Raw genomic sequence first — 57671 nt, forward strand, 5'->3', positions numbered from 1 at the left:
GGTCAGACGTTTTTACGCTGACCCTTTTTATTGTGACCTGTTTTATCAGGCAGTGTACGTTTCAATACAGAAACAGGCAGAGGTTATTTTTCTGCTTTTTCGGCTTGTTGCTTGTCGAAACGTTTTTCCCAGAACTCCGCACCCTTAATGCCAAGGGCTTTAGGGTTAAAGGTGTATTCTGTTACGCCAGACGCTTTTTGTTCTTCGTAATCGCGCAAGGCTTTCATTGTCGGCTTCGCCATGAAGAAAATCGTGATGATACCAACGATGTTCAACCACGCCATCAGGCCTACACCAACATCACCAAGGTTCCAGATGTAACCTGCGGTGTTGACGGTGCCGTAGGCGACCATGAACATGATAAGCAGTTTTACAAATGTCAGTGATACATTGACGTTCAATGCACGACGTAGGTACGCCACGTTGGTTTCTGCGATGTAGTAGTAAGCCAAAATGGTCGTGAAGGCGAAGAAGAACAACGCAACACCAACAAAGATAGGGCCAACGCTACCAAACACACTTGCCAATGCCATTTGCGTAAACGCAGGAGATGCAATGATCGTAGAAGGATCCACATTCTGCACGATGAATTGACCATCCGCCAATGAACCTTGCACGTTGTACTGCTGGGTGATCAAGATCATCAGCGCCGTAGCGGTACAGATGAACAAGGTGTCAATGTAAACTGAGAACGCTTGAACAAGACCTTGTTGTGCAGGGTGCTGAACTTCAGCAGCGGCTGCCGCATGAGGGCCAGTACCTTGACCGGCTTCGTTTGAGTAAACGCCACGTTTCACGCCCCAACCGATAGCGGCACCAAAGCCTGCTTGCGCTGTAAAGGCATCGCTGAAGATCATACCGAAGATGCCAGGCACTTTGTCTAGGTTTAAGAAGACAACGATCAGCGCCATCACAATGTAACCTAGCGCCATGAAAGGCACGATGATTTGAGTGAAGTTAGCAATGCGTTTAATGCCACCAAAAATGATGAACGCCAAGACAACCAAAATCACGGCCAATGCAACCAGTTTGGTTGAACTTACGTCACCAAATGAGCTGGACACAACCGTGCCTTCACCGAAAATTTGTACAACCGCGTTGCCAACAGAGTTGGCTTGAATTCCAGGAAGGAAAACACCACATGCTAAAATCGACGACAGGGCAAACAAAACGCCCAACCAACGCCAGCCAAGGCAGCGTTCGAAATAGTACGCTGGTCCACCACGGTATTGACCGTTTTCGCTGACTTTATACAGCTGACCTAACGTGGATTCTGCGTATGCCGTGCTAGCGCCTAAGAAAGCAACGACCCACATCCAGAAAATGGCACCAGGGCCACCAAAGCCAATGGCCGCTGCAACACCAGCGATGTTACCTGTGCCAACGCGGCCAGATAATGAAACCGCTAAGGCTTGGAAAGAAGAAATGCCTTTGTCGGATTCGTTCGAGTTAAACAGTAGAGAACACATTTCTTTGAAATGTCGCACTTGTGCAAAACGCGTCAGAATGGAATAGAAAAGGCCAGCGCCTAGGCAGAGATAAATTAGGGCAGGGCTCCAAATGATCCCGTTTAAGAAATCAATGAATGCTTGCATAGAAAGTCCTTAATAAGATGAGCTCGATGAGCTTTTTTAATCGTTATTTGAATACTAGAGTGCGGTGGTTATGGGGAAAGCCGTCTTTGTCATGGGAGGTGTCGCGTTTGCAATTCGGAAATTGCGCATGAAAAGTGCACCATAGCGGGGCGAATTTAGCACGAAATAGTGCATAGATCCATTTCTAAAAAGCAAGTACAGGGGATTTGGGGGAAATGGATCGGTTTCGTATTAATGAAGCGCAAGTTTTGCAAATAAAAAACAGAGAGTTCTATTTTTAGGTAAAAAAACGCCAAGCGAAGCGCTTGGCGTGGATGTGATTATTCTCTATCTGTTGTTGGTTCTTAGTATATCGTAACGTCGTTCATTATAAAGCCAAGTGCCCAAAAGTGGGTGTGCGATGGCTTTGTTTACCAAGCTTGGGTTAATGCTGTCGCTTGGTGTAAGTTTGGTATTTTCATAAAGGAACGTCTTGGGTGATTTTTGGGGCTGTAAAATCACTACTTCGTTATTTTTAAAATACGCCTGATTATCATTGAACTGCATGATGGCTCGTCCCTGATAGTCATCACCCACTTTTGTCATGTCTTGACCAATCATGGGATGAGTAGAATCCACACCGATGAGCGATAAAAGTGTTGGCGCTAAATCAATTTGACTGGTGATACGAGTGTCTTGTTTAGGCGCAATGCCATCACCCAAAATTAATGCAGGAATGTGAAAACTCGGAATTGGAACAAGGTCCGACCGTGTTGTTCTTGCGTCATGATCAGCGACCACTAAGAAAACCGTGTCTTTCCAATAGTCTTCATTTTTCGCCAGTTTAAAGAAATGGCCAATGGAATGATCGGCGTATTTTACGGCATTCTCACGTGTATTCTTCGGCGCATTATAAAGATCTATTTTATTGTCTGGGAATTCATAAGGATCATGATTGGACGAGCTAAAGACAAGGCTGAAAAACGGTTTTCCATTCTTAGATTTCTCAACAAAGTCTTGATTCGCTTTCGTGAAAAGGTCTTCGTCACTGACTCCCCAGGACCCCACAAACTCAGGATTGGTAAAGTCTTTCTCTTCAATAATGGAATCAAAACCATTGCCTAAGAAAAAAGATTTCATATTGTCAAAATGCGCGCCGCCACCGTAAATGAAGTTCGTGTCGTAACCTTGTCGACCAAGCAACTTCGCAATAGTAAAGAAATTGGTTTGAGAGTTCGGAAGCTTCACGGTGCTTCGAGCTGGCGTGGGAACAAAGCCGGTAATAACCGCTTCTATACCACGTACAGAGCGTGTTCCTGTGGCGTAAAGGTTGTTGAATGCCCAACCCTCTGGTACCAATTTGTCGTATTCCGGTGTCAGGGGTAAACCGCCCAAACTACCAACAAACTGTGCGCCAAGACTTTCTTCAAGAATAATGACTAAGTTTTTTGGTCGATCATAATGATATGTCGCGACTTGTTTGTGCAAAGTCGGAAGCTCTGGGGAAATAAATTCACTGTCGTCAAGTTTCATCTCGTTACGAATTTCAGTCAAAACTTGTTGCTGAGACATCTTTGGGTACAGCTTGAAAGAACTCACTTCGCCGGACATTTGATTCACGGCATACAGCAAAGAGTAAGTGGAATTCAGTGTTAGGCTATTGACTAATGGGTCGTTTGTGAAAGCCGTTAAACTTGGGTTAATGGGTCTGTGTTGCAACGTAGAGCGAGCCCCAAGGAAAGCCAGCGCAAACACCAGCACAATTAATACAGGTCGTTCTAACCATTTTGGTTGAGGGCGAGAGACAATGCTTTGTTTACGAAAAAACTGGTACGCCAGAATAGCCGTGATGGTGGTGATCAATGAAGTGACCAACAATGTAAGTTTGTGGCCTTCAATTAACATGGAAAAGACTTCTTTTGGGTAGAGTAAATATTCTACGAAAAGTCGGTTTGGTCTAAGGCTGTATTCTTCAATAAACGCAGGTGTTGATGCTTCCATGAAAATCAATAATACGAAGGTGCTGGTGAGCCAAATGCGCGTCAGTATATTCCAAGCCCGATTCAGATAAGGAATACCTGAAATCAGCAGGCTGATCACCGCCGGTATGCCAATTATGTATGCAATTGACGCAAGGTCAATGCGTAGGCCAAAGCCGAGAAGGGTTAACCAATCGGAAGCGGAATCAATGCGATCGTACTTCCATCCCATCAGCAACAAACGACTTATTGTTAAGCAAAAAAGTGTGAGCGTTAAAAAATATAAATAGGGCTTTAGTGGTGAGATAAGTCGGATGAAAAATGTCTTCGTTTTAGTCATTGGTTGTCTCTACGTTTTTGTCTCTTAAGAAAGCAGTGATGCCGTAATGTAGAGGTGTCGCAGTGTAAAAAGAGTCGACGACATTTTTTTCACTTTTTAGGCGTTATGACGGATATACTGATTTCCTTTTCAAAATCGCTGAGATGCATGACGTATGAAAGAACAAGCAATGATGGATCGCAAAATCATAATAAAGGGGTATGTATTTGCCTTAATTGCTGTCTTGGTTTGGACGGGATTTATTTTGATCTCCCGTGCAGGCGCATTGGCGTCGCTGTCTTTGCCTGACATGATGATAGTGCGGTTTGGCACCGCGTTTGTGCTGTTTTCCCCTTTTATTTGGGTTCAGCGTAAAGCCATTTTTCAATGGCGAATGATGACAGTCGGCGCGATTGGTGGTTTGGCGTATTCGCTCTCTGTCTTTCATGGTTTCCAATATGCCCCTGCAACTCATGCGGCGTTATTGTTGCCCGGTTTGATGCCCATTATGATTGCCGTGTTGGCGTTCTTCTTTGCGGCAGAAAGGCACGGTCGGTTTGCTTGGTTGGGCATCAGTATTAGTAGCTTGGGGATTTTGGCGTTGCTTTTAGAGACGCTTTTGTCCGGTGTTTCTTATTGGTTAGGTGACATCAGTTTTGTGTTAGCTTGTTTGTTTTGGGGGATTTTTACCGTTTTATTAAGGCGTTGGAAATTCATACCGTGGCATGCAACGTTAGGGGTGATTACGGCGACCACATTATTGTTTACGCCCTATTATTTGACTCAATTGTCGAATGCTTTTGAGGGTGTTTCATACGGCATGATTGGATTGCAGGCTTTTTATCAGGCGGTCATGGCCATTGCGGTTCAGTTTGTTTGTTATGGTAAGGCGGTTCATATTTTAGGTGCGACAAAAATGGGTGCGCTCATGGCGTTGGTTCCCTTACTTGCGAGCGTGTTTGCGGTGCCTTTGTTTGGTGAGCAAATTACAACAGGGTTAATTATTGCTTTGGTGTGTATTTCTGTTGGGACGGTTGTGGGGAATGTGTTGCCAATTAGGCGACCTTTGATGAAAGGGTAGTGAACTCTTCGTGGTGTAAAGCAAGGTGGTAAAGCAAGGTGGTAATGCAACGAAACACCACCTTTTTATTGAATATTAGTCTTTTTTCTCAATGGTGATTTCCAGTGTTTTGCTGCTGCCAGCAAACCATTTTTGTACATAAAGCGTCCCCATGATGGGCGCCTTTCCTTCTTCTGGCACTTCTTGGTATCGCACGCTGTTTTTGGTTTCTTTCTCGTATTCAAATGTCACGGTGGTTTTCGACATTGTGCTTTCCTTATCTGATTAATGGTCGGTTGAAGGCGTTTTCTGGAAAATAAGTGCTTTTAGTCCGCTTTCGATATCAATATCTGGGAACTCAGGTGGGTTCTCGAGTCGGTATTGATATTCAAGGCTGGGGGCTTCTTCTCGCATTCCGTCGATGAGAAATTGCGATGGTAAGGTTGGATCATTGACACAAGCGAGCACTTGGCCGTTCTCTGTAAGCAGTTCTGGTAAGCGACGTAATATCTTCTGATAATCTTTGGTTAGTGCAAAGCTGCCGCGCTGAAACGTCGGCGGATCAATGATGATAAGGTCGTATTCGCCGTATTTTTTGATCTTCCCCCATGATTTGAAAATATCGTGCGCAAAGAACTTCACATTCGTGAGGTCATGTTGGTTGAGGCGGTGATTTTCTCTTCCTCGACTCAGTACCGCTTTCGCCATGTCTAAGTTCACAACAAAATCCGCGCCACCTGCAATGGCCGCCACGGAAAAGCCACAAGTGTAGGCGAATAAATTAAGTACACGTTTGTCTTGGCTGTTTTCTTTTACCCAGCGGCGTCCGTATCGCATGTCTAGGAAGAGACCAGAGTTTTGGTTTTTTCCTAAGTCGAGCTGAAATTGTAAGCCTTCTTCGGTGACGATTTGGTGTTCTTGATAGTTGCCCCATACGCATTCTGTCGGGCTTCTGTCTCTGCTTCTGTGCTGTAGCAAAAGCGATTGGGCTTTGCTGGCGGACCATTCTGCTTTATTCGTCCAATTGATAAATTCATTATTTAATTTATCTAATGCATCTTGAGATGGCTCTTTGAAAAGAGAAACCAATACTTGCCCTTCAAGCCAATCGACCGTGATGTGTTCAAGCCCCGGAAAGCATCTGCCTCGTCCATGAAAAAGCCGTAGCGCACCTTGTGGTGATGCGAGAAGTTTGGATAAAACTTGTTCTGTCAGTGTGGCGAGTGTTTGAGCGTCCATAAATGTCGTGTTCTGGCGATAATGAAATAAGAGCCCGTATTTTACTGATAACAAGGCAAGAGACCAGCGGAAAGGCCAAAGAAGTGCTTTAGAAAGCGATTGTTTATTGAAACATTCCCCGAGCCTTAAATCAGACTCGGGGAATGGATTGTTGTGTTATTGACGTTTCCAACGCCAAACATCGATCAATAAGAAGACCAGTAGGCTGACGCCCATGACCGGTAAACTGATGCCCAAAACGATCGCTACGAAAAGTGTCAGTAATTTTTGGGTGGTTGAAAGCTTTGCCCATGCTTGGAGCAAAGGTTTGGACGTAGCGCCTGCCGTTGGTCGGCGAATCCACCACATTTTATAGCCCCAAACAATCATAAAGCATAACGAAAGGCCGAAGAGGGTTAGTAAGATCTGATTAACGACACCAAATAAAATGCCCATGTGAGCGTCTATTCCCCAGCGAATTAATTTAGCGACAACGGGGAAGGTGGCGAAATCCGCACGACTGGTGACGGTCATTGTGTTGGCGTCCACTGCGACGCTGTCGACTTGGCTCGGCCAAGATCGGTCAATTTCACGGACGAACCATGCTTTCCCTTCGCCTTTTGACGGTTTGATTTCGATTTTATTTGCGTCGATTCCCGCATCACGTGCGGCGTTTAAAACGCCGTCAAAAAGAAGGTCTGGATGGATGTTAACAACAGGTGTTGTTGTGTCTGTTTTTGATGTGTGTTGATGTGTGTGATCCGCGTGTTCGTCCGTGTTTATCATGGCGTTGTTACTGGTTAGGTCTAACGACACAGAGGGTGTAATCCAACCAATGTTCGCACGTAACGTACCAATATTTCCGCCGGCCCATTTCGACCAAGTGAGTCCGGTAACCGACACAAAAATCAAGCCGATAAAAATACACAGGCCAACCTGGTAGTGGCGTCTGCGCTTGCGTAAGTGTTTTGTTTTTGATGCCAGTTCAGCGCGATTTTTTTTGCCACCTTTGTACCATAAAAACAAACCGCCCAATGCTGCGATCCATAGCCAAGATGCGGCTAATTCACTGTAATAACGACCGACTTCACCGAGTAAGAGTTGACGATGTAAGAAGTCGATGGTGGTTCTTATGGGTAAGACGCCACTGGTGCCATAGACCGGAAGATTGCCTCTTAAATCAAGGGTGACAGGGTCTATGAATAATGCTCTGGCGCCGGTTAGATTGGCGGTAGGGTCCAAAAACATGATTCGCGTCGTGTCACCTTGTTCTGGCGCTGGACGAACGGCAAAAAGCGTTAAATCGTTTGTTAGGTGAGATCTGGCTGCGGCAATTTGTTTCGCGAGCGATTGGTTTTCGCCCACGTTGTCCGTGGTAAGGGCGTCTTTATAAACGGCATTTTCGATTTGAGGCGAAAGAATATAAAGCGTGCCGGTTAGGGCAGCAATAAAGATAAATGGACCAATAAACAAGCCGATGTAAAAATGTAGTCGTGTCATCAGTAATAGCATGGCGCTGGATGACTCCGGTGGCTTTTGGGGTGTATTTGTAGACATAGTAAATTCTCGTGTTTAGAAAAGGTCAACGTAACGACTCTGAACTAAAGCTCACTTTTCTAACGTTATAAAAATGCGCACGAATGTACTCATATTCTGCCTTTCATTCAGAATAATGAGGTGTCGTGATGTATTGGGTGAATTAACTCGTCTTGTTTGGTGGTGCTCTTGGCTGAAGGGAGGTGAAAAGTGCAGGGTATTTACGTGCAATAGTGGTGGTAACGATTGTTGGGTAGCGGCTTTGTAATAAAGGAACCAGTTCGAAGGTTTTGACGTCCATCCAATTTAAATGAAAGAGTAACGAACAATATCCACACGCTTCCAGTATGTTGGTGCTTTCGCCTTGTGCGTGATGACCTTCGTGTCCTTTGTGGTTCGAGTGTGATGTTTTCTCACGCGCTATCACTTGTGCATGATCATGTCCTGCAACGCTCATGTTTTCAGACATGGGTCTGACTTCTGCAGGCATCGCTTGCATGGGAGACATGGCGTCTATAGTCAGGGGGCTTTCGGATACAGATTGCGAGGAGAGGGTGTTACTGATTTGCGAGAAGAGAGGGGCGAAATAAATAAGAAACACAGCAAACAAGCTCAGGCACACAGCGAACTGTGTGAGTGAGTTGAATGGTTTCTTTAACGGAAGGTGCACGCCGTGTTGTTCTTCTTGTTGTGTCTTTTAAGGGCGTTAGTTTTGTAAGTCGACTGCGTGCTCTTCGGCAGAAGAGACAATGCACTCTCCGGCAAGGTTTGGCGCAACGCCGACAGAGAAGTTGTCTTTTTGCATGCCCGGTAGCCATTTTTCAGACCAATCGGCGGCGTTTATTTCTAGAGCGGAAAAGCCTTCATAATCTTTTTCGCCCCAGCCAAGTGCTAACGCTTCTGCAGGCCATATTGGCAATACCTTGTCACTACCAAGATCGATGATTAAGCAGCCTTCTGCGTCAGCCAGCGTCCAGATAGATTGTTCTTTTTTGATCAGTTTAAGAACGTGATCATAACGTTCGCTGCTTGGTAAACGGTAGAAAGTATCATCAATAATGGGTGTTGTTGACATGTGTTTGGCTCGGTCGTTTTTTAAAAAAGGAATCTTATCATAATCAAATCGCGAGGTTAAAAAGAATGAGAGGTTCAGTCATTCTTTTTAACTAAATCGATATGAGCCATTCGCTTTAAGGTTACTTATTGGAAAAGGGCGTGCAATCGCTCTAAGTGTTGCTCTTTTGTATGATGGTCCATCCAGCTGCCGGTGATGCCGTTTTTGGCCAGTTGCAGTAGTTCAGTTTTGGAGATACCCGTGCGATGAACCAATGACGCATAGTTGTCATTCATGTAGCCGCCGAAATACGCTGGATCGTCCGAGTTGACAGTGGCATTCAGGCCAAGTTCAAGCATTCTTGTGATTGGATGGTCCTTCATGTCATTGACGACGCAAAGTTTTAAATTAGACAGTGGGCAAACGGTCAGAGTCAAACCGCGAGCTTTGATTTCAGCAACGAGTTTATCGTCTTCAAGCGCTCTGTTTCCGTGGTCTATTCGGTCAACGCCGATTTGGTCAATGGCTTGCCAAACATAGTCTGGCGGACCTTCTTCTCCGGCGTGAGCGGTGACTTTCAGGCCGAGGTTCTTGCATGCTTCAAACACGCGCGAAAATTTTTCGGGCGGATGACCAAGTTCTGAACTGTCTAATCCAACACCATCGATCCAGCTAAGGAAGGGGGTTGCTTGTTCGAGTGTCTCAAAGGCGCTTTCTTCGCTTAGGTGACGTAAAAAAGACATGATCAACTTAGAGGTCATTCCCCATTTTAATTGGGCGTCTTGTAGTGCGTTATAAATACCTTTTATTTGTACATCGAACGGCACATCTCGAGACAAATGTCCTTGAGGGTCAAAAAATATCTCAACATGAACGACGTTCTCGCTGTTCACTTTTTCTAAATACGCCATGGTTAGGTCGTAAAAATCGGCTTCATGAAGCAGTACAGACATGCCTTGGTAATAAAGGTCGAGGAAGTCTTGTAGATTGGTGAATTGATAGGCTGCTTTTAGGGCGTCTACAGTATCGTACTTCAATTTAACTTGGTTGCGCTGTGCTATGGCAAACATCTGTTCTGGCTCAAAGGTGCCTTCAATGTGCAGGTGCAGTTCGGTCTTTGGCATTTTCTTTGATAGCTCGACCAGTGTGTCTGTTGTGTCCATAGGATTACCTTAATGTGGCTGTAATGATGCAGAGTGGATTCTTAAATATAGTGATAAAAACTAAGATGAAAAGAATAGCGTGTGCGTGTTTTTGTCGTGGTTAAAAAAACAGGGGAATATACAGCCAGCGGCGCTGGCTGTATATAAGGTTTAGTGAGGAATCTTGTCAGTAATGCCTTCAACATACCAATTTACTTGAGCAAGCTCGACGTCTGTTAACGAATGGTTAGCAGGAACGGCGATGTTGCCTTTGTTGTCTTTGATTGGGCCAGTGAATGGTTTGAACTCACCCGATTTGATCATGGCGTAAGTTGAGTCAATTTTAGCGCGAACATCTTTTGGAAGATTCGGGTTAATAGACGCCAGTGTTAGCATATCGTCTTGAATGCCACCCCAGAAATCTTTCGATTGCCATGTGCCATCCATAACCGCTTGAACTTCTTTTATGTAGTAAGGCGCCCAGTTGTCGCGTACAGAAAATATGTGAGCGTTTGGTGCGAATTTACTTTGGTCAGACGCTTGGCCGATTGCACGTAGGCCGCGCTTTTCAGCTGCAATAAGGGGGGCAGGGCTGTCTGTGTGCTGAAGCATCACGTCAACGCCTTGGTCCATTAGTGCGTTTGCAGCGTCGGTTTCTTTACCTGGATCATACCAAGTGTTCGCCCAAACGATTTTGATTTTCACATCAGGATTAACACTTTTAGCGCCCATGTAAACGGCGTTAATATCACGAATAACTTCTGGGATTGGGAATGAACCAATGTAACCAATGGTGTTGGTTTTTGTCATCATGCCTGCTGTTACGCCAGAAATATAACGACTTTCATAAGTACGAAGTACATAGGTGCCAAGGTTTTTAGACAGCTTGTAGCCTGTTGCATGTTCAAACGTCACTTTAGGGAAGCGCTTTGCAACTTTAACCGTTGGATTCATAAAGCCAAAAGACGTGGTGAAGATTAGGTCATTTCCAGCTTTCGCTAATTGAGTGATAACGCGCTCTGCGTCAGCTCCTTCTGGGACGTTTTCAACAAACGTGGTTTTTACTTTGTCGCCAAAGTATTCTTCTAAGCCTTTACGGCCCATATCATGTTCGTAGCTCCAGCCTAAATCACCCACTGGTCCTACATAAACAAAACCCACTTTTAGCGGCTCTTCTGCTTGAGCAATGCTTGCTCCAGCCAATAGCCCTAGGCTCACCAGTAAACTTTTAAGTTTCATTTCTTTGCTCCTTTTGTGCCCGAAGGCGTTTTTTATTTAATTTCAAAACAATCGTCTGTAACAAATCCTATTTCTTAGGCCATGTTTCTTGGATCAAAAGGTTTCCCCAAAGAGCGAGGCGCGAGTAGTTTTTCTTTGAATCTATCCGCGCTGATGATCACCATGACAATCACGGTTGCCACATAAGGCAACATGGCAAGTAAGTTTGGTGAGATTGACCAGCCTAATCCTTGAAGCACTAAATGCATAATACTGGCCAATCCAAATAGATAAGCGCCAAGCATAATGCGTCCCACGCGCCATGAAGCAAACACAACCAAAGCGAGCGCGATCCAACCACGACCCGCTGTCATGTTTTCTACCCACATTGGCGTATAAACCAATGACATGTACGCGCCTGAAACCCCCGCCATAATGCCGCCAAACATAACGGCTAAATAGCGAACTCTGAGCACCTTGATGCCAATTGCGTTAGCGGCGTGAGGGTTTTCGCCAACGGCTTTGAGAATGAGGCCGATGCGGGTTTTATTCACGATATAAATAAGCGCGAACGTCATGACAAAAGAAAAATACACCAAAATGTCATGATTAAATAAAATGCGACCCAAAAATGGGATGTCGGATAGGAACGGTATCGCAATTGGTTGAAAGCCTTGTATGGTTTGTCCAACGACACCAGAACCAATGAAGGCGCTTAACCCTGTGCCAAAAATGGTGAGTGCAAGTCCTGTGGCGACTTGGTTTGCACCAAGATGCAATACGAGCACAGCGAAAATCATACTCATGAGGGCGCCCATTAGCATGGCAGCAAGCACACCCAAGCCAGCGCTTCCTGTGCCGTAAGCGGCTAAAAAACCCACCACGGCGCCCATTAGCATCATGCCTTCTTGGCCAAGGTTTAATGTGCCCGATTTTTCACAAATGACTTCGCCTAGTGCGATAAAAAGTAGTGGTGTGCCGGTTTTGATAGCGGCAAACAAAATTTGTACGATGAGATCTGAGTCCAAAATGTGCTCCTAGTTTGTCGCTTGGTTGGTAAAGGCGAGACGATTATTGATGAAAAAGTCGCAAGCCAAGAGAAAGAACAATAAAACGCCTTGGAACATACTGACGACAGCAACGGGAATGCCCATTTCAATTTGAGCCAGATCGCCACCCATGTAAAGAACCGCCATAAAGACCGCGGCGAGAATAGCGCCAAGTGGGTGTAGTCGACCCAAATACGCAACGATGATGGCAGAGTAGCCATACCCAGGAGACACGTTTGGAACCAGTTGCCCTATTGGGCCTGTTGTTTCACTTACGCCAGCGAGCCCCGCCAATGCGCCGGCAAAAAGCATAACCAACCAGCTGAGTTTTTTACCGCTAAAGCCTGCGTACCGTGCAGCAGGTTCGTCTGCACCAAAAACACGTATTTGAAAGCCAAGGTGTGTTTTGCTCAAGATAAACCAGCCAATCACACCTGATATGAGTGCGAAAACAATACCAAGGTGGATTCGGCTGCTTTCGAATAAAACAGGTAAAAGTGTGTTATCTGAAAATAAAGCCGACTCGGGAAAGCCAAAACCCTCTGGGTCTCTCAATGGACCATGCACAGCCCAGATAAGAAGGTATAAGGCAATATAGTTGAACATGATGGTGGTTAAAATGAGGTTTGAGTTGTACTTCAATTTTAAGAAAGTCGGCATCGCTGCCCAGAGCATGCCAGAAATTATACCGGCTAACAGTGTCATAGGGAGGGCAAAAGACGACTCGGAGTCGATAAAGTAAAGCGCAACCGCTGAACCTCCGAGTGCGCCAGCTAGTAGCTGGCCTTCTGCTCCAATATTCCACATGTTGGCTCGGTAGCACAGCGATAAGCCAACGGCGCACAGTAGAAGGGGGCCCATTTTTACAAACATTTCACCAATATTATAACTGTCGGCTAAAGGTGCAATTAGCAGAACATGCAGAGCTTGAGTTGGGGACTTTCCAATGGCAGAAAATAAAATACAGCCGAAGATTAGGGTTAATGTGATAGCAAGCAGCGGAGAAGCCACTTTCATTAATGAGCTGGGCTCGGTTCGAGCTTGAATGCGGATCATGAATTGGCCTTTTGTGCTGGTGTAGTATTGCTAATCGATACCGACTTGTTGTCGATAAAGGTGCCTGCCATCCACTGGCCTATTTGGTCTATATTGGTGCTTTCTGTTTTTACCACAGGAGATAAATGGCCATCGCAAATAGCGGACATACGGTCCGCTAATAGAAACAGTTCGTCTATGTCTTCAGATATGAGCAAAATGGCAGCGCCTTGATCACGAAGTTCGAGTAGCGCTTGATGGATGGCAAGGGCCGCGCCAACATCGACACCCCATGTCGGGTGCGCGCATATGAGCACTTTAGGATTTTGACCTATTTCACGTCCCATGATGAATTTTTGTAAATTACCGCCGCTTAGGCTTTTAGCTTCTGAAAATTCGCCGTGACATTTCACCTTGTATTTGGCGATCATTGTGGTTGTGTAGTCTTTTATGCTTTGCCAATCCACAAGTCCATTGCGGATAAAACCTTCGCTGTGAGTCAGTAATGTGTTTTCGGATAAACTCATTTCTGGGACGGCACCTCGGCCTAATCGCTCCTCTGGAACGTAAGCCATGCCGAGCTTTCGGCGTTCGCCTGCATGTAAATGTCCGATGTCTTGCTTGGAAAGAGAAAGGGTGCTCTTTATGTTTCGTTCGTCTTCACCACTGATTATGGCCATCAGTTCGTCTTGACCATTACCAGCTACGCCGGCGATGCCTAATATTTCACCAGACTTCAAGTCGAAGGTAATGTCTTTTAGCGCTGTTCCAAAAGGTTGTTTGGGTTCTAAAGATAAACTTGAGACGCAGAGGACAGATTCTGTTCCCTCTTTTTTAGCGTATCCGGCATCTTGTTCAGCAAGATCGCCCACCATCATTTTTGCAATGGAAGCGGGTGTTTCTTCATTTGGAACGCAGGTATCGACGACCTTTCCGCCTCTAAGTATGGTGGCTTTGTCGCAAATTTCAGTGACTTCGTGAAGCTTGTGACTGATAAATAAAATACTGCAACCTTCATTTGACAAGGTTCGTAGTACGACAAAAAGACCCGCCACTTCTTGAGGGGTTAGTACCGACGTTGGTTCGTCTAAGATGAGAAGTTTTACTGATTGTACAAGGCAGCGCATGATCTCAACTCGCTGTCTTTCTCCAATAGAGAGGGAATGTACGTAGCGGCTTGGGTTAACATTGAGTCCATATTCTTCAGAAAGTTGAGTGATTCTGCTGGCTAAATCTCCAATATTAACTAGCTGGGTTTTGCTTAAGCAAAGTTCAATGTTTTGACAAACGGTTAAGGTTTCAAACAATGAAAAGTGCTGAAATACCATTCCAATGCCTAAGTCTCTGGCGATGGAAGGAGATTTGATGCTGACTTCTCTGCCATCCCAAATAATGTCGCCTTTGTCTGGGGAAACGACGCCATAAATGCTTTTTACTAGGGTGCTTTTCCCTGCTCCGTTTTCCCCTAATAGCGCGTGAATTTCCCCCGGCATCAGTGTGATACTGATGTTGTCATTGGCAAGGCAGCCTGGGTATTGTTTGGTAATGTTTACAAGCTCAAGGCGTGATACCGAGTTGTGTGTATTCAATGTGCCAGCACCTTATTTTTTATATTAGTGGGGTTTTTATAGTGAGTACTTAGGTCTTTTTTTCTTCTCAAAATAGACCGCTTTCATTGTTTTTGCACCATTTTGGGTTTCATCGGTCTTGTTTGGTGCGTCAAATTAGTTGCCTTTCACTTTATTTGACCGATTAGTTAATATTTTAAAATGGTTGCTATTAATATTATGTTTTTAATCAAATTTCATGCCAGAAGCGTTATTTATTAACGGATTAGAATACGTAAAATCAACGTGCTTGTCTTTAGGGAATATTTTTTCTCATGAAATAATTCGGAAGGCTCAACCTTGGCGATAAAGCCGCTTTCATTGTGTGAATTAATAGAAAAAAAGGATCGTTTTCTGTAGAATGCGCACGTATTTTTTCATTTTGTTGAAGTTTAGGTCATGGCGAACATGGTGATTCAAGCTTGATTCTACTTAGGAAGGCTGTGTTTTTTTCAATCAAAAAAATAATAGGAAAGCTTCTTAACCTCGGGTTTACCGATGCGTTCGGGAACGACTTGAACCAGAAACATGTAGTGAACTTCTCCTACCTGATGTTTTGTGTCAGCTGTCTTGTGATGATCGTCGTATTTTTATTTCGTCAAATGCCCTCTATTGCCTTCTTTTCTTTTGTTGGTTTGATTATTGGTTTGGTGGGTTTGCGTTACAACTACATGGGATATTTTTCTCGTGCGCAGTTGTTGATGCCCATTGTGAAAATCTGTCAAATCACCATTCTTAGTTTGTTCTATTTTGGTTCCGCTAGTGGTTTTCATTGGTTTTTTGTCAATGTGATTGCTTATGCTTTTATCGTGTTTAGGGTGGATCAGCGGTTCACCAAATATTGGGTCGTAACGGGTTCCGTTCTGTTGTTTTTGGTTTGCGAATTTCTGAACCCTAAAGGCGTTTACCTGACCGCGTTCGAGCAGGCTGTTGTATTAACCATTGTCTTTCTTTCTGTGTGTTTTAATTTTGCCGTTGTGATTAATTTGGTCATGAGTCGATTAAAGGCGGTAAACAGCCATTTACGTACTTTGGCGGAACGAGATGAGTTAACGGGGCTGTCTAACCGTCGTAAAGTGCTGGCAGACGCAGTGAATATATTTGCAGACTCGGTTATTAATCGTGAACTGTGTGTTTTTTCCATCGTCGATTTGGATCACTTTAAGAAAATTAATGACACGTTTGGCCATGAGGCTGGAGATTTGGTGTTAGCGCAAGTGGCAACCATGATGGGGTCTGTGATTCGTAGTCAGGACGAGATTGGCCGTTATGGCGGTGAAGAGTTTATAGTGATTATGCGCAATACAAATCTAAAAAATGCAGAAGTGGTGATGGAGCGTTTACGGGATGCTGTTGAAAATATGCTCATAGAAACAGAGCAGGGTATCGTGATTCCCGTTACCATCAGTGCTGGATTGGCGTCGATTGGGCCAAACATTTCTCGTTATGAAGAAATACTGGCTATGGCGGATAAGGCGTTGTATACCGCCAAGCGAAATGGTCGAAATCGTATTTCTGTACACTCTAGCTTTCAAAATTAGAAAATATTTACTTCTCTGTATTGACATATGAGTTGTCCACTTTCTCTGTGGATAAACTTGTTGGCTAATCTGTTTTTCCTTTATTTATTCGTGATGAGGCAAGTTTTCTGCAAATTTTATTTCGTACTGATGATTATTGGATTGTCGATAAGCCCGCGGGGATGAGTTTTCATGCTGAGTCCGAGGGTCTTGGTGTGATGCAATCTTTGGCAATCGATTATCCAGACCAAACGTTTTTTCCTGTCCATCGTTTAGACAAGATAACATCGGGGCTGTTGATTGTTGCGTGTCATGCAGATGCGGCGTCTAAGTTTGGGAAAATGTTTGAGGCGCATCAGGTAGAAAAACGTTATTTGGCGTTGTCTTCTAAAAAGCCAAAAAAGAAACAGGGAACGGTTTCTGGCGGAATGCAGCCGAGTAGAAGAGGGCAATGGAAGCTGTCTATAGGTAATGAAAATATGGCGGTCACTCAGTTTTTTTCTTCTGCCTATCAAGGGTTTAGGCTTTTTGTGGTTAGGCCTCTGACGGGGAAGACGCATCAGATACGTGTGGCGTTAAAGAGTTTGGGGTCGCCAATTTTGGGTGACCTTAGGTATGGTGGAGAAGAGTCAGACAGGGGTTACTTGCATGCTTATGCTTTGCACTTTGAATGGCAGGGTGAGGTGAAGCGGTATGTTTGTCTACCAACGTTTGGGGCGCATTTTTCGTCTGAGTTAGCTAAATTTGTTGTTGCTCAATTTGATGAATCGTTATTAAAGTGGCCCTCTAGAAAGTAATTAACTTAACTCAGCAGGGGTAAGCCTCGTTGAGAAGGATTTTTAATGAAAAATGTTTTGGTTTATTGCCGTCAGGGTTTTGAAAAAGACTGTGCGGCAGAGCTATCGGAAGTGGCAAGTAGTAAAGGTTTTTATGGCTACGCTAAAGTAGTGCAAGACGCAGGTTATGTTGTGTATAACTTTGATCAGGAAGATGCCGGCGAGTTGTTGATTCAGCAGTTAGACTTTAATCGCCTCATTTTCGCGCGCCAAATTATTGCTGTGAATGATGTGATTGAGTTGGAGCAAGGCGGCCGTGTTGAGTCTTTATTGGAGGCGGCTCGACAATTGCCATTGGCGGAAGAGATTTGGATTGAAACGGCCGATACCAATGAGGCCAAATCACTGTCCAGCTTGATCAAAAAGTTAGATAAACCTTTGCGAGAAGGTTGGAAGAAGTCTGGTGTGCTGCGTAATAAAGCGGTTGGTGTGCGACATCATGTGTTTATGTTGGATGGTGAGGCGGCCTATTTGGGGGTGTCTTATGCGGTTTGTCGTAGTGAGTTTCCAATGGGTATTCGTCGATTGCGCTTTCCGGCAGCTGGCCCAAGTCGTTCGACGTTGAAATTGGAAGAGGCTTTTTTACAATTTGTTCCAGAACAGACATTAGAAGAGGATCTCATTGAAGGGATGACGGCGGTGGACCTTGGTGCGGCGCCAGGTGGTTGGACCTATCAGTTTGTGAAGAAAGGTATCCATGTTATTGCTATAGACAATGGGCCAATGCAAAAAGAGTTGATGTCAACGGGCTTGGTTGAGCATGAAAAGGCTGATGGCTTTAAGTATGAGCCGCCTTATACGGTTGATTGGTTGGTCTGCGATATGGTTGAGCGGCCTATTAAGGTTGCGGAGCTGATGGCGAAATGGCTAGCAAGTGGTTGGACAAGAAGGGCGATTTTTAACTTAAAGCTTCCAATGAAAAAACGTTATCAAGAAGTATCGTTGTGTCTTGAAACAATCGAAAGCCTGCTTCGTAAAGCGGGAGTAAGTTATAAATATCAAGTTAAGCATTTGTATCATGATCGTGAAGAAGTCACTGTCTGTATTATGGTTAGATAGTTTTCGTTCTCTTTATTCTATGTCATAAAAAACCCTATGAGCGTCATGACGTTTATAGGGTTTTTTTATGCGATTGTTTTAAATGGAGTCTTTGGCGCGAAAGGCGCTGTAACCCATTGCTTCTTCCATTAGTGTGTCTCTTTCGTATATGTCGTCACGGAATTCCAGCATGCCGTTGGCATTAGGAACGACGGTGAAATAAACCAAATACACTGGAATGTAGGTAGGCAAAGAGATGACAGTGTTACTGCCATTTTTTAGTGCTTTATTCATTTCATTCAGTTGCTTGCTGCCTTTGGTGATTTCTCTCGCGAATTCTTTCGGATTTTCTAGTCGAACGCAGCCTGAACTGAAAGCTCTGTTTTCTTCACGAAATAGGTGTTTGGCAGGTGTGTCGTGCAGGTAAATCTCATTTTTATTCGGGAACATGAATTTGTATTGGCCAAGCGCATTACCTTCGTCTGGTTCTTGCTCAAAGCGGAATGACAGTTCGTCTTCATTGATGCCTTGCCAGTCAATTTTAGTGGAATCCAATTCTTTCGCGCCAATGCTCCAGCTTGAGTAGACTTTGTAGCCGTGTTTGACAAGGTAGTTTGGATCGGTCTGCAGTTTAGGTAGTAGGTTCTCTCTAGCGATGCGGTGTGGCACGCGCCATGTCGGATTGGTGACCATGTACGTCATTAGGCCTTTAAAAACGGGGGTTTTTCTTTCCGGTTTACCGATCACTGCTTTCATTGAGGTCAGTTCGCCGTTTAAGTGCATGTTTACGGTGTAGTTTGTCAGGTCAACCCAAACTCGGTTGGCTTCCAGTTCGCTTGGGAGCCAGCGCCATCTTTCTAAGTTGTAGGTAATTTGTTTGGCTCTTGTTTCTAATGGAACGTTGAGCATTTCGATTGTTTTTGAGCCAGCGGCGCCATCCGCGGTAATGTGATGACGGCGTTGGAATCGAATGAGTGCATCTTTTAGGCGTAGATCGAATTGCTCTTCGTTTACTTTTCGGGTTGAGAAACGAATGTCACCCAGTTGCACTAGTCGTGCTCTAAGTTGGGCGACACGAGGGCCTTCGTCGCCAGCGGATAGAGGAACACCGGCGCTGACAAAAATGTCTTTTTCTTTCGCGGCTAAGTCTTGGTAATAAACCAGCCATTTTTGTAGAACTTGATATTGAGGGCTGCGTGGTGCGAGTAAGCGCAGCGAATCGACCATGTCGGTTGCTGAATCTAAATACAGCAGATCTTTCCAGTTGTTATTTGGTGCGTCCAGTTGCCAGTTTGGATCAATCAGAAGGGGTTCGTACCTGCCGTTGCTCAAATCATGGGCGTAGCTGGTTAAGGCGATGGTGCTGATTACATCCATTTCGGCCAGTTGTTGAGGGCTAGGCTGTTTTAGTTCTAGATATTCTTTAATGATGTTTGCGTGGTAGTGGATCGGATTAAGGCCATGGGTATAGGATTGCTCTAAGATGTCGACGAGTTTGTATATCGACGTGTTAATTTTTTTATCTTTGATCCAAATTGGATCGTAGCCGCGCGCCTTATAAGCCTCAAGTACGCTGTTGTTGGGTAGTGCTTGCCCAGCAACGGGTGTGAATGCGTTTAGTGTTAATGATACTTGGTCTTTCACGCTGGTTTCAATTTGAGATTCGCTTGGTGGTACAACGATAAATTGTTTGCTCGTGTTGGAGGTGGAGCAGGCGCTGAGTAACAGGCTGACACAAAGTAAAGGCAGTAGTTGTTTTGCGGGTGTCATTGGTATTTCCTTTTTAATGCACTTGTGTGTATTGGGGTTGTGTTACTTTCCATGAGTGCCAAAATGTTAATGGCTTCTGCTCTATTGTTTCCGCAGGCGTATATTTCAGCGGTAAAATCTGTGCAAACTTTTGGCCTTGAAGGGTCTCCGAAAATAGCGCAGCGATAATCCTCTAAGAGTTGTATGCAAGGTTCGCCCGCTGCTTTTCCATTTGGCATGCCAGGGATTGACGAGGAAATGGAAGGAGCGGTGCAGCAAGCGCCGCAACTTGGTCGACATTGCATATAAAATAACCTTATGTAGACGCTGTGAGTGTCCGTTAAATGAGAAAAGGGTGCGTTGCCCATTTACAAAATGACACTTGGTAGCGATATTTTAGAGTATCCGAATCGCGGGTCATAGGGGATAATTGTAAAATATACTGCAAAAAGTACAGAGATCGCTTTTTAATTTGGGATTGAGTGAATGATGATAGAACGAAAAATATTGGTGGTTGAAGACAGTCCTGTGGTGTTAAAGGTTCTTAACCACTTACTTTCTCAAAACCCTATTTTTATTCCAGTTCTGTGTGCGTGTTATGGCGAAGCGAAAAAGAGGCTTAATTCCGATGAAGAGTTTTTTGCGGCTATTGTGGATCTTAATTTACCCGACGCTGAAAATGGCGAAATTGTCGACTTGGTTCTCTCCCATAAGGTTCCTTGTGTTGTATTGACGGGGACGTTTGATGACAATTTGCGACTTAGTCTTTTGAATAAAGGTGTTTTAGATTACATCACCAAAGACAGTCGATATTCTTTTAATCATGTTATTAAAGTCATTGAGCGATTGAGTAAAAATCAGGGTATAAAAATTCTGGTTGCTGAAGATTCTTCAACCAGTCGGTTATTTATTAAAATCCTTCTAGAGCAATATCGTTTTAAAGTCATTGAAGCGGTAAATGGCCAAGAAGCATTGGCTAAATTAGAAGAAGATCCTGAAATCAGAATGCTGATAACAGATCATAATATGCCGCTGGTGAATGGCTATGAGCTTGTTCGTATGTTGAGGTACAACACACGGTTCCAAGATTTGGTTATTTTGGGTTTGTCAGCTGAGGGTGATAATGCGTTGTCGGCTAAGTTTATTAAAGCGGGCGCGAATGATTTTTTGAAAAAGCCTTTTTATCATGAGGAATTTCATTGTCGAGTGGTGCACAGTTTAGAAGCTCAGGAAATGCTTGAAACCATTCGCGATTTAGCGAACATTGACCCACTGACTAAGCTTAAGAATAGACGGTGCCTGTTTGATGAGGGTGAGCGCCTTTTTCGTGAAGCTTCGTCTTATTTGTCATTGGCGATGATAGATCTTGATCATTTTAAACGTGTTAATGACACCTATGGTCATATTGTTGGTGACGAGTTATTGGAAGCAGTAGGTCAAGAAATTCGTCTGGCGTTTCCTAGTATGCTAGCTTGCCGCTTTGGTGGTGAGGAATTTTGCATTGTGGCGCCTGTTAGTGGTTTAGAGTTGCAGGGTAAAATGGAAGCGTTTCTGAGTGGGCTTCGATCGAAAGAATTGACTGAGGCTAAGATTGTTTTGACCTGCAGTGTGGGCTTGTGTAGTCAGCCTGTTGATTCCTTTGAAGAATTGGTTCGTGTCGCAGATCAAAATTTATACGAAGCGAAGCGTTTAGGCAGAGATAGAATTGTTTCGGATCACTAGTGTTTAGGTGTCTGAGGGGATTAAAAAATACCGCGTCATGCAAATGGCGCGGTATTTTTTGGTTTCTACTTCGGCTGGTAATTAGCCTTTAAGCATTTTGGTAAGAATGGGGTTGACTAGGCCTGGATTGGCTTTGCCTTGTGATGCTTTCATGACTTGACCAACGAAGAATCCAGTCATTTTCTTTTGCTTATCTTCGTCTGCCGCTCGATACTGTTCCACTTGAGCTGGATTTGCATCCAGAATCGCTTGGATCATGGTTTCGATCGCGCCAGTATCTGTAACTTGTTTTAAGCCTTTTGCTTCGATGATGGTATCCGCTGAGCCTTCGCCTTCCCACATTGCTTGGAGTACGTCTTTGGCGGTTTTCCCGTTAATCGTATTGTCCTTTATACGCACAAGCAATTCACCAAAGGCTTGAGCGCTGACTGGGGCGTTTTCAATGTCCAGTTGCTCTTGATTAAGCAGTTTGCTCAATTCGCCCATGACCCAGTTTGCAGTCACTTTTGCGTCCTTTACGACAGCGTTGGCGCTTTCAAAGTAATCTGCCATAGCACGTGATGACGACAGTACGTTGGCGTCGTATTCGCTTAGGCTATGCTCGCTTTGAAAGCGTGCGGCCTTTTGACGAGGGAGTTCTGGTAGGCTTGCTTTGATTTCGTCGACGTAGTCTTGAGTCAAGACGATTGGTAGCAGGTCAGGACAAGGGAAATAACGGTAGTCGTTGGCGTCTTCTTTAGAGCGCATACTACGTGTTTCGTTTTTCTCAGGGTCGTACAGTCGCGTTTCTTGAGTGATGCGTCCGCCATCTTCTAAAATGTCCGCTTGGCGTTCAATTTCAGTGTAGATGGCTTTTTCAATAAAGCGAAACGAGTTAACGTTTTTGATTTCGGTACGAGTGCCGTATTCTTTTTGGCCTTTAGGTCGCAATGAAATATTGACGTCGCAACGCATTGAGCCTTCTGCCATATTGCCATCACATATGCCTAAATACGTCACAATAGAGTGAATCATCTTCACGTAAGCGACGGCTTCTTTGGCGGAGCGAATATCGGGTTCAGAGACGATTTCAAGTAATGGTGTGCTGGATCGATTTAAATCGATTCCCGTCATTCCTTGGAAGTCTTCATGCAGTGACTTGCCTGCATCTTCTTCAAGGTGGGCGCGTGTAATGCCAACGCGAGATGTGGTGCCATCTTCTAGGGTTACATCAAGGTGGCCAATACCAACAATTGGGTGATCCATTTGGCTGGTTTGGTAGCCTTTTGGTAGATCCGGGTAGAAATAGTTTTTGCGGGCAAAAACGGATGTCATGCCGATTTCAGCATTGACGGCATGACCAAACATAACGGCCATGCGCAAGGCTTCTTTGTTGAAAACAGGGAGTGCGCCAGGCATGCCGAGATCAACGAGTGTTGTTTGTGTGTTTGGTTCTGCGCCAAAACCAACGGCGGCGCCAGAAAATAGTTTTGATTTGGTCGTGAGCTGAGTATGAATCTCAAGGCCTATAACAACTTCCCAATTCATGCTTAAGCTCCTTTTGCCATTGTTGGTGTTTGTAAGTGCCAATCAGTATTTTGTTGATACTGGTGCGCTACGTTTAGCAACTTGGCTTCGGCAAAGTAGTTGCCCATTACTTGAAGGCCAACTGGCATGCCATTGGCAAAACCTGCAGGAATCGACATTGCTGGAATGCCGGCAAGATTGACGGATAGTGTGTAAATGTCTTCTAGGTACATGGCAACGGGGTCACTGGTTTTACTGCCAAGACCAAATGCGGTTGTTGGTGCGACAGGGCCCATAATCACATCCACCTCGCTCAATGCTTTGACAAAGTCTTCTTTGATCAAGCGGCGTATTTTCTGTGCCTTTAAATAGTAGGCATCGTAGTAGCCTTCTGATAGAGCGTAAGTGCCGACCATGATGCGTTTTTGAACTTCGGTGCCAAAACCCTCTGCGCGTGAGCGGTTGTACATGTCTAATAGGTCTTTCGGGTCATCACAGCGGTGACCAAATCGAACGCCATCAAAGCGAGATAGGTTTGATGATGCCTCGGACGGTGCGATCACGTAATAAGACGGTATGCTCAATTGCAGGTTTGGTAGTGAAATTTCTTTCACGATCGCGCCCATTTTTTCAAACTCTTTCACTGCTGTCATGATGATGTCAGCTACTTTAGGGTCAAGGCCTTCGCCAAAGTACTCTTTAGGTAGGCCTATTTTCAATCCTGTGAGTGGTGTGTTTAGGTTTGAAATGTAGTCGTCATTTGGTGTTTCAGATGAGGTGGAGTCTTTTTCATCAAATCCAGCCATGGCTTGTAGTAAGTGCGCACAATCTTCGGCGCTTTTCGCCATCGGGCCGCCTTGATCTAGGCTGGATGCGTAAGCGATCATGCCGAAGCGGGATACACGACCATAAGTCGGTTTTAGGCCGGTAATGCCGCAAAATGAGGCAGGTTGGCGGATGGATCCGCCGGTGTCTGTTCCTGTTGCGGCAACCACGAGTCCGGCAGCAACAGCTGCAGCTGAGCCGCCAGAAGAGCCACCAGGAACCATGTCTAAATTCCAAGGGTTTTTAACGGCACCGTAAAAGCTGTTTTCGTTAGAAGAGCCCATGGCGAATTCGTCCATGTTGGTTTTGCCCAGCATGACGGCGCCCGCTTCCTGGATGCGGCTTGTGACGGTTGATTCATAAGGCGGAATAAAGTTGTTCAGCATTTTAGAGCCGCAAGTCGTTAGCGTGCCTTCAGTGCAGAAAAGGTCTTTGTGTGCGATTGGTATGCCCGTTAGGCTGGAGCCTTTTCCACTGCTGAGTAAAATATCAGCGGCAGCGGCTTGCTCTAAAGCTTGTTGTTCGCTAACTGTGATGAAGCTATTCAATTGTGGATCAAGTGTGGCTATGCGCTTTAAGAAAAGGCGGGTTAGCTCAACGCTGGATATGTCTTTGTTACGTAATTTTTTCGCTAATGTCGAGATGCTTTGTTCGAACATGCTTGGCTCTCTTAATCGATCACTTTCGGTACAAGAAAAAGACCGGCTTCGGTCTGAGGTGCGTTCGCTAGGAATGCGTCACGGCGATTGCCTTCTGTGACTTTGTCTTCTCTTAATCTTTGTGTCATTTCAAGCGGGTTTGAAAGTGGTTCAACACCATCTGTGTTCACAGATTGCATTTGTTCGACAAGCGATAAAATGCTGGATAATGAGTGTTGGTATTGATCGGCGTCTTCCTCTGTGAGGGCGAGGCGAGCCAAGTGTGCAATTTTTTGCACGTCTTGTTTGTCTATGGACATGTTCCACCTGAATAATGATTGTCGTAAATGGCTTTTATTGTATCCCTAACTTGTATTGCTATAAAGCTAACAGCGTGAAAAACCTAGCTTATTTTTTGAATATGGGTTTTTTTCAATGAAACAATGGCGTGCTAGGGAACTTTTTTAAGATTTACGTTGAATCAACTTGCCCAATGGGCAAGCGATTGTTACATTTTGAGGCTGTTCGTATCGTATTTATCAGGGTGTAGGAATTCATGTTTAAGAAAATCAGGGGAATGTTTTCAAGTGATTTGTCCATTGACTTAGGAACGGCAAATACCCTTATTTACGTTCGCGACCGCGGAATCGTGCTTGATGAGCCGTCTGTAGTAGCCATTCGTCATAATGGAAATCAGAAAACAGTAGCGTCAGTTGGTACCGATGCGAAGCGTATGTTGGGCCGAACGCCGGGTAACATTACGGCTATTCGACCGATGAAAGACGGCGTTATCGCTGATTTTCATGTGACGGAAAAAATGCTTCAGTACTTTATTTCTAAAGTTCATGAGAACAGCTTTTTGAAACCAAGCCCTCGTGTTTTGGTTTGTGTTCCTTGTAAATCTACTCAGGTTGAACGCCGCGCTATTAAAGAGTCTGCTTTGGGCGCTGGTGCGCGTGAAGTGTATATTATTGAAGAGCCAATGGCGGCTGCGATTGGTGCAGGTCTTCCTGTAGCTGAAGCATCGGGTTCTATGGTGATTGATATTGGTGGTGGTACAACTGAAATTGCGATCATCTCTTTGAATGGTATTGTGACTTCTGAGTCCATCCGTGTTGGTGGTGACCGTTTTGATGAAGCTATTACGACCTATGTTCGTCGTCAATATGGTAGCTTGATCGGCGATGCAACCGCTGAACGTATTAAGACGGAAATTGGTATGGCGTACCATACTGGTGAAGAATTACAAATTGATGTACGTGGCCGTAACTTGGCGGAAGGGATACCACGCTCTTTCGTATTGAGTAGTACGGAAATTCTTGAAGCGTTACAAGAGCCACTGGCTCAAATTGTACAAGCTATTAAAGGTGTACTTGAACAATCTCCACCAGAATTGGCGGCTGACATCGGTGAAACTGGTCTGGTCCTAACGGGTGGTGGCGCGTTATTGCGTGAAATTGACCGTCTGATCAGTGAAGAAACAGGCTTGCCAGTGATCATCGCTGATGACCCGCTTACTTGTGTTGCTCGTGGTGGCGGTATGGCTTTAGAGTTGATGGACAAGCACGCATCAGAGCTATTTACGGCAGACAATGAGTAAAAGCTAGGAGCGTACCATTAAAAATTCGCTTCCCATTAATGGCAAAATATCTAGTACGCGTTTTGTCGTATTGGTTATTTTGTCAATAGCGATGATTGTTGCTGATGTCCGTTATAGTGTTTTTTCACAAGTAAGGCCTTATTTGACCTTGCTTGTGACGCCTATTCAGGTGGTGGTGAATACGCCCCAGAAAATGCTTAATTGGGCTGGAGAGCATCTTGCAAGTCGTGAAGGTTTGGTGAAAGAAAACCAATCCTTACAGTCAGAAATATTGCTGCTGCGCAGTCGTCAGCAGCGACTTGATTCCCTCCAGGCTGAAAACGTTCGTTTGCGTGAATTGCTAGACGCTTCCCAGCGTGTTGATGAAAAGATTGTCATGGCAGAGGTGATCGGCTTTGATCAAAATGCTTATAGTCACAAGTTGATGATAGATAAGGGTTTTTCTTCTGGTGCTTATGTTGGTCAACCTGTATTAGATGCAACCGGTGTGTTGGGTCAAGTGGTTGAAACTGCAGCGTACAGTAGTCGTGTGTTGCTTATTGCGGATGCTAGTCATTTTGTTCCTGTTCAGTTGTCTCGTACTGGTTTTAGAGGGATATTGCGTGGGACAGGCAGCTTGCAGGTTATGGAGCTGATGAGTGTTCCTCGTTCTGTTGATATTAAAAAAGGCGATATTTTAACAACGTCTGGTTTGGATAAACGTTTTCCGAGTGGTTACCCTGTTGGGGTTGTTCGGAGTGTAAAGTACACTCAGGGCAAAGCCTATGCAGATGTTGATGTAGTGCCATTGGCTCAGTTAGGGCGTAGTCGCCATGTGATGCTTATTGATAAGCCAAAGGCTGGGCGATAATGAAACCGATTCTAGTTTTTTTTCTTACCTTGTTAACCGCCTTAATGCTTGAGGCAGTTCCGTTCCCTGAAGAATTGGTTTGGTTTCGTCCGGAATGGGCTTTACTGGTTATTTTATACTGGGTAATTGCTTTGCCATTTAGGGTCGGTGTTGGTTTAGCGTGGTTTTTGGGGTTGATGATTGATTTATTACAGGGTGGGATTATAGGTCAGCATTCTCTTACTTATGTCATAATCGCTTATGCCTGTGCCGTATTTTACAAGCGTTTGAGAATGTACCATCGCTGGCAGCAAGGCTTTTTTGTTTGCTTGTTGGTCAGCATGAATCAGTTAATTGATTTCTGGGTTGATCATTACCTTGGGCATGCAGAGCCAACATTAATGATTTTTATGCCGGCTGTTATGACGGGGTTGTTATGGCCTTGGTCTTTTATTATTTTGCGCAGTGTGCGCCGTATTTACGCTATCCATTAGGTCGTTTGATAGGGAAAGTTTATGCTTATTTTGGCTTCAGCCTCGCCGAGAAGAAAGGAACTCCTTAGTCTCTTGGTGAGAGAGTTTGAAGTGTTACCTGCCGACATTGATGAAACACCTAAGAGTCAAGAGAGTGCGAACGATTATGTTGTTCGTATGGCTATAGAAAAAGCACAGGCTGCGGCTGAAAAGTATAAGCAACAATCGAATGCGAATGTATCGGCTATTTTTATTGCTTCAGATACGAGTGTTATTGTTGACGGGCAGATTTTAGGTAAGCCTAGCTCTCTTGAGGATTCACAATCTATGCTAAGGCTGCTCTCTGGCCGTTCCCACCAAGTTGTTACCTCTCTTTGTTTTTTTAATGTAAAAAATGCACACCTTGCAACGAAACTTGTTATCAGTGATGTTCTGTTTCGTGCTATTTCAAATGTTGAAATAGAGCAGTATTGGAAGACGGGTGAGCCTCAAGATAAGGCGGGTTCATATGCTATTCAAGGGCTAGGTTCTGTTTTTGTTCAGTCTATGTCTGGTTCTTACTCCGCTGTTGTTGGTTTGCCATTATATGAGACAGCACAATTACTTGCCCAATTTGGAATCCATTCGCTAGAGGATATGTCCCATGAGTGAAGACGTACTTATTAATGTCACCCCAATGGAGATTCGTGTTGCTCTAGTTGAAAACGGGGTATTGCAGGAAGTTTACATTGAGCGCGCAAGCCGTAAAGGTATTGTAGGTAATATATATCAGGGTAAAGTCGTTCGAGTTTTACCTGGTATGCAAGCGGCGTTTGTTGATATTGGCCTGGAAAGGGCAGCGTTTATTCATGTGTCTGAGGTAGTGGATCGTGATGCGGTTAATCCAAGTGATCAAATCGGTGATTATTTGCGTGAAGGGCAATCGCTTGTGGTCCAGGTGACAAAGGATCCTATTAGCTCTAAAGGTGCTCGGTTAACAACGCATCTATCAATTCCATCTCGCTATTTGGTTTATATGCCGGATCAGGCGCATGTTGGCGTGAGTCAAAGAATTGAAGATGAGGTAGAGCGAGAGCGTCTTAAGTCGCTGGTTTCAGAAGCATTAACCGATGCGGATGAAAATAGTGGTTATATATTAAGAACCGCCGCTGAACGGGCTGGCGAAGAAGAAATACTGGCAGACATTAAGTTTCTGACGAGGCTTTGGCAGTCTGTAAAGCGTCGAATGCAAAATGCGAAAGCGCCGTCTGTTATTTATGATGATCTTCCTTTGCATTTGCGTACGATGCGGGACTTGGTAGGGCTAACCACCGAGAAAATTCGTATTGATTCCAAAGAAAACTACGCAAAGCTTCGTGCGTTTGCAGACGACTTTATTCCCGAGTTAAAAGACAGGATTGAGTATTATCCTGGTGAACGCCCCATCTTTGATTTATACAGTGTAGAAGATGAAATTCATAAAGCGCTAGACCGCAAAGTGCAGTTGAAGTCGGGTGGTTATTTACTGGTTGAACAAACTGAGTCGATGACGACGATCGATGTTAATACTGGTGCTTTCGTTGGCAGTCGAAATTTAGAAGAAACGATTTACAAGACCAACCTTGAGGCTGCAACGGCAATTGGTCGACAGCTCAGATTAAGAAATCTGGGTGGCATTATTATCATCGATTTCATCGACATGGAAGACGAAGAGCATAAGCGTCAAGTGTTGCGAATGCTTGAAAAAATATTGGACTTGGATCACGCGAAGACAAAAATCACCGGCGTCTCTGAGCTTGGTCTAGTAGAGATGACAAGAAAGAGAACGCGTGAAAGCCTTGGTCAGACGCTGTGCGAACCTTGTCGTTCCTGTCGTGGCAGTGGGTTAGTGAAAACGCCAGAGACAGTGTGTTACGAGGTTTTTCGTGAGATTTTAAGGGCTGACCGAGCATATGACTCGCAAACCTATACTGTTTTAGCAGCGAGTTCCGTGGTTGAGCGCTTCCATGACGAGGAAAGTGTCGCTGTAGCGGAATTGGAAGCGTTTATTGGTAAGGCAATTCGTTTTCAAGTTGATTCTGTCTATACGCAAGATCAATATGATGTTGTTCTTAGATAGCCATAAAAGGCCTTAACATGCGTTGGTTATTGCGTAAATTGATCCTAATTCTTTTCTGGGGAACGATTGTTTTCACGGCACTTCTTGCTGTATTTTCAGTCAGTGTTAGGCAATTGTTGCCTTACCTAGACCATTATCGACCTCAGATAGAGAATAATTTACAGCAAATAACCGGTTACCCGATTACCTTGGGTGAGATAGATGGTCGTCTAGAAGGCATCGATCCTACGGTTTCTGTCAGTGATTTTAAGTTGCTTGTTAATGGCCAGTCTGCGATATCCATAAATGAAATGCGCATTCGGTTAGACCTCGTTAAATCGCTTCTAAGCTTAAGTCCTCAATTTACCTATATACGCTTTGTTCGTCCAACAATAGCCTTGCAAGAAAGTAATGGGCAGTGGCGATTAAATGGTGCGGCGCCTTCGCGAAATGTCCGTAACGATGTAGGTGTTGAGCGTGTCTTGGATTATTTGTCAGCGCAAAGAAACTTTTCTATTTTTGATGCCAAGCTTGAGGTAAGTAGTGTTCAGCTTGGTGAGCATGTTATACGAATTCCGCATGTCTATATTTTTCAAAAAGCCTTTGAGTCCTTACTTAGTTCTACATTGTATTTGGATGACTACAAATCCCCCTTTCAAGTAAATGCCCGAATTGATGAAACCCGTAGTCTATTAGGGAATTATCGAGTCAAAGCGTCCATTCAAGCACCCTTAATTTCATTGCCCTTAAAAACACTGCTTACTGAGGGGGCTTATTCTTTGTCGTCAGTGGAGTTTGGCGGCAATGTTTGGTTGGATGCGATAATTGGTAAAGAGTTGGAGGTTCGTACGGAAGAGGCAAGTGTGAATGTCGCTTTTAACGATGGGCAGGTTTATAGCGCAACTTCGTCAATTAAATTCCGTTATTCTCAAAAAAAGCCCAGCGTCCGAATGGATGTGTATGGCATGCGTGTCAAAGATAAGGCCGATGTTGTGTCTTCAGCTACAGATTGGTCATTTGATTGGTCGTCTGTGTCGAATCGATCCAATCTTAGTTTTAATCAGGTCGATCTTGGCTTGGCGAATGCGATATCAGCCCATTTTATACCTGAAGAAACCAATGCCGCGAAAATATTACATGGACTGAAACCGAAGGGGGTCGCGAGGAATGGGTCACTTAGAGTGTGGCGCGAAGATGAGGCCCTGGCGTTTCAATTTTTAAGTAACCTTCAGGGGGCTTCTGTTCAGGCGTATAACGGTATTCCTAGCGCAAATAACGTTAATGCTGTTTTTAGCTTGTCAGACGACAGTGGTTATATTGATTTTCGTGGCAAGGATAGCGAAATTGGGTTTGAGACGATTTACGATGAGTCGTGGCGTACAGATACGCTGTCTGGGTATGTGAGCTGGCAGAAGTTACAAGATGTATTTCTGGTTAGCGGGAAGGATTTGTCAGTTCAGCGCAATGGGGCTGATGTCGATGGTGGATTTCGATTGGAGGTTCGCACTGATGAGCCAGATTGGATATCGTTAGATTTGCATGGGCGAAACCTGTCTGTTGCGGATCGATTAACCTACTTGCCTCCCGAAGCCCTTAGTCATGATTTGAGGTCCTGGATTCAAACGGCTTTTAGTGATTCGTCTGACGGGCGAATAGATTCTGCTGATGTGCTTGTGCAAAGTGCATTGTCAGAGGGCGCGGTACCGCGTGTTAGAGTGCAGATGTTGGTAAGTGATGTGAATGTCGCGTTTGATAAAAATTGGCCGGCAGCAACGAAGGTTAATGGTGTTTTTGAATATGATGAGCTTGGTGTTTCTGTTCAAATCGATTCTGCCTTTTTATTAGACTTACCGGTAAGGGGGTTGTCTCTTACTGTGCCTGTTATAAATGGCTCTGCGGACTGGTTAAACCTGAAAGGGGCAGTCAGTGGGAAATCTTCTGTAATCGTATCTACACTTCGAGAGACGCCTCTGGCGGACTCTGTATTAAAGCCTTTTGCTAATTGGCAGTTGGAGGGGGCAGTTAAAGGTGATTTTGATGTTGCCATACCTTTTTCTGGAGACGCAGAACCTAAAGTGCGCTTAGGGTTGTCTTTTAAAAATAACCAATTACTGATTAAAGACATCGATCTGATGTCCCAAATTCAAAGTGGTAATTTGAATTACAGTTCAGCCGATGGCATCACCAATTCAGTATTTGGTATTAAGGTCTTGGGTGGTGCGTCGCATCTTGAATTATCTTCTAATGTCTCGTCGGGCGGTGATTTTGCAGTTGTTGGTGATATCTCTGGCGTGGTTGATGTGGCTGAAGTGGCTGCCTGGCATAAATTACCTGATGCTGCAATTAAAGCGCTCTCTGGTAAGTCTTCCTTTACCGCAAAACTGCTGGTTAATCAGTCTCAAGATGGTCAAATAGATTTAACGATAAATAGTGACTTAACCGGTGTTCGCATTGATTTGCCTGAACCATTGGGGAAAACAGCGGAAGAGACGAGTCCGTTGCAAATGAAAGTAATGGGTCATGAAAGGGATTTGGTTATTGATGTGGACTATGCTTCCTTATCTAAGGCGAGGATTCTTCTGCAGGGTGGGTCGTTTGTCGGTGGCGAACTTGTGTTGGGGGCGAATAGTCAGGCTCTAAGTTCTAGTATTCCAAAAGGTTTGGTATTAACGGGGGATTTTGACCGTTTTTACGTTCAAGATTGGCTTGCTGCGATTGCAGGCTTATCTGAGGGTGAGGGAAAATCCTCTGAGGCAGTTGATATTCCGGAGTTGCCAAAATGGCTGGCTCGGGTGGATTTAATTGTCGATGAAGTTGTGGTTAATCCCAATAATACGTGGCATAACTTTAAAGTGGGCTATAACTCAGCGAATGATAGATCACTCTTCGTGAGCTCCGACGAAATGAATTTTTCCTTGTTAAATAAAGATGGTATTCCAAATCTTCATTTTGGTTTTTTGAGTTGGCATACTGCTTCAACAGACGCTTCTGAAAATGGCTCTAATACACCACCTATTTCTGCTAAACAAATTCCGAATATGTTGCTTTCGGTTGATCAGCTTTACTTTAATCAGAAACCTTATGGTGATTGGCAGTTAAGTATTTCACGGGAAGGTGGCAGAGTAAGGGTTGATCCTATTTCGTCGAAATTAAAAACGGGTAAATTTAAAGGGTCCTTATTTTGGCAGGATGAAGGTGATCGTTCTGGTGTTGAGCTGGTTATTGCGGCAAATGGGCAGGATCTTGCTGAGTTAACGGGTAAGTTTTCGAATGACGCTTTTGTCTCTTCAAAAAAATATAAAATTGATGTCGCATTGAGTTGGAAAGGGCATCCTTTTTACTTTGATCGTGAATCTGTTTCAGGGCGGATCATTTTTTCTGCTGAAGATGGTAATTTTCGCAAGGTTGAGGAATTACCTGCGTTCCTAAAAGTTCTGGGTATTTTCAATATTGGAGCGCTTAGTCGCAGGCTGTCCCTAGATTTTTCAGATGTTTATAAACCTGGTCTAACCTACGATGAATTTAGTGGTTCGCTGTCTTTGGATAAGGGAATACTAAAAACGATTGCGCCTATTTCTATTATTTCACCAACTGCAGAGCTGGCTGTGGAAGGGGAGGCAAATATCGTGAATGAAACCTTAGATGAGAAATTGACAGCGACATTCCCTTTGACAGGGGCGCTTCCTTTGGCTGGCTTGCTCTGGGGAACGCCGCAGTTGGCGGGGTTGTTGTTTATCACCGATAAACTTATTGGTGACCAGCTTTCAAAAGTGACCAGTGTCCAATACAAGGTAGAAGGCTCATTTAACGAACCAACGATAACCCCCATTAAGTACAAGCCAATGAAGAGGGATGATAAATGACGCAGGCGCTTTGTGTGGCAGCGGTTCAGTTAACCAGTACTCGGCATTGGCAGCAGAACTTGCTTGAAGTTAAGCGGCTTGTTGCGCTCGCGGTAAACGATGGCGCTCGTTTGGTTGTGTTGCCTGAAAATGTTTTTTTGTTTGATGGCAAAGGAATGCGACGCTTAGCGGAATCAACAGGGCAAGAAATCTTGCTTGATGAAATTTGTGCGCTAGCAAAAAAATACGCCATTTTTCTTGTGGTTGGTTCTCACCCTTCTCTTTGTTCGCCCAATGGTGATGTGGTTGCGAATGGTCGCGTGAGGCAGACGTGTTGGGTGATTGATCCTGATGGCTGTTTTCTGGAACGCTATGACAAAATTCATCTATTTGATGTATTGGTTGATGATAAGGCGGCTTCTTATCAAGAATCTAGCTTTATTGAGGAAGGTGAGTTGGCGGTTAAAGTTGTTGATATTGATGGCTTTAAGGTTGGATTGAGCATTTGTTACGATGTGAGGTTTCCTGAATTATACAGAGCATTAACTCAGAAAGGGGCTGAGGTTTTGCTGGTGCCAGCGGCATTTACATATGTTACCGGTAAGGCTCACTGGAATGTATTATTGTCTGCGAGGGCGATCGAGAATCAGTGTTACGTGCTCGGCGTAAATCAATGTGGTTGGCATAATGAAACTCGACAGACTTATGGTCATAGCGCTTTATATTCTCCAATGGGGGAGTGCTTAGCTAGCTTGGGAGAAGAGCCGGGTTATTTTATTTTTCATATTACCAAGCAGCCGCTAGAGTGCTTTCGGCATAAAATGCCGTGTCTTTCTCATCGTCGGTTCTAATAAAAAAGCCTCAGTGCAATCTGCAGCTGAGGCCTTATGGATTATCAAAGTGCAATGTTACTTGGTATTACTCTTTTAGTCCGAGACGTTTTTCTTCTACATCGCGCAAAAGGCGAAACAGTTTTTTGCGGTTAGTTGTATTGCCTTCTTGTGACACTTCTTTTTGAGACTGGCGAATAAGTTGTCTTAGTAACTGAATCTCTTCAACATTCGGGTTTTCTTCTAAATATTGAGACAATACTTCTTTGCTGTTTTCACCAATTAGGGCATCTCGTTTCACTTCAAGCTGATGAAAAAGTTTGTTGTAAGCCGCTGAAGTGGAGTCAAATAGTGCAACGCGCTGAGCGATGGCTTCATGGTCTTCTGTACGCATCACTTTACCGATGTATTGAAGGTGGCGTCTCATGGCTTCGTGCTTTTTAATTCTATCGGCTTCCGCAATCGCTTCACGCAAAGTCTCTGACATCTCAACTTTTTTAAGCTGGTTCTTACTGAGCGCTAATAGCTTTTTTCCAAGATCTTGTAAGGCTTCCACTTCACGCTTGATTTGTGTTTTGCTTTTAGGGATGTCTTCTTCATTATCAAATTGATCAAAGTCTGTCATGGGAACCTATATTAGAAAAATGGTAGCGAGACCGAGGAAGGAAAGAAACCCAACCACATCGGTCACGGTGGTCAAAATAACACTGCCAGCAAGAGCCGGGTCAATTCCGAATCTTTTCAGCATAATTGGCAGAAGTGTACCAGTGGTAGCGGCAAATAGCAGGTTAATTATGGTTGCGCTCGCAATAATATAGGCAATTTTAATGTTGTCAAACCAAAGCGCGGTTAATGCGGCAATGACGGTCGCCCAAAGGATGCCATTAAGGAGTCCAACTATAATCTCCCTGTTCAAGAGCCATCGGGTGTTTGCGGAGCCAATTTGATTTAGTGCGATACCGCGTATGACAAGTGTTAATACTTGAGATCCGGCAATCCCCCCCATACTGGCGACAATCGGCATGAGTATGGCTAGTGCCACGACTTGGTCTAATGTGTTCTGAAAGAGTCCTATCACGTATGAGGCAATAAAAGCGGTGATGAGGTTAATCCCAAGCCAAACGGCGCGTCTTTTTGTCGTTTGCATGATGGGGGAGAAGGTGTCCTCATCATCGTCAAGGCCTGCCATGCTCAGCATGGAGTGTTCGGCTTCGTCTCGGATAACATCTACGACGTCATCAATGGTAATGCGACCGAGTAATTTTTTGGTAGTATCATCAATGACAGGTGCAGACACAAGGTCCATTTTTTCAAAGAGCTGAGCGACTTCGCTGGCAGGTGTTTCGGCATGAATAACGGTAAATTCAGTTTCCATGATGTCACGAACGGTGTCGTTGATGTCTGAAACTAAAAGTTTGGTAAGGGGAAGTGTTCCTAACAGTCGGTCTGAGCGGCTGACAACCAGTAAGCTGTCTGTCATATCCGGTAGTTTTGAATGTCTGCGTAAATAACGAAAAACAATGTCGACAGTGATGTTCGGACGGATGGTGATTGTGTCCGTATTCATCAAACCACCGGCGGAATCTTCCGAATAGCTTAATAGTGCTTCCACTCGCATTCTGTCTTGCGAGCTCATGGAAGCTAGAACTTCTGTTACGACTTTTTCTGGTAAGTGTTGTAATAAATCGGCTAAGTCATCACTTTCGAAATGTTCGGATACGGCGATAAGTCGCTCTGTATCCATATTTTTCATGAATTGAACGCCGATGTCTTCGCTTAGATATTGTAATACTTCGCCTTCATTTTTGTCCTCTATTAGCTCCCAGAGCAATTTACGCTCTTTGGGAGGTGAGGACTCTAATAGTCTGGCAACGTCCTGCGCTGGCAATGCCCCGTTAAGTAAATAACGGGTTTGCATTGTGGCGCCGGATTCAAGAGATTCGGTGACCGTTTTGAGGTGATTGAGAGTGGTTTTCTCTGACATTGACATTGTCGGGTTACTCGTCTTCACCAAAACGATTGTTAATTAACGCTATGATTGCTTTGATGGCTTCACTTTCATCGTCACCATTTGTCTTGACGCGAATTTCTGTGCCTTTGCCTGCCGCCAGCATCATCATTGCCATAATGCTTTTTCCGTCAACATTGCGACCATCTTTTTCGATGGTTATATCGCATGAAAATCGAGAGGTAGTCTCAACCAGTTTGCCCGCAGCGCGAGCATGCAAGCCAAGTTTGTTTATGATTGTGATGGACTCTTCCTGCATGCTTTTTTCCTATAATAATGAGTCAAAAATATTGAACAGCTCTTCATTGCTTTGCGCTGTTCGCAGTTTGTCTAATGACTCTGGTGACTGAGCGAGTTCGGCAATCTGTGCCAATGATGCAAGGTGTTGGTCGCACTCATTCGGAGGAACGATTAACGCAAAGATCAGGTCAACGGCTCTTCTATCGATTGAGTCAAAATCGATTGGTGTTTGTAATGACATGACGACAATGGCGGTATGGTTTGCAGATTCAAGACGGCAGTGCGGAATGGCGATGCCATTTCCTATGCCTGTGCTCCCCAGTTTTTCTCGTCCCAATAGCGCTTCGTAAACCGCTTCGTTATCACAATGGAGTCGATTTGATGCAACTTCAGCAATGCTTTCTAGAACACGTTTTTTACTAACAATATCTTGCTTCGCCAGAACGAGCTCAGCTTTTAATAGTGATTTCAAGGACATGATAAAGTGGTTCCGTTTAGATCAGTCGTTTTCGTTCATTGGAAGGAGGGATGTTCATCGCCTCTCGATATTTGGCTACGGTTCGTCGAGCAACCTGTATGCCTTGATCGGCTAGAATAGCCGCTAACTTATTATCGCTGAGTGGTTTTTTGGCCGGCTCATCCGCGACAAGTTTTTTAATCATAGCTCGTATTGCCGTAGAAGAACATTCTCCGCCGGACGCTGTGTTTACATGGCTTGAGAAGAAATACTTGAGTTCAAAAATGCCTTTTGGCGTGTGCATGTATTTTTGAGTTGTTACTCTTGAGATTGTTGACTCATGCATGCCGACTTCTTCGGCGACATCATGAAGTACCATGGGTTTCATGGCTTCTTCGCCTAATTCAAAGAAATCAATTTGTCGACTTACAATGCAGCTTGCCACTTTTAGTAGTGTTTCGTTGCGACTCTGTAAGCTCTTCATGAACCACTTCGCTTCTTGGAGTGATGTCTTTATATAGCTTACGTCTTCTGCCGCTGTTGCTGCTGTGCTTGCCATTGCTGAATATGTTTCGTTGATTTTAATGGGGGGAAGAGCGTCATTGTTCAGCTCGACTTGCCATACACCATTGCGCTTTTTAACTGAAACATCAGGAATAACATAGTCGGTGTCATCTGCATCAATCACGGAGCCCGGACGTGGATTAAGTTGTTGAATCAAGTTCACAACTTCTTTTAAAGCTTCGTCTTTTAGTTTTGTTTTTCTGCTTAACTGTGTGAAATCGCGGTTACCCAAAAGTGGTAAATAATGATCAATGAGGTTGTGCGTGCTTTTATAAAGAGGGTGGCTTTGAAAAGCCTCTAGCTGAACAAGTAAACAGTCGCGCAAATCAATTGAGCAGACGCCGATTGGATCAAAGCGCTGCAAGCGGTGTTGTACGGCGATGACTTCTTCCATGTCTAAATCATCGAGTTCTGGGCAAAGAGATTCCCAAATATCCTCTGGTGAAATACTTAAGTAGCCATCGTTCTGGACACATTCGATAATGGCATAAGCAATTTCGATATCTCGATCGGACATGTGCGTTAGATTTAGTTGCCAGATTAAATGATCTTGTATGCTTTCTGCTGGCGCGTTACGGCTTTCGAAGTCGCTTTCGCCTTCGTAGCTATTGTGGTCGCTAACGGCGGCGGAGCTTTGGTATGTGTCATCCCAATTACTATCAATAGAAAGTTCTTCGGGGATGCTTTCCGTCCACTCTGATTCGACGCGCGCTTCTTCGTTGTTATTTTCGGTTGAGGTGGTTTCGACGGCACTTTTGGATTCGATGCTTGCGGGCACATCGTTTGGGTTTTGTTCGTCGTCGTCAAGCTCAAGAAGAGGGTTGGATTCAAGGAATTCGTGGATCTCTTGTTTTAAATCCAACGTAGAAAGCTGCAGCAAGCGAATGGCTTGTTGCAGCTGTGGCGTCATGGTTAGCTGTTGACCTAGCTTTAGTTGTAAAGACTGCTTCATAGAGCAACTCTTTTTGTTTGAGTGAATTGGAACGAGTTATGCATACTACTCCCTTTCTACAGCAATGATAAGGGGTTACAGACGGAAGTCGTCGCCTAAATATACCTTTTTGACTTGCTCATTATTGATGACGGTACTGGCATCGCCAGAAGCAATAATATAGCCATTGCCAACAATGTAAGCCTTGTCACAGATGTCCAGAGTTTCTCTAACATTGTGATCGGTAATTAGGACGCCGATGCCACTTTCTTGAAGATGTTTGATGATCAGTTTTATGTCGCCAACAGAGATGGGGTCTACGCCGGCGAAGGGTTCATCCAGTAGGATAAATTTCGGATTCATAGCAAGTGCTCTTGCTATTTCGACTCGGCGCCTTTCTCCACCAGAAAGGGCCATGCCTAAGTTCTTTCGAATGTGAGTGATGTGAAACTCTTCTAATAAATCTTCGAGCCTGTCATTTCGTTGGCTTTTGGTTAATTCCTTGCGCGTTTCTAAAATGGCAGAGATATTATCTTCGACTGACATTTTACGAAAAATAGACGCTTCCTGTGGTAGGTAGCCTATGCCTTTCTGGGCACGAGTATGCATGGCGTCTTGGGTGATGTCTGTGCCATCAATAAATATCCCGCCAGCGTCATTGGCCACCATGCCGACAATCATATAAAAACAGGTTGTTTTTCCTGCACCGTTTGGACCGAGTAAGCCGACAGCTTGGCCGGATTCGACTGCAATGGAGACGTCTTTTACTACTTGGCGTTTTTTGTAGCTTTTAGCGAGGTGTTTAGCTTCTAGTAACGCCATTTATTTTTTCACCTCAGGTGCTTGTGGTTGTAAGGTCATTGATACTCGGCCTGAATCTTTTTTCTCAGCGCTGAATGTGCCGTCATTTATCATGTAAAGAATGTAATCTGCAGTGATGGAATTATTCATCCGACTAAGATAGCCATTACCGATGATTTCCAGTTTCGATTCGCTAGTGGAGTAGTGTATTTCGTCGCCTTTGCTGATTACGATATTGCCGCTCCAGTCAATTTGTTGGCTGAATTTTGCGGGTTTACCACTGGCTTCCAAGTTGCTGAATCTACGGGTATTCGCATCAGTTGTTACTTTTAAGTATTGCGCTTGGATTTCTATTGAGCCTTGCTTGATAAAAACATTGCCTTTGTAGATGGCTTCGCCAGTGTTTTGGTCAAAGGAAGCTTCATCAGCTTGTATTTCTAGCGGTTTGCTGGCGTCGTCAGGGAGTGCGTACGCTTGCTGGCCAATAAAGGCGATGGCAAACAGTAGGCTGAAGTTAATGAATGGTTTCATATTTTCCTCGTACAGATCCCGTCATAATGACTTCTTCTGAATTGATATAAGTTGTAATCGTGCCTGCAGAAGTCACTCCTTGCGTAGAGGTGAGAGTGGCGTTTCCTTGGCTGGTTAAAGACTGGTCTTGGTCTAAATAATGTACGCTGTCTGCATTAAGTATTATGTCTTCTGACAAAGGGTACTTTTTAGTCGCCGTGGCGTTGTCTGTTAATAGAATATCATTACTTCCGTCTTCAATAACCCCTTTATCTGCTTTCGCGCTCCAGCTTCCTGATTGAGAGTGGCGCTGAACGCTAGGTTGTTCTAATAATGTTTTAGATTGAGCGATGTAGTGCAGGGTTTGCTTGGCGTTCAGTGTTTCAATAAGCTGGCCGCCAGCATCGAATTCTTTCAGTTGCACCTGAGTGATAAAATAGTCCGGCGAGGTGCTGAGTGAATCCGTTTGCACCAAGTTTTGTTTTGGTGTTGCTCCATACCAAAATAGGGATACCACTAATGCAGCGACAGCCATAATAAAAAGTAGGCTTTTTATGTTGATAAGGTAGCGAATCATCAGCATTACAATGATCCGCTTGTGCTTATGATGAGCAAATAAACACCATAAGATGCGATAAGTGGTAACCCAATCCATCTCGGTATGCTGTTGTTTTTTGTTTTCTTAAATAGAAAAATGGCAATGGCAAGAGCAACGGTTAGCCCTAGAACCCAAGGGTAGTCTCGGCTGATGACATTGGCGTCGACCATTCCTGGCGCGATCAGTGCGGGTAGTGGCAAGACGGTAGCGAGGTTGAAGATATTCGATCCCAAGATATTGCCAATGGCAATGTCGTGGTGACCTTTTCGAACGCTGCTGACTGATGCTGCCAATTCCGGCAGGCTAGTGCCAATCGCGACGATCGTTAAGCCAATAACCAGTTCGCTAACGCCCAGCGCGGTGGCAATGCCTATAGCGCCCCAAACAAGCAGTTTTGAGCTGCCAATTAATATAATTAATCCGATTAGAGCAAACAGTATTGATTTACCAACGGAAGCGCCATCGTCTTCCGGTAGGCCTTCTTCTAGTTCACTTTTGAGGTCTTTATTGCCGCGCAACAAAATGGTCAAAATAACGATGAAGGCAGCAAGTAAAATAATGCCGTCCCATACACCAAGGTGTTGATCAAAAAGTAAAGCGCCTGTTAATAAGGTGATGGCCAGTACAAGAGGAACTTCTTTGGAAGAGAGTCCAGATGCAATCGGGATGGCTGAAAATAAAAGAGTGATACCAAAGACGAGGGCGATGTTGGCAATATTAGACCCGAGAACATTCCCAACGGCAATTTCGGGTGCGTTATCAAATGCGGCAATGGCAGAAACGACCATTTCTGGTGCTGATGTGCCGAATGCTACCAATGTGATCCCGATAATCATGGGATTTACATTTAATTTTTCAGCAACCAGGGCGGAATGTTCGATGAATTTATCTGAACTGATAACCAGTAAGATTAACCCTGCGATTAGGGCGACAGAAAACAGCAGCATAACTTTGAAATTACTCACAAATTTAAAGAAGCCCCCATTTAATGAGGTTTGGCATTTAAATTCAAGACTTGATATTACAAACAAATTGGATTCTGTCAGTACGGTGATTTTATTTGTTAAGGTGCGATGATAGTATCTAGCGATATTTCGTATGGATAGAAAGGTGTGTCAGTGGTAGATGCGTATATAAAAGTCCAAGATATTCACTTCACCCGTGGTGGGCGAGTCATTTACGAAAATGTCTCGCTGACCATTCCTCGAGGAAAAGTGACGGCGGTAATGGGCCCCAGCGGTACAGGGAAAACAACGTTGTTGCGGTTGATTGCGGCGCAACTGACTCCCGATTCAGGGTGTGTCTTAGTGGATGGGCAAGATGTCCATAAATTGTCGCGCTCGGATTTGTATAAAGTGCGTAAGAAAATGGGTATGTTGTTTCAGAGCGGTGCGCTTTTTAGTGATATGTCTGTCTATGAAAATATTGCCTTTCCCATTGAGGAGCACACCAAGCTAAGTGCCTCCGCTATAAAGGATATTGTCGCACAAAAATTACACAGCGTTGGTTTGCGCGGAGCGGCGGGTTTGATGCCTTCTGAGTTATCTGGTGGTATGGCTCGACGAGTGGCGTTGGCTCGTGCCATCGCTCTTGATCCAGAATTAGTAATGTACGATGAACCTTTTACTGGCCAAGACCCTATATCTAAAGGTGTGTTGGTTTCTTTGATACGAGAGTTGAACGATTCTGCGAACATTACCTCGGTTGTGGTTTCTCATGATGTGGAGGAGTCTCTGTCGATAGCGGATCATGTTTGTATTCTGGCTGGAGGTCGTGTCATCGCCGAAGGGTCGGCTGACGACATTCGTGCTTCAGATAACCCTCAGGTCAAGCAGTTTTTAAATGGCGAGCCAGACGGTCCGGTGCCTTTTCATTATCCTGAAGCAGCGAACGGTATGCTTTATAAAAGTGGAGCATCACGATGAAAGCAATAATCTCTATGGGGGCGTGGCTTTTTGATTGGTTGGAAGCGGTTGGGCGAGCGGGAATTTTTCTGGTTCAAAGTGTGTTTAGATTGCCGGTGCGTTTCGGTGAATCCGTTAACCTTCTGGTTAAGCAACTCTATTCTGTTGGGGTTCTATCCCTAGTTATTATAATTGTTTCCGGTACGTTTATTGGAATGGTGTTGTCGTTGCAGGGCTACAGTATTTTGGCTAAATTTGGATCTGAAGAAGCGGTCGGTCAATTGTTGGCTTTGTCTTTGTTACGAGAGCTTTCCCCTGTGGTGACCGCGTTACTCTTTGCTGGTCGGGCGGGGTCATCTTTAACGGCGGAGATTGGTTTGATGAAGGCGACAGAGCAGCTGTCGAGTTATGAAATGATGGGGGTGGATCCGCTAAGGCGTGTTATTGCTCCGCGGTTTATTGCAGGTGTGATTTGCTTGCCTCTATTAAGCCTTATTTTTTCAGCGTCTGGTATCTTGGGTGGTCAGCTTGTGTCTGTAGGCTGGCTGGGGGTATATGACGGCGCTTTCTGGTCATCCATGCAACAGTCTGTCTATTTTGATACTGATATTATGAATGGTGTTATTAAAGCGGTTTGTTTTTCCGTTGTTGTGACGTGGATTGCGGTTTATCAGGGTTATGAATGCGTTCCCACTTCAGAAGGGATTGGTAAAGCAACAACTCGTACGGTTGTGTTGGGTTCGTTGGCTATTTTGGCGTTAGATTTTATATTGACCGCAGCTATGTTTGGAGATTTTTAGGATGAGAAGTAAGCGCGCAGAATTAATGGTTGGCTGTTTTATCGTGTTGGGGGTGGTTGCTCTCATTTATTTGGCGGTGCAGGTAAGCGGTTTGGCTTTTTCGAGCAAAAAAGACACCTATCAGGTTGTTGCTCGCTTTGATGACATTGCCGGTTTGTCCAGTCGAGCAAAAGTCTCTATTGCAGGAGTCGAGGTGGGTAACGTTGAATCGATTACCTTTGACAAAGAGTTGTTCATGGCATTGGTGAAGATGAATATTTATTCGGATGTCGATAATATTCCGACAGATAGCTCAATTGCAGTCTTAACCAGTGGGCTTCTTGGGGAAAAATACTTGGGCATTTCGATCGGTGCAGATGACGAGTTGCTAACAAACGGAAGTGAAATTTATGATACTCAATCAGCGTTGGTTTTAGAGACTTTGATCAGTCAGTTTTTGTTCAAGAGTGGCGATTCGGAGAAATAATTCATGTCTAACGTTTTGTTAAAGATTGTCTTTACTTTTGTTTTAATTGGGTCGGGTCTTGCTTGGGGTGGCGTTGAAGAGGCAAGAGATGCTGTTATTAAGGTTGTGGATGCGTTTCGTACTGATATTGTTGCGGACAAAAAAATACTGGTGAACGACCCTGTTTTGCTTGAAAAAAGAGTCAATGACATTTTGGTCGATGTGGTTGATTTTGATGATTTTTCTAAAAAAGTTATGGGGAAATACTACCGAAGAGCAACGCCGGAACAGCGGTCTCGATTTGCTAATGTCACCAAAGATACCTTGCTGAAGACGTATGGAGCTTCATTGCTTGAGCTTGATGCGGATCGTATCAATGTGTTGCCATTAGGACCTCAAGGTAGAGGGAAAGAAACAAAAGTAGATGTAGACTTCGAAATGGAGTCCGGCGGCTTGCTTAATATCAGTTTTTATATGGAGCAAGCAAAGGCTGGGAATTGGTTGTTGAGTAATATTGTTATCAACAATATCAATTTTGGCTTAACGTTCCGTAAGCAATTTGCGGTGATGATGGAGCAGAATAGAAACGACATAGAGATGGCAATTTCAGCATGGAGAGAGTCTCTCGCTAAAAAAGCTTAGTCGATTTTATGAGCTTTAGAGGTGAAAATAGAGCCCGAATTCACGATGTGAGTTCGGGTTTTTTGTGTTTGAGAGTTGGCGTGTTGTCAGTCTCGAATAAAATCTTTAAAAACAAGTGATTTTTATCCATAGATGAGCGTTGAGGTGTTAAGTAGTTGGCTGTACTAAGGTAGAATAAACACAACTGAATATATTTTATTTATTGGAGCGACTGTGAACGCAGGTGAAGTGAAAACACTTTTAGAATCTTCTATTCCTCATTGCGAAGTTATTGCAGAGGGTGAAGGGTGTAATTTTCAAGTAGTTGTTGTGACAAGCGAATTTGAAGGCTTGTCTACGGTTAAGAGGCAGCAGCTTGTGTATTCGCATCTTCAGGACGCTATTGCGAGCGGCGCTATTCATGCCGTTACAATGAAAACCTACACGCCAGAACAAAAAAATACGCTTTAAAAGCGATTATAAGAGATTAAGTATTATGGATAAGCTTCTAATTACTGGTGGCACTCGATTAAACGGTGTAGTTCGTGCATCGGGCGCAAAAAATGCTGCATTGCCAATTTTAGCCGCCACTTTGCTAACAAAAGAATTGATCACTATTAAAAACTTACCGCATTTGCATGATATTACCACCATGCTTGAATTGCTTGGCTCTATGGGCTGTGGTGTGGTTGTTGATGAGAAAATGAGCGTCCAGTTGGATGTTTCTACCCTGAGTCATTGTGAAGCACCGTATGAGCTTGTTAAGACAATGCGAGCATCTATTTTGGTGTTAGGGCCATTGGTTAGTCACTTTGGTAAAGCCGTTGTGTCTCTTCCTGGTGGTTGCGCAATTGGTAGTCGTCCGGTTGATTTGCACCTTCGTGGTTTAGAGGCGATGGGCGCTAAAATCGAAGTAGAAGGCGGTGACATTATCGCGAGCGTCGACGGTCGTCTAAAAGGGGCTAGAATCTTCTTTGATAAAGTGACCGTGACGGGTACAGAAAACTTGTTAATGGCGGCCACATTGGCGGAAGGTCAAACAATTCTAGAAAATGCCGCTCGCGAACCTGAAGTGGTTGATTTGGCTGAATGTCTAATCGCAATGGGCGCTAAGATTACTGGACATGGCACCGATACGATTGTGGTTGAAGGTGTCGAGGCTTTACATGGTGCGACTTATCCTGTTATGCCAGATCGTATTGAAACGGGGACCTTTTTGGTTGCGGCCGCTATTACTGGCGGCAAAGTGAAAGTGATTGATACAAATGTAAAATCGCTTGAAGCCGTTCTATCTAAATTAGAAGAAGCGGGTGCAAAAGTTACTTGCGGAGACGATTGGATTGAAGTTGATATGGAAGGACGCCGTCCAAAAGCCGTTAATATAAGCACGGCGCCATATCCTGCATTCCCTACGGATATGCAGGCGCAATTTGTTGCGTTGAATTCTGTTGCGAACGGTGTTGGCCGGGTTATTGAAAATATTTTTGAAAACCGCTTTATGCACGTAGATGAAATGCTTCGTATGGGCGCTGATATTGAAGTAACAGGTAATACAGCGATTGTTCGCGGTATTGAGCGTTTAAAAGGCGCGCCAGTGATGGCAACAGATTTACGTGCATCTGCTAGTTTGGTGCTGTCTGCCTTGGTTGCAGAAGGTGATACAAAGATCGATCGTATTTATCACATTGACCGTGGTTATGAATGTATAGAAGAAAAATTCGGTTCATTGGGTGCGAAAATTTCACGGGTTTTAAATTAATATGAACAAAACGTTAACGATTGCATTGTCGAAAGGACGTATTCTCGGTGAGACGTTACCTCTTTTGGAAAAGGCGAATATTGTCCCGCTAGAAGATATTACAAAAAGCCGAAAATTGATTTTTGATACCAATCATGAGCATATCAAGTTAGTCATTCTTCGTGCGACGGATGTTCCGACTTACGTTGATCATGGTGTCGCAGACTTTGGTGTTGCAGGTAAAGATGTGTTGATGGAAGCATCGACTAAAAATCTTTATGAATTGTTGGACCTTAAAATTGCGAAATGCCGATTGATGACAGCAGGTGTTGTTGGGCAGCCTTTGCCAACAAGACGCTTAAAAGTGGCTTCTAAATTTATAAAAACCGCGAAAGCGTATTTTGCTGAGCAGGGCATTCAAGCTGATGTTGTAAAACTGTACGGTGCGATGGAGCTTGCTCCTATTATGGGTTTGGCTGATCTTATTGTTGATATTGTCGATACGGGCAATACTTTAAAGGCAAATGGTCTTGAATCTCGGGAGTTAATTGCACCAATTAGTACGCGTTTGGTGGTTAATAAAGCGGCTTACAAAACGAAATACTCTGAGATTGAGCCAATTTTAGAGATGATCAAGCGTGCCGTTGACGATAACGAGGGTAAATAATTGAAGCTTAATATTCGACAGTTTTCTTCACGTTCTGAGGGCTTTTATTCGGAATTAGATGCGTTGCTTGCATGGGACTCTGTGTCTGATGCTGGCGTTCAGACAGCGGTGGCGAACATCGTTGAGCAGGTTCGTCTGAAAGGTGATGGCGCCGTTATTGAATTCACGAATCGTTTTGATCGTCGTGAGGTGGTGTCTTCTGCTGATCTTGAGATATCACGTGAAGAGCTTGCGCTCGCTAAGGATCGAGTTAGCGCTGAGTTGGTGGCTAGTTTAGAGGCGGCGGCTAAGCGAGTCCATGAATATCATGAGCGTCAAAAACAGCCATCTTGGCAGTACCAAGAAGATAATGGCACTGTGCTTGGTCAAAAGGTGACACCGTTGGATCGAGTGGGCGTTTATGTGCCGGGCGGTAAAGCGGCTTATCCTTCTTCTGTATTAATGAACGTGATGCCGGCAAAAGTAGCGGGTGTTGGTGAGATTATTATGGTGGTTCCAACACCAGATGGTGTTGTGAATGATATCGTTTTGGCTGCTGCTTATATTGCGGGTGTTGATCGTGTGTTTACCATTGGTGGTGCTCAGGCGGTTGCGGCTTTGGCTTACGGTACTGAAACCGTGCCTAAAGTCGATAAAATTGTCGGCCCAGGCAACATCTATGTGGCGACCGCTAAGAAAATGGTTTTTGGGGTTGTTGGTATTGACATGATTGCCGGCCCATCTGAAATTTTAGTGGTTTGCGATGGTAAGACCGATCCAGATTGGATTGCGATGGACTTATTTTCTCAAGCAGAGCATGACGAAGATGCTCAGTCTATTTTGATCTCTCCTGATTTGGCATTTATTGAGAATGTAAAGTCATCTATGGAGCGTTTAATCGAGACTCAGAGTCGCAAAGCTATTATCAAATCGTCTTTAGAAGGTCGTGGTGCATTTATTCATGTCGAAAGTATGGATGAGGCAATGGATATCGCAAACATTGTGGCCGCAGAGCATCTTGAATTGTCTATTGATGAGCCTGAAAAATGGGTTGAAAAAATACGTCATGCAGGTGCTATTTTTATGGGTCGACACACACCAGAGGCGTTGGGTGATTATTGTGCAGGACCAAATCACGTGCTGCCTACCTCTGGGACGGCAAGGTTTTCTTCTCCATTGGGCGTGTATGATTTTCAGAAACGAAGCTCGTTGATTTATTGCTCTCCTGAAGGGGCTAGCGAATTGGCAAAAATTGCGTCTCCTTTGGCGCGCGGTGAATCTCTAGAGGCGCATGCTATTTCGGCGGAATATCGTATTTTAAAGGATTCTTGATTGTGGCTAAGACCAATCATCATCCAGCAGCCCTTTACCAATTAAGAAAAGTGACGCGTATTTTAGCGTTGATTATCTTAGTTTTGGTCGCTGGTGGCTTTTTTATGCCAACAGACTATCGCGTTGAGCGAAGTGTTGTGATTAATGCGCCTCGTGAGGTGATTTTTCAAAACATCTTTCAGGGTGATTATTTACCGCGTTGGATGTATGTCCAAAATGGCCAGATTGATGCTTTTGAAGGGAATTTGGAAGAAGGCGATTCCATTACCTTGTCGTACAACGATATTCCAGATCGCGGTGTTTTGTCTGTGATTGTTCAGTCTGAGCAAGGTGTGAGCTTTGATGTCCGGCCGAAGTCTAAAGTTAATGTTGTCCATAATGACATTCGCTTTCAGTCGGATAATAATGAAACCCTTGTTGTCTGGACGATTGAAGGCGATCTCAGTGCTGGTCTTTTAAGTCCTTATCTTGCGTTCTTTGCCAATAATATTGCCGGTAATAACTTTGAGAAAAGTTTACATAACCTTAAAGAGATAATCGAAGCTCGTCATTAGTTGGTTACTCTTTGCATAGCGGGCTGCTTTTCTAGCGTGATGTTTGCTTGGTAGGATTGCTGCCCCCGAACGCCAATAAGTGATATGTTTGTTCCTGGCTTTAGTGAGGCAATAAGGCGCCTGATTTGGAATGGATCCTCGCTTGGGTTGTTGTTGATTTCAAGTATTATGTCGCCTACCTCTATACCTGCCTTTTCTGCAGGACTTTCTTTTGTTATATCGCTAACGAGTAGGCCGTGGTTGATAGGAAGTAATAAATTATCCGCTAAGGTTTGAGTGATTTTTTGAGCATCTAAGCCTAAATAACCTCTTACAACTCGCCCGTTTTTAATAATGTCCCTCATTACATTAAGTGCATCATCTATCGGTGTTGCAAAGCCAATTCCCTGCGAGCCGCCTGAGCTTGAGTAGATTGCAGAACTGATGCCAATAAGTTCACCTTTAAGGTTTATTAAAGCGCCACCAGAGTTTCCGGGATTTATGGCGGCGTCTGTTTGTAGGAAGTTTTCGTAAGTATTAAGGCCTATGCTGTTTCTCCCTTTGGCACTGATAATACCTGCGGTGACCGTTTGGCCTATTCCAAATGGGTTTCCTATTGCAAGTATGCGATCGCCAACGGCAACATTTTGGTTGTTTCCCATTTTTATGCTAATTAGATTGGGTAGTTCTATTTTTAATACGGCGAGGTCGGTTGATGGGTCTGACCCAATTAGCTTGGCGTGAGTTCTCCTGTCGTCATTGAGCGCGATGACGATGCTTTGAGCATTTTGTATCACGTGATGATTGGTTAGGATGTAGCCGCTTTTGGTTGCGATGACGCCAGATCCTAAGTTTAGGCTGTGTTTTGAGCCTGTTTGGTTGTTGAGCGGTCTTTTTTGTAGGACCTGAGTGTAAATGCTAACCACAGAGGGTGTTGCTTTTCTGACTGGAACTGAATAGCTTGAATTGGCAGCTTTTTGTTTCTCTTGTATTAGTAATATGATTAGGCCTATGCAGAGGCCTACAAGAATAGGGATAATGATTGGTATCCAATTTTTTTTATGATTCATAAGGTATAAGGGGTTATTTTGCTACGCAGTGAATTTGAGTTGTTGCTGGATAAGACATTGAGTCCAAGTCGCTTTAAAGATTATGCGCCCAATGGATTGCAGGTGGAAGGGAAAACCGATATTCATCGTGTTGTTACTGGTGTGACAGCCAGTCAGGCGCTCATTGATGCTGCCATTGAATATAATGCTGACGCCATTTTTGTTCATCATGGCTACTTTTGGAAAAATGAAGATCCACGGATTGTGGGAATGAAATATCGAAGGATATCGGCACTGATCAAGCACGATATTAATCTTTATGGCTATCACTTGCCGTTGGATGCGCACCCAGAGTTGGGTAATAACGCAGGCTTAGCGGATGCGCTCGGGTTGATAAATCGATCAGGTTTGCAATCAAATGTCGCGTTTGAAGAGTCAATAGGGGTCGTTGGTGAGTTGGGTGAGCCTATGGCGATAGCGGCTTTTCGATGTGCTATTGAGCGAGCTGTTGGTCGAGATGTGTTGTTTGAGTGTGTTGGGGATAAAGATATTCGACGAGTGGCGCTTTGTACTGGTGGCGCTCAGGGTTATATAGAGCAGGCCATTGCGGTTGGCGCGGATGTTTTTATAACCGGAGAGGTTTCCGAGCAGACAATTCATATTGCGCGTGAGATGGGGATTCATTTTGTGGCTGCAGGGCATCATGCAACAGAGCGATTTGGGGCTCAGTCAATGGCGGTGTTTTTATCAAAAGAATGCGGTCTTGATGCGGTTTTCATTGATATCGATAATCCCGCGTAGGTGTTGGTTATAGGATAAAAAAAACGGGCTTTGAAAGCCCGTTTTTATTAAATGGTTCGTTTTGGTTCTAGGTGGGTGTTTCTGTCATCCAAGCCGAATGTTTCGCTTAGCATGCCAGGTTCTTCATCGTCTTTTAGTGCGTAATCTCTTGGTGGTTCGGTCGCTGTTGGCGTTTCAGCGGTTTGTGTCGTGTTTGGTGTTGTGCTGTTATCAATTTTGATGTTGCTTAATTGGCTGGCATTGTTGGCAAGGCTGCTTCTTAGGTCTGATAATCGTTTCTCAACTTGCAATAAGTGATCGTTACTGTCGGTAAAGAAGTTATCGATAATGATTTGTTTATTATCGAGCTCTTGTTGTAGTGATTTCATTGTCACAATGTTTAAGCTTGGCTCTGCTTGTTTGTTGTGTTTTGTATTAATGCTCTTAATGACAAGCGTGGCCACACAGCCAATAATAATGCCTGTGATAAAGATAATAATGTTGAATTCTTCTAAGTTCATGACTTTCTCCAAAAAACAGATAATCCATTATAGCGAAACCACCCCTACGATAACAGCTTGATGGGTGTTGTTTAAGGTGCAATTTGTTAGAATGGGCGCAATTAACTTAATCGAACGAAAGAGCGGCGATGACACCCATTACACGTTACAAGCAAGATTTAACAAGAGCGGACTTTAATTATGATCCAGCTCAGGAAGAAGCGGTAGAAGCGCTTCAGGATTTATTTGATCGTATCGTAGCAAATCAGATCGATCCGCCTTCTGGGGGCTTGTTTGACAGGTTTCGTAAAAAGAAAGCGCCGACGGTTGAGCAGGGTTTGTATTTTTGGGGAGGGGTTGGTCGAGGTAAGACTTACCTTATGGATACTTTCTTTGACTGTTTGCCGACTGAAAAAAAGCTGCGTTTGCACTTTCATCGTTTTATGCAAATGGTTCACCAGGAGATGCGAAAGCTCCATGATGTAAAGAACCCGTTGGAAATTGTAGGCAAAGAAATTGCTTCAAAGGCGCAAGTGTTGTGTTTTGACGAATTTTTTGTAACGGATATTACGGACGCGATGATTTTGGCGGGATTGCTGGAGGTGTTGTTTGAAAATGGCACTACCTTGGTAGCTACATCCAACATTGAGCCGGATGGTTTATACAAAAATGGTTTGCAGCGTGCTCGCTTTTTACCCGCTATTGATTTGGTAAATAAGCACACGAAAGTGATGAATGTGGATGGCGGGATTGATTACCGTTTAAGAACATTAAAGCAAGCCAAGCTTTATCATTATCCGTTAAGCGAATCAGCGGATGCTGAATTGAATGATCGATTTATGAGTCTTATTTCTGATGCGTCACACATTGTTGAGGGCGGAGCGGTTGAGATTGAGGGTCGAAGTATTCCGTTGCTTAGAAGTTGTGAAGGGCTTGCTTGGTTTGATGTTAAGGCGTTGTGCGATGGACCGAGAAGTCAGGTGGATTATATAGAGATTGCACGTCTTTATACGACTATCATTATTTCTAACTTGCCTCAAATGGATGCGCCGCGCGATGATTTAGCAAGGCGTTTTATTAACTTGATTGACGAATTTTATGACCGTCATGTAAAAGTGATTATTTCTGCAGAAGTGGCTATACCCGATATATACACAGGGACAAGATTGGCTTTTGAGTACGATCGTACGGTCAGTAGATTATTGGAAATGCAATCAGAAGAATATTTGGCACTAGAGCATCGTCCTTAAGGTTTTTTGACTTTCTTCTTTTATTGGCTTGATATATACTTCGCTCGCCTTTTTAAAGGTAAGTGTACGTTAATAAATCATGGAAATGATCTATTAACCAATAATAATAGGTATAGCGTGTCATTGAACACGCGTATTGAAAGGGTTTTTTGATGAAAACTTTTACAGCTAAACCTGCTGAAGTACGCCGCGACTGGTTCGTGGTAGATGCTGAAGGCAAAACTCTAGGTCGCTTGGCTACTGAAATTGCTCGCCGTTTACGTGGTAAGCATAAAGCTGAATACACTCCGCATGTTGATACTGGCGATTACATCGTTGTTGTTAACGCTGAGAAAGTTCACGTTACAGGTAACAAAGCAGCTGCAAAACAATACTACCGCCATACTGGTTATCCAGGCGGCTTGCGTTCTATGAATTTCGAGAAGCTGATTGATCATGCTCCAGAGCGTGTTCTTGAACTTGCCGTTAAAGGTATGTTGCCAAAAGGTCCTTTGGGCCGTGCAATGCACAAGAAAATGAAAGTATACGCTGGTACTGAGCATCCACATGCTGCTCAACAGCCTCAAACACTTAACATTTAATACGGAAGATCATTATGTCAGCTACTCAATACTACGGTACAGGTCGTCGTAAAACGTCTACCGCTCGTGTGTTCCTTAAAGCGGGTTCTGGTAACCTAGTTATCAACAACCGTACTCTTTCTCAGTACTTCGGTCGTGAAACGGCTCAGATGGTTGTTCGTCAGCCTCTTGAACTTGTTGGCGCTACTGAAAAATTTGACGTTTTCATCACTGTTAAAGGTGGTGGTATCTCTGGTCAAGCTGGTGCGATCCGTCACGGTATCACACGTGCTTTGATGCAATACGATGAGACTCTACGTCGTACTCTACGTTCTGCAGGTTTCGTTACTCGTGACTCGCGTGAAGTTGAACGTAAGAAAGTTGGTCTACGCAAAGCACGTCGTCGTCCTCAGTTCTCTAAGCGTTAATTTTCGCTTTCAGAGCAACTATCAAAGCGCTTGGTGTTTTTCGCCAAGCGTTTTTTTTGCTTTGTGCTTTTTGCTCGGTATTTTTCTTTTGTTTTTTTCATAAAACAAAAGAGAATTGTTCTATTCACGCATCAAAGTGATTATTCAGAGAAAAATCATCGTCAAATTATGCTAGAATACTTCCCTCGAAAGGTTGGTATCATCAGCGTGAATAACGAGTGTAAAAAGTGATGTTAGCCCGATGTTTCTACCAGTTTGGTTTTGTTCGTCAAGTTGGTTGAAGGTTAAAAGAATTTCGACATCGAAGTTGGTCGTTTATGGCTTCGTCGTCATTTTATAATTAGTCCCCGTTTTAGGGGGGCTTGGATGTTATCAAAATAGGGGTTAGACATGGGTGTTATTGCAAAGCGCTCCTCAATGACGTTCTTCTCTGATGGAGAAGATCATTACAGTCATAGAGTCCGTATTGTATTGGCAGAGAAAGCTGTCACAGTAGATATCATTGATGTGGACTCATTTAACAAGCCAGCTGAGCTTGCTGATGTTAATCCATATAATGAATTACCAGCCTTGGTTGACCGCGATTTGGTTCTTTACGAGCCAAATGTCATGATGGAATATTTGGATGAGCGTTTTCCGCATCCACCATTATTGCCTGTTTACCCTGTTGCTCGCGCTGAAAGTCGTTTATATATGTACCGTATTCAGCGTGACTGGGCAAAATTGGTTGATTTGATTCTTTCTAGTAAAGACAAAGAAGCGGTTGCTCAGGCTCAGAAAGAGCTGCGTGAAGGTCTTGTAAGTGTTTCTCCTATTTTCGAAGAGAAGCCTTATTTCATGAGTGATGATTTTACAATTGTTGACTGTTGCTTGGCTCCAATCTTATGGCGTTTGCCTTCATTAGGCGTGGATATTCCTAAAGAGCAAGCGAGAGCGCTACATAAGTATATGGATCTGGTTTTTGCTCGTGAGTCTTTCCAGGAAAGCCTTTCTGAAGCGGAACAAGAAATGCGTTTAGACTAAACTGAGGCGGTGGCTTTCAGTTTTGTTATAGATAGCAAAAGAGGAGCGAATAGCTCCTTTTTTTTGCACAATATTTAGTAGGAGAAAAGATGTTACCGAAACGATCTTATTTATTAAATGCGGCTTATTCTTGGGTTGCAGATAATGACATGACGCCTTACCTTTTGGTGGATGCAGAACAAAAAGATGTGGTGATACCTACGGAGTTTGTGAAAGATGGTCAGATAGTATTGAACATTAGCATGTCTGCCGTTCGTCACTTAATAATGGACAAAGAGGCGGTGTCTTTTGAGGCGCGTTTTAGTGGTAAACCCATGCAGGTTTATGTGCCAATACGCGCGGCATTAGCCTTGTATGCGAAAGAAAATGGCGACGGATTTGTGTTTCCTGATGAGGTGTTTTCAGATGAACCTACGCCAACACCTACGCCCGCAGCGCCAAAGAAGGGCTTTCAATTGAAGGTTGTCAAATAGATCCATTTTAAATAATTGAAATGAAAAAAGAGCCGCTAAAAAGCGGCTCTTTTTTTGTGTAAAAATACAAATGCGTATGTGATTCAGTCTTCGTAGCCGAATAGTTGGCGCTCAAGTAAATCCACTAGAGTATGAATTACGGTGATTTGGCATTCATGTACTCTGGCAGTACCGAGAAGATTGATTTTAATCTCTGTGTCATCTTGTGAGGTAAGAGATGAGACGTTTTTTGCTTCTGGGCTAGTGAGGGCGACAATTTTCATTTTTCGCTCATGCGCAGCTTGTATGGCTTGAATGATGGGGGACGTGTTCCCTCGGTTTGCGACGACGAATAAAATATCGCCTTGGTTTCCAAGTGCGGTTATTTGCTTAGAAAAAACATCGTGATAGCTGTCGTTGTGAGTGATGGCCAGTAATGCGGCACCATCACCACTCAAATTGATCGCAGGTAAGCCGGGACGCTCCCTGTCCATTCTGTCCAGCATGAGCGTGCTAAAATATTGAGACAGGTGAGATCCTGTGCTGTTTCCGATGCAAATGATTTTTCCGCCTGATGCAATGCTTGAAAAGACCACTTTTGCAGCGTGCTCAATATAGGGAGGTAAACTCTCCAGTGCTTGCTGTTGAGCTTCGAAACTCTGGGCAAACTGTGTGTATATTGCTTCTTGAAAGTCCATAGTGATTAAAATACTGCTTTTAGCCAAGTTAAATGTTGAGTGTCTATTTTCTGGTCGAATAGTATCGCATCGAAGCGACATGCATTATTTACTTTGTTGTTCTTCTGTAGCCATAAAGAAGCGCTTTTTCTAACCTTATTAAGCTTTGATTTCCCAAGGCTTTCGGCAGCACTGCCGTGTGTGTTACTGGCTCGAAAGCGTACTTCTACAAATATATACGTATCTTGATCTAAGAAAATTAAATCAATTTCACCAAGGCGGCAGAAAAAATTTCGCCCAACAAATTGAAGCCCTTGCGTTAATAAAAAAGCTTCAGCAGCCTGTTCTGCCTTTTCGCCGTTATTTTTCGGCGTTTTCCTCTTCTGGAAAATACTGGTGATTATTTGCATATACCAAATGTCCTTTTCGGTAAGTCATGATTTCTGGTCTTTTGTGAAATATGCCATTTTCATCCATGGTGATAATGCCAGTATTTGCTGCAATTTTAGTACTTGGAAGTAGGGTGAATAGCGGGTATTTATTTGCCAATAAATACGCATCGGCGCCAAGTGCCTGAAGGCGCCTTAAAATATTCGAGTTTTGGTTTTTAGGCAGTGCCGCCAAGGATGTATTATTTGGCGTGAGTGCTGGTACTTCGGTAAATAAAATTCGTTCAATATCGCTAGGATTTATCGATTTATCCGGCTCACTATCATTCAGTGTACTGCTCGAAAGCATTGGAATTTTGTTGGCAAAATAGAAGTCTAAAAGTGGGCGTATTTGTTTTGCGTCATTTAACTTGCCGACATAGTAAACATAATCTAAGTCTTCGCGAGAGCGGGCAATACTGTCAACTTTTGTGCCTGTCCACTGCTCGACCAGTTTTTTACGTGCATGGCTTTCGTTAATTAAAAGTAACTTTTGAATTGCATCTTGTCTGCCTTTTGGCGTATTTGCATAAGATTGATTCGAAGTAATAATCACGTTCTCTTCAGTTGCGGCGGCTCTGAATTCATCGCTTTGTTTTAGTGCCCAAGTGTCTTGAGTGCTCAATATGGCCGCTTTCGTTGCACCTTCTTGTTTTGCGAAGGCAATCAGTTCATATATTTCATCTTCTGCATTAAGCGAAAAGTGATAGAGGTTCTTTGTGTGTTGATTGATGTCTAACTGATTCAGTGCAATAACCGGATAAGGTAGGTGTAGGCGGCCCACTTGTGCGACATTGTTTTTTTGCAGGGGGCCAATAATAACATCTGGTTGCTGTTCGTTTGCGGCCGCGACGGCGTCAGCAATATTTGAATAATTATCAACGTTGATAATTGTGATTTTTGGTCTAGTTTCTTTCTGATTGTAATAATTAACAAAAAAGCCATCGACGATTGCTTGGGAGGCTCGTTCAAGTTTTCCACTCATCGGCAGCATTAAGACAATGTTTGTCAGCGTCATTTTTTCCACAGAAGACATGATTTGAAAGTCTTGAGGCGGTGATAATGCGGCAGGGTGACTAGGGTTTTCTGCTTGCCAATCATGAAACATAACAAGTTGTTGTTCGATGGACAGTGACTGGTTTCTTAGTATTCCACTGATGTTTAGCCAGCCATTGAGAAGCGGTCTTTGTTGTTGAAAGAGTTCGTCTATTTCATTTTGAGTCAGATTTTGAATGGCGAGCCATAATTTTGTTTGGTTATTGTTTCCTTCATCCAGCGGTAAGTTGTAAGCCAAATCCATACGAAGGTTGACAGCTTCTAGCCAGTTGCCAAAATGTTCCAGAATAGTTGCTTTTGTCTCATTCAGTTTGTTTTGGTTGTCTGGGTGGCGAGCGGCAATTAAGCGATCGGCTTGCTGTAAGAAGCGGAAGGAATCAGTTGCATTGTCTAAATTGGATGCCGATAAGGCCGCCAGTAAATGTGCTTCAAATTGTATGGATGAGGTTTTGTTGATGACCTTGCTTTCTAATATATCGATAGTTTCTTGATAACGGCCTTGCTCATACAGTTTTTTCGCTGAAAGGTAGGTGTCACTAAGCGCTTTTGAAACATCCGACGTTTTTTGCGGATGATAAATGCTTGGCGGTGGTGTTCTTTCTTGAGTGGCCTGTTGAACGACTTGTTGAGGTTGTTCCATGTTTAAATTCATGGAATTACAAGCACTGAGCAGAAAAGTACAAAGAGTTAATGATATGATGCGGTAATTAATTAGGCTCATAAGCTTATAAAATGACAAATAAAAGAGGCAACATGGTACCACATAGTTCTGATGATGCGAGAGGGTCGCTGTACATAGTTGCGACGCCAATTGGCAATCTAGATGATTTTAGTAAAAGAGCCGAACAAACCTTGCGCGATGTTGATTATATTGCTGCAGAAGACACTCGACATACACGACGTTTGTTGAATCATTTTGGTATCGAGGCGAAGCTTTTTTCGATTCATGATCACAATGAAAAAGACAAAGCCAATTATGTCGCCAGCCTGTTGGATGACGGCAAAAATGTTGCCCTAGTGTCTGATGCGGGAACGCCGCTGATTTCGGATCCGGGTTACCACGT

At 44.0% G+C, this 57671-nt stretch carries 59 protein-coding genes (1 of these 59 running past the window's edge); 28 read left to right on the plus strand and 31 right to left on the minus strand.

Going from position 1 to position 57671, the window contains the following annotated elements:
• Positions 1-83: 83 nt before the first annotated feature.
• Together D104_RS23190 and D104_RS23195 are read right to left on the minus strand one after the other, a co-directional pair.
• Entirely contained in the window at positions 84-1595 is a 1512-nt protein-coding gene (locus tag D104_RS23190; RefSeq protein WP_024023030.1) for an alanine/glycine:cation symporter family protein, read from the minus strand.
• A gap of 327 nt (positions 1596-1922) precedes the next feature.
• Positions 1923-3893 (minus strand): LTA synthase family protein, encoded by a 1971-nt coding sequence (locus D104_RS23195; protein ID WP_024023031.1) that lies wholly within the window; start codon positions 3891-3893, stop codon positions 1923-1925.
• A gap of 169 nt (positions 3894-4062) precedes the next feature.
• Here D104_RS23195 and D104_RS23200 point away from each other — a divergent pair, with 169 nt between their 5' ends.
• Positions 4063-4953 (plus strand): DMT family transporter, encoded by an 891-nt coding sequence (locus tag D104_RS23200; RefSeq protein WP_024023032.1) that lies wholly within the window; start codon positions 4063-4065, stop codon positions 4951-4953.
• A gap of 75 nt (positions 4954-5028) precedes the next feature.
• Here the strand turns inward: D104_RS23200 and D104_RS37445 are convergent, their stop codons facing one another.
• The 10 genes from D104_RS37445 to D104_RS23245 form a co-directional block, all read right to left on the minus strand.
• Positions 5029-5199, minus strand: coding sequence for a hypothetical protein (locus tag D104_RS37445; protein ID WP_024023033.1), 171 nt, complete (start codon positions 5197-5199; stop codon positions 5029-5031).
• Between the two features lie 18 nt (positions 5200-5217).
• Entirely contained in the window at positions 5218-6171 is a 954-nt protein-coding gene (locus D104_RS23205) for a class I SAM-dependent methyltransferase (protein ID WP_024023034.1), read from the minus strand.
• Between the two features lie 156 nt (positions 6172-6327).
• The gene (locus D104_RS23210; protein WP_024023035.1) at positions 6328-7707 is read right to left on the minus strand and encodes a PepSY-associated TM helix domain-containing protein; all 1380 of its coding nucleotides are present in this window, start codon (positions 7705-7707) and stop codon (positions 6328-6330) included.
• Between the two features lie 142 nt (positions 7708-7849).
• A complete protein-coding gene (locus tag D104_RS23215) occupies positions 7850-8356 on the minus strand; it encodes a DUF2946 domain-containing protein (RefSeq protein WP_084545992.1) in 507 nt (168 codons plus the stop codon).
• A 36-nt stretch (positions 8357-8392) separates the two neighbouring features.
• Positions 8393-8761: a DUF2750 domain-containing protein gene (locus D104_RS23220; protein WP_024023037.1), complete on the minus strand. Its 369-nt coding sequence runs from the start codon at positions 8759-8761 to the stop codon at positions 8393-8395.
• 125 nt (positions 8762-8886) lie between these two features.
• Positions 8887-9903, minus strand: coding sequence for an adenosine deaminase (locus D104_RS23225; RefSeq protein ID WP_024023038.1), 1017 nt, complete (start codon positions 9901-9903; stop codon positions 8887-8889).
• A 150-nt stretch (positions 9904-10053) separates the two neighbouring features.
• Positions 10054-11121 carry a BMP family ABC transporter substrate-binding protein gene (locus tag D104_RS23230; protein ID WP_024023039.1) on the minus strand — a complete coding sequence of 356 codons (1068 nt, stop codon included), beginning with the start codon at positions 11119-11121 and terminating at the stop codon, positions 10054-10056.
• A 74-nt stretch (positions 11122-11195) separates the two neighbouring features.
• Positions 11196-12128 carry an ABC transporter permease gene (locus D104_RS23235; protein WP_024023040.1) on the minus strand — a complete coding sequence of 311 codons (933 nt, stop codon included), beginning with the start codon at positions 12126-12128 and terminating at the stop codon, positions 11196-11198.
• 9 nt (positions 12129-12137) lie between these two features.
• Positions 12138-13205 carry an ABC transporter permease gene (locus D104_RS23240; protein WP_024023041.1) on the minus strand — a complete coding sequence of 356 codons (1068 nt, stop codon included), beginning with the start codon at positions 13203-13205 and terminating at the stop codon, positions 12138-12140.
• The gene (locus tag D104_RS23245) at positions 13202-14773 is read right to left on the minus strand and encodes an ABC transporter ATP-binding protein (RefSeq protein ID WP_024023042.1); all 1572 of its coding nucleotides are present in this window, start codon (positions 14771-14773) and stop codon (positions 13202-13204) included. Before D104_RS23245 ends, D104_RS23240 begins: the two co-directional genes overlap by 4 nt.
• A 533-nt stretch (positions 14774-15306) precedes the next feature.
• Here D104_RS23245 and D104_RS23250 point away from each other — a divergent pair.
• From D104_RS23250 to rlmM, 3 genes are all read left to right on the plus strand, one after another.
• Positions 15307-16332 carry a GGDEF domain-containing protein gene (locus tag D104_RS23250; protein ID WP_235075885.1) on the plus strand — a complete coding sequence of 342 codons (1026 nt, stop codon included), beginning with the start codon at positions 15307-15309 and terminating at the stop codon, positions 16330-16332.
• Positions 16333-16445: 113 nt separating this feature from the next.
• Positions 16446-17108, plus strand: coding sequence for a TIGR01621 family pseudouridine synthase (locus D104_RS23255; protein WP_268743891.1), 663 nt, complete (start codon positions 16446-16448; stop codon positions 17106-17108).
• 45 nt (positions 17109-17153) lie between these two features.
• On the plus strand, positions 17154-18206 hold the full coding sequence (gene rlmM, locus D104_RS23260; protein ID WP_024023045.1) for a 23S rRNA (cytidine(2498)-2'-O)-methyltransferase RlmM: 1053 nt from the start codon (positions 17154-17156) through the stop codon (positions 18204-18206).
• A 78-nt stretch (positions 18207-18284) separates the two neighbouring features.
• On the opposite strand, the gene D104_RS23265 is transcribed toward rlmM, so the two are convergent.
• Together D104_RS23265 and D104_RS37525 are read right to left on the minus strand one after the other, a co-directional pair.
• Complete coding sequence (locus D104_RS23265; RefSeq protein ID WP_024023046.1) at positions 18285-19955, minus strand: L,D-transpeptidase family protein; 1671 nt, start codon at positions 19953-19955, stop codon at positions 18285-18287.
• Positions 19952-20182, minus strand: a complete 231-nt coding sequence (locus D104_RS37525) for a YkgJ family cysteine cluster protein (protein WP_235075892.1) — start codon at positions 20180-20182, stop codon at positions 19952-19954. The genes D104_RS23265 and D104_RS37525 overlap by 4 nt, the downstream gene beginning before the upstream one ends.
• 238 nt (positions 20183-20420) lie before the next feature.
• On the opposite strand from D104_RS37525, the gene D104_RS23270 reads away from it, so the two are divergent.
• On the plus strand, positions 20421-21656 hold the full coding sequence (locus tag D104_RS23270) for a GGDEF domain-containing response regulator (RefSeq protein ID WP_235075886.1): 1236 nt from the start codon (positions 20421-20423) through the stop codon (positions 21654-21656).
• 81 nt (positions 21657-21737) lie between these two features.
• Here the strand turns inward: D104_RS23270 and gatB are convergent, their stop codons facing one another.
• Genes gatB through gatC form a run of 3 tightly spaced genes read right to left on the minus strand, consistent with a single transcriptional unit; the run spans position 21738 to position 24945 of the window.
• On the minus strand, positions 21738-23183 hold the full coding sequence (gene gatB, locus D104_RS23275) for an Asp-tRNA(Asn)/Glu-tRNA(Gln) amidotransferase subunit GatB (RefSeq protein ID WP_024023049.1): 1446 nt from the start codon (positions 23181-23183) through the stop codon (positions 21738-21740).
• A gap of 2 nt (positions 23184-23185) precedes the next feature.
• Positions 23186-24646, minus strand: coding sequence for an Asp-tRNA(Asn)/Glu-tRNA(Gln) amidotransferase subunit GatA (gene gatA / locus D104_RS23280; protein ID WP_024023050.1), 1461 nt, complete (start codon positions 24644-24646; stop codon positions 23186-23188).
• A gap of 11 nt (positions 24647-24657) precedes the next feature.
• Positions 24658-24945 carry an Asp-tRNA(Asn)/Glu-tRNA(Gln) amidotransferase subunit GatC gene (gene gatC, locus D104_RS23285; RefSeq protein ID WP_024023051.1) on the minus strand — a complete coding sequence of 96 codons (288 nt, stop codon included), beginning with the start codon at positions 24943-24945 and terminating at the stop codon, positions 24658-24660.
• A gap of 236 nt (positions 24946-25181) precedes the next feature.
• Here gatC and D104_RS23290 point away from each other — a divergent pair, with 236 nt between their 5' ends.
• The 7 genes from D104_RS23290 to D104_RS23320 are packed head-to-tail and all read left to right on the plus strand — an operon-like array spanning position 25182 to position 34297.
• Entirely contained in the window at positions 25182-26225 is a 1044-nt protein-coding gene (locus tag D104_RS23290; protein WP_024023052.1) for a rod shape-determining protein, read from the plus strand.
• A 46-nt stretch (positions 26226-26271) separates the two neighbouring features.
• Positions 26272-27075, plus strand: a complete 804-nt coding sequence (mreC, locus tag D104_RS23295) for a rod shape-determining protein MreC (RefSeq protein WP_031214507.1) — start codon at positions 26272-26274, stop codon at positions 27073-27075.
• A complete protein-coding gene (gene mreD, locus D104_RS23300; protein ID WP_024023054.1) occupies positions 27075-27548 on the plus strand; it encodes a rod shape-determining protein MreD in 474 nt (157 codons plus the stop codon). The genes mreC and mreD overlap by 1 nt, the downstream gene beginning before the upstream one ends.
• A 21-nt stretch (positions 27549-27569) precedes the next feature.
• Positions 27570-28178, plus strand: a complete 609-nt coding sequence (locus D104_RS23305) for a Maf family protein (RefSeq protein WP_024023055.1) — start codon at positions 27570-27572, stop codon at positions 28176-28178.
• Positions 28171-29625, plus strand: coding sequence for a ribonuclease G (rng, locus tag D104_RS23310; protein WP_024023056.1), 1455 nt, complete (start codon positions 28171-28173; stop codon positions 29623-29625). The genes D104_RS23305 and rng overlap by 8 nt, the downstream gene beginning before the upstream one ends.
• A 17-nt stretch (positions 29626-29642) precedes the next feature.
• Positions 29643-33467, plus strand: coding sequence for a YhdP family protein (locus tag D104_RS23315; protein ID WP_024023057.1), 3825 nt, complete (start codon positions 29643-29645; stop codon positions 33465-33467).
• A complete protein-coding gene (locus D104_RS23320) occupies positions 33464-34297 on the plus strand; it encodes a carbon-nitrogen hydrolase family protein (RefSeq protein ID WP_024023058.1) in 834 nt (277 codons plus the stop codon). The genes D104_RS23315 and D104_RS23320 overlap by 4 nt, the downstream gene beginning before the upstream one ends.
• A gap of 67 nt (positions 34298-34364) precedes the next feature.
• Here D104_RS23320 and yjgA read toward each other — a convergent pair whose 3' ends face one another.
• The 9 genes from yjgA to D104_RS23365 form a co-directional block, all read right to left on the minus strand.
• A complete protein-coding gene (yjgA, locus tag D104_RS23325) occupies positions 34365-34901 on the minus strand; it encodes a ribosome biogenesis factor YjgA (RefSeq protein WP_024023059.1) in 537 nt (178 codons plus the stop codon).
• 6 nt (positions 34902-34907) lie between these two features.
• On the minus strand, positions 34908-36260 hold the full coding sequence (mgtE, locus tag D104_RS23330) for a magnesium transporter (RefSeq protein WP_031214508.1): 1353 nt from the start codon (positions 36258-36260) through the stop codon (positions 34908-34910).
• 13 nt (positions 36261-36273) lie between these two features.
• Positions 36274-36543 carry an HPr family phosphocarrier protein gene (locus D104_RS23335; protein ID WP_024023061.1) on the minus strand — a complete coding sequence of 90 codons (270 nt, stop codon included), beginning with the start codon at positions 36541-36543 and terminating at the stop codon, positions 36274-36276.
• A 9-nt stretch (positions 36544-36552) separates the two neighbouring features.
• Positions 36553-37002: a PTS IIA-like nitrogen regulatory protein PtsN gene (gene ptsN, locus D104_RS23340; protein WP_024023062.1), complete on the minus strand. Its 450-nt coding sequence runs from the start codon at positions 37000-37002 to the stop codon at positions 36553-36555.
• Between the two features lie 16 nt (positions 37003-37018).
• A complete protein-coding gene (locus tag D104_RS23345) occupies positions 37019-38497 on the minus strand; it encodes an RNA polymerase factor sigma-54 (protein WP_024023063.1) in 1479 nt (492 codons plus the stop codon).
• A 75-nt stretch (positions 38498-38572) separates the two neighbouring features.
• The gene (gene lptB / locus D104_RS23350; RefSeq protein WP_024023064.1) at positions 38573-39298 is read right to left on the minus strand and encodes an LPS export ABC transporter ATP-binding protein; all 726 of its coding nucleotides are present in this window, start codon (positions 39296-39298) and stop codon (positions 38573-38575) included.
• Positions 39299-39808, minus strand: a complete 510-nt coding sequence (lptA, locus tag D104_RS23355) for a lipopolysaccharide transport periplasmic protein LptA (protein WP_024023065.1) — start codon at positions 39806-39808, stop codon at positions 39299-39301.
• Positions 39792-40370, minus strand: a complete 579-nt coding sequence (gene lptC, locus D104_RS23360) for an LPS export ABC transporter periplasmic protein LptC (RefSeq protein WP_024023066.1) — start codon at positions 40368-40370, stop codon at positions 39792-39794. Before lptC ends, lptA begins: the two co-directional genes overlap by 17 nt.
• Positions 40370-41350: a calcium/sodium antiporter gene (locus D104_RS23365; RefSeq protein WP_024023067.1), complete on the minus strand. Its 981-nt coding sequence runs from the start codon at positions 41348-41350 to the stop codon at positions 40370-40372. The genes lptC and D104_RS23365 overlap by 1 nt, the downstream gene beginning before the upstream one ends.
• Before the next feature lie 147 nt (positions 41351-41497).
• On the opposite strand from D104_RS23365, the gene D104_RS23370 reads away from it, so the two are divergent.
• The 9 genes from D104_RS23370 (at position 41498) to D104_RS23410 (ending at position 48425) form a co-directional block, all read left to right on the plus strand.
• Positions 41498-42310: an ABC transporter ATP-binding protein gene (locus D104_RS23370; RefSeq protein ID WP_407635738.1), complete on the plus strand. Its 813-nt coding sequence runs from the start codon at positions 41498-41500 to the stop codon at positions 42308-42310.
• A complete protein-coding gene (mlaE, locus tag D104_RS23375; protein WP_024023069.1) occupies positions 42307-43089 on the plus strand; it encodes a lipid asymmetry maintenance ABC transporter permease subunit MlaE in 783 nt (260 codons plus the stop codon). Before D104_RS23370 ends, mlaE begins: the two co-directional genes overlap by 4 nt.
• 1 nt (position 43090) lies before the next feature.
• Complete coding sequence (gene mlaD, locus D104_RS23380; protein WP_024023070.1) at positions 43091-43555, plus strand: outer membrane lipid asymmetry maintenance protein MlaD; 465 nt, start codon at positions 43091-43093, stop codon at positions 43553-43555.
• A 3-nt stretch (positions 43556-43558) separates the two neighbouring features.
• Complete coding sequence (locus D104_RS23385; protein WP_024023071.1) at positions 43559-44176, plus strand: MlaC/ttg2D family ABC transporter substrate-binding protein; 618 nt, start codon at positions 43559-43561, stop codon at positions 44174-44176.
• A 213-nt stretch (positions 44177-44389) separates the two neighbouring features.
• Positions 44390-44626 (plus strand): BolA family protein, encoded by a 237-nt coding sequence (locus tag D104_RS23390; protein ID WP_024023072.1) that lies wholly within the window; start codon positions 44390-44392, stop codon positions 44624-44626.
• Between the two features lie 25 nt (positions 44627-44651).
• On the plus strand, positions 44652-45914 hold the full coding sequence (gene murA, locus D104_RS23395; protein ID WP_024023073.1) for a UDP-N-acetylglucosamine 1-carboxyvinyltransferase: 1263 nt from the start codon (positions 44652-44654) through the stop codon (positions 45912-45914).
• 1 nt (position 45915) lies between these two features.
• A complete protein-coding gene (gene hisG, locus D104_RS23400) occupies positions 45916-46560 on the plus strand; it encodes an ATP phosphoribosyltransferase (RefSeq protein ID WP_024023074.1) in 645 nt (214 codons plus the stop codon).
• On the plus strand, positions 46561-47871 hold the full coding sequence (gene hisD, locus D104_RS23405; protein WP_024023075.1) for a histidinol dehydrogenase: 1311 nt from the start codon (positions 46561-46563) through the stop codon (positions 47869-47871). It begins immediately after the preceding gene.
• Positions 47872-47873: 2 nt separating this feature from the next.
• On the plus strand, positions 47874-48425 hold the full coding sequence (locus tag D104_RS23410; RefSeq protein ID WP_024023076.1) for an SRPBCC family protein: 552 nt from the start codon (positions 47874-47876) through the stop codon (positions 48423-48425).
• Here the strand turns inward: D104_RS23410 and D104_RS23415 are convergent.
• Positions 48422-49474, minus strand: a complete 1053-nt coding sequence (locus tag D104_RS23415; RefSeq protein ID WP_024023077.1) for a S1C family serine protease — start codon at positions 49472-49474, stop codon at positions 48422-48424. The genes D104_RS23410 and D104_RS23415 overlap by 4 nt on opposite strands.
• 18 nt (positions 49475-49492) lie before the next feature.
• Here D104_RS23415 and D104_RS23420 point away from each other — a divergent pair, with 18 nt between their 5' ends.
• Complete coding sequence (locus D104_RS23420) at positions 49493-50254, plus strand: Nif3-like dinuclear metal center hexameric protein (protein WP_024023078.1); 762 nt, start codon at positions 49493-49495, stop codon at positions 50252-50254.
• A 47-nt stretch (positions 50255-50301) separates the two neighbouring features.
• Here D104_RS23420 and D104_RS23425 read toward each other — a convergent pair whose 3' ends face one another.
• On the minus strand, positions 50302-50754 hold the full coding sequence (locus tag D104_RS23425; protein WP_024023079.1) for a ZapG family protein: 453 nt from the start codon (positions 50752-50754) through the stop codon (positions 50302-50304).
• A gap of 128 nt (positions 50755-50882) precedes the next feature.
• Between D104_RS23425 and zapE the strand changes: the two genes are divergently transcribed.
• The 5 genes from zapE to D104_RS23450 all read left to right on the plus strand — a co-directional run bounded on the left by zapE (position 50883) and on the right by D104_RS23450 (position 54467).
• Positions 50883-51983 carry a cell division protein ZapE gene (gene zapE / locus D104_RS23430; RefSeq protein ID WP_024023080.1) on the plus strand — a complete coding sequence of 367 codons (1101 nt, stop codon included), beginning with the start codon at positions 50883-50885 and terminating at the stop codon, positions 51981-51983.
• A 152-nt stretch (positions 51984-52135) separates the two neighbouring features.
• A complete protein-coding gene (rplM, locus tag D104_RS23435) occupies positions 52136-52564 on the plus strand; it encodes a 50S ribosomal protein L13 (protein WP_024023081.1) in 429 nt (142 codons plus the stop codon).
• Positions 52565-52578: 14 nt separating this feature from the next.
• Positions 52579-52971 (plus strand): 30S ribosomal protein S9, encoded by a 393-nt coding sequence (gene rpsI, locus D104_RS23440; RefSeq protein WP_024023082.1) that lies wholly within the window; start codon positions 52579-52581, stop codon positions 52969-52971.
• Between the two features lie 390 nt (positions 52972-53361).
• Positions 53362-53994, plus strand: coding sequence for a glutathione S-transferase N-terminal domain-containing protein (locus D104_RS23445; RefSeq protein ID WP_024023084.1), 633 nt, complete (start codon positions 53362-53364; stop codon positions 53992-53994).
• Between the two features lie 89 nt (positions 53995-54083).
• Complete coding sequence (locus D104_RS23450; protein WP_024023085.1) at positions 54084-54467, plus strand: ClpXP protease specificity-enhancing factor; 384 nt, start codon at positions 54084-54086, stop codon at positions 54465-54467.
• An 83-nt stretch (positions 54468-54550) separates the two neighbouring features.
• Here the strand turns inward: D104_RS23450 and D104_RS23455 are convergent, their stop codons facing one another.
• From D104_RS23455 to D104_RS23465, 3 genes are read right to left on the minus strand one after another with little or no spacing between them, the layout of a single operon-like run.
• A complete protein-coding gene (locus tag D104_RS23455) occupies positions 54551-55144 on the minus strand; it encodes an SIS domain-containing protein (protein WP_024023086.1) in 594 nt (197 codons plus the stop codon).
• 5 nt (positions 55145-55149) lie between these two features.
• Positions 55150-55533 carry a YraN family protein gene (locus D104_RS23460; RefSeq protein ID WP_024023087.1) on the minus strand — a complete coding sequence of 128 codons (384 nt, stop codon included), beginning with the start codon at positions 55531-55533 and terminating at the stop codon, positions 55150-55152.
• The gene (locus D104_RS23465) at positions 55484-57247 is read right to left on the minus strand and encodes a penicillin-binding protein activator (protein WP_235075888.1); all 1764 of its coding nucleotides are present in this window, start codon (positions 57245-57247) and stop codon (positions 55484-55486) included. Before D104_RS23465 ends, D104_RS23460 begins: the two co-directional genes overlap by 50 nt.
• A 113-nt stretch (positions 57248-57360) precedes the next feature.
• Here D104_RS23465 and rsmI point away from each other — a divergent pair, with 113 nt between their 5' ends.
• Positions 57361-57671: the beginning of a 16S rRNA (cytidine(1402)-2'-O)-methyltransferase gene (rsmI, locus tag D104_RS23470; protein WP_235075889.1), read on the plus strand. Its footprint extends 550 nt past the window's final position; only the first 311 of its 861 coding nucleotides appear in the window; its start codon is at positions 57361-57363; its stop codon lies beyond the right edge, outside the window.

It is taken from the genome of Marinomonas profundimaris (assembly GCF_000508165.1).
Taxonomy (GTDB): domain Bacteria; phylum Pseudomonadota; class Gammaproteobacteria; order Pseudomonadales; family Marinomonadaceae; genus Marinomonas; species Marinomonas profundimaris.

Coding starts and splice junctions, on each gene's coding strand:
- D104_RS23190 (WP_024023030.1), bottom strand. CDS start 1,595: ATGCAAGCATTCATTGATTTCTTAAACGGGATCATTTGGAGCCCTGCC.
- D104_RS23195 (WP_024023031.1), bottom strand. CDS start 3,893: ATGACTAAAACGAAGACATTTTTCATCCGACTTATCTCACCACTAAAG.
- D104_RS23200 (WP_024023032.1), top strand. CDS start 4,063: ATGATGGATCGCAAAATCATAATAAAGGGGTATGTATTTGCCTTAATT.
- D104_RS37445 (WP_024023033.1), bottom strand. CDS start 5,199: ATGTCGAAAACCACCGTGACATTTGAATACGAGAAAGAAACCAAAAAC.
- D104_RS23205 (WP_024023034.1), bottom strand. CDS start 6,171: ATGGACGCTCAAACACTCGCCACACTGACAGAACAAGTTTTATCCAAA.
- D104_RS23210 (WP_024023035.1), bottom strand. CDS start 7,707: ATGTCTACAAATACACCCCAAAAGCCACCGGAGTCATCCAGCGCCATG.
- D104_RS23220 (WP_024023037.1), bottom strand. CDS start 8,761: ATGTCAACAACACCCATTATTGATGATACTTTCTACCGTTTACCAAGC.
- D104_RS23225 (WP_024023038.1), bottom strand. CDS start 9,903: ATGGACACAACAGACACACTGGTCGAGCTATCAAAGAAAATGCCAAAG.
- D104_RS23230 (WP_024023039.1), bottom strand. CDS start 11,121: ATGAAACTTAAAAGTTTACTGGTGAGCCTAGGGCTATTGGCTGGAGCA.
- D104_RS23240 (WP_024023041.1), bottom strand. CDS start 13,205: ATGATCCGCATTCAAGCTCGAACCGAGCCCAGCTCATTAATGAAAGTG.
- rlmM (WP_024023045.1), top strand. CDS start 17,154: ATGAAAAATGTTTTGGTTTATTGCCGTCAGGGTTTTGAAAAAGACTGT.
- D104_RS23265 (WP_024023046.1), bottom strand. CDS start 19,955: ATGACACCCGCAAAACAACTACTGCCTTTACTTTGTGTCAGCCTGTTA.
- D104_RS23270 (WP_235075886.1), top strand. CDS start 20,421: ATGATGATAGAACGAAAAATATTGGTGGTTGAAGACAGTCCTGTGGTG.
- gatB (WP_024023049.1), bottom strand. CDS start 23,183: ATGAATTGGGAAGTTGTTATAGGCCTTGAGATTCATACTCAGCTCACG.
- gatA (WP_024023050.1), bottom strand. CDS start 24,646: ATGTTCGAACAAAGCATCTCGACATTAGCGAAAAAATTACGTAACAAA.
- gatC (WP_024023051.1), bottom strand. CDS start 24,945: ATGTCCATAGACAAACAAGACGTGCAAAAAATTGCACACTTGGCTCGC.
- D104_RS23290 (WP_024023052.1), top strand. CDS start 25,182: ATGTTTAAGAAAATCAGGGGAATGTTTTCAAGTGATTTGTCCATTGAC.
- mreD (WP_024023054.1), top strand. CDS start 27,075: ATGAAACCGATTCTAGTTTTTTTTCTTACCTTGTTAACCGCCTTAATG.
- D104_RS23305 (WP_024023055.1), top strand. CDS start 27,570: ATGCTTATTTTGGCTTCAGCCTCGCCGAGAAGAAAGGAACTCCTTAGT.
- rng (WP_024023056.1), top strand. CDS start 28,171: ATGAGTGAAGACGTACTTATTAATGTCACCCCAATGGAGATTCGTGTT.
- D104_RS23315 (WP_024023057.1), top strand. CDS start 29,643: ATGCGTTGGTTATTGCGTAAATTGATCCTAATTCTTTTCTGGGGAACG.
- D104_RS23320 (WP_024023058.1), top strand. CDS start 33,464: ATGACGCAGGCGCTTTGTGTGGCAGCGGTTCAGTTAACCAGTACTCGG.
- yjgA (WP_024023059.1), bottom strand. CDS start 34,901: ATGACAGACTTTGATCAATTTGATAATGAAGAAGACATCCCTAAAAGC.
- mgtE (WP_031214508.1), bottom strand. CDS start 36,260: ATGTCAGAGAAAACCACTCTCAATCACCTCAAAACGGTCACCGAATCT.
- D104_RS23335 (WP_024023061.1), bottom strand. CDS start 36,543: ATGCAGGAAGAGTCCATCACAATCATAAACAAACTTGGCTTGCATGCT.
- ptsN (WP_024023062.1), bottom strand. CDS start 37,002: ATGTCCTTGAAATCACTATTAAAAGCTGAGCTCGTTCTGGCGAAGCAA.
- D104_RS23345 (WP_024023063.1), bottom strand. CDS start 38,497: ATGAAGCAGTCTTTACAACTAAAGCTAGGTCAACAGCTAACCATGACG.
- lptB (WP_024023064.1), bottom strand. CDS start 39,298: ATGGCGTTACTAGAAGCTAAACACCTCGCTAAAAGCTACAAAAAACGC.
- lptA (WP_024023065.1), bottom strand. CDS start 39,808: ATGAAACCATTCATTAACTTCAGCCTACTGTTTGCCATCGCCTTTATT.
- lptC (WP_024023066.1), bottom strand. CDS start 40,370: ATGCTGATGATTCGCTACCTTATCAACATAAAAAGCCTACTTTTTATT.
- mlaE (WP_024023069.1), top strand. CDS start 42,307: ATGAAAGCAATAATCTCTATGGGGGCGTGGCTTTTTGATTGGTTGGAA.
- mlaD (WP_024023070.1), top strand. CDS start 43,091: ATGAGAAGTAAGCGCGCAGAATTAATGGTTGGCTGTTTTATCGTGTTG.
- D104_RS23385 (WP_024023071.1), top strand. CDS start 43,559: ATGTCTAACGTTTTGTTAAAGATTGTCTTTACTTTTGTTTTAATTGGG.
- murA (WP_024023073.1), top strand. CDS start 44,652: ATGGATAAGCTTCTAATTACTGGTGGCACTCGATTAAACGGTGTAGTT.
- hisG (WP_024023074.1), top strand. CDS start 45,916: ATGAACAAAACGTTAACGATTGCATTGTCGAAAGGACGTATTCTCGGT.
- D104_RS23415 (WP_024023077.1), bottom strand. CDS start 49,474: ATGAATCATAAAAAAAATTGGATACCAATCATTATCCCTATTCTTGTA.
- D104_RS23425 (WP_024023079.1), bottom strand. CDS start 50,754: ATGAACTTAGAAGAATTCAACATTATTATCTTTATCACAGGCATTATT.
- zapE (WP_024023080.1), top strand. CDS start 50,883: ATGACACCCATTACACGTTACAAGCAAGATTTAACAAGAGCGGACTTT.
- rplM (WP_024023081.1), top strand. CDS start 52,136: ATGAAAACTTTTACAGCTAAACCTGCTGAAGTACGCCGCGACTGGTTC.
- rpsI (WP_024023082.1), top strand. CDS start 52,579: ATGTCAGCTACTCAATACTACGGTACAGGTCGTCGTAAAACGTCTACC.
- D104_RS23445 (WP_024023084.1), top strand. CDS start 53,362: ATGGGTGTTATTGCAAAGCGCTCCTCAATGACGTTCTTCTCTGATGGA.
- D104_RS23450 (WP_024023085.1), top strand. CDS start 54,084: ATGTTACCGAAACGATCTTATTTATTAAATGCGGCTTATTCTTGGGTT.
- D104_RS23455 (WP_024023086.1), bottom strand. CDS start 55,144: ATGGACTTTCAAGAAGCAATATACACACAGTTTGCCCAGAGTTTCGAA.
- D104_RS23460 (WP_024023087.1), bottom strand. CDS start 55,533: ATGCAAATAATCACCAGTATTTTCCAGAAGAGGAAAACGCCGAAAAAT.
- D104_RS23465 (WP_235075888.1), bottom strand. CDS start 57,247: ATGGAACAACCTCAACAAGTCGTTCAACAGGCCACTCAAGAAAGAACA.